Source organism: Mesorhizobium sp. M0909, from assembly GCF_040319515.1.
Classification (GTDB): domain Bacteria; phylum Pseudomonadota; class Alphaproteobacteria; order Rhizobiales; family Rhizobiaceae; genus Mesorhizobium.
Genome location: NZ_JAMYOA010000011.1, coordinates 57,672 through 114,615 on the forward strand (window position 1 = coordinate 57,672; position 56,944 = coordinate 114,615).

Here is a 56,944-nt window from a genome sequence, read left to right on the forward strand (position 1 = left end):
GTCGGGATTTGGAGCCGTCACGCGCACGTTCGCGTGAATTTGGTTACAAATCGGTAAGGTCAGATGCCGGTGGACTCCAACTCCTATCCGCGGCCGTTCTTTGCCACCTGTACCGCCGCCTGCGCGGCGGCCAGCCTGGCAATCGGGACCCGATAGGGCGAGCACGAGACATAGTCGAGGCCGACCGTCTCGCAAAAATGGATTGAGGCCGGGTCGCCGCCATGCTCGCCGCAAATGCCGAGCTTGATCTCCGGCCGCGTTGCCCTGCCTTTTTCGGCCGCCATCCGCACCAGTTCGCCGACGCCCTCGATATCGAGCGACACGAACGGATCCTGCTCGATGATGCCCTTCTGGCGATAGGTCTCCAGAAACGAGGCGGCATCGTCGCGCGAGATGCCGAAGGTGGTCTGGGTCAGATCGTTGGTGCCGAAAGAGAAGAATTCGGCCGCCTCGGCAATGACATGAGCGCGGATCGCGGCGCGCGGCAGTTCGATCATCGTGCCGGTAAGATAGGTGATCTTGACGCCGGTTTCCTCCATCACGCTCTTGGCGACGGCATCGATGCGCGCCTTGACGAATTCGAGCTCCTTCGCCAGCCCGACCAGCGGCACCATGATCTCGGGCACCACCAGCGCGCCCGCCTTCCTGCCGGCCTCGACGGCTGCCTCGAAAATGGCGCGCGCCTGCATCTCGGCGATTTCGGGATAGGAGACCGCAAGCCGGCAGCCGCGATGGCCGAGCATCGGATTGAACTCGTGCAGCGCTTCGGTGCGCCGCCTGAGCTTGTCCGGCGATACGTTCATGGCAGCGGCGACCTCGGCCACCTCCTCCTCGGTCTTCGGCAGGAATTCGTGCAGCGGCGGATCGAGCAGGCGGATCGTCACCGGCAGGCCGGCCATGATCTCGAACAGCTCGAGGAAATCGGAGCGCTGCATCGGCAACAGCTTGGCCAGCGCCGTTCGGCGGTCCTTTTCCGTATCGGCCAGGATCATCTCGCGCATGGCAACGATGCGGTCGCCGTCGAAGAACATGTGCTCGGTGCGGCAAAGCCCGATGCCTTCGGCGCCGAAGGAGCGCGCCATGCGCGCATCGAGCGGCGTCTCGGCATTGGTGCGCACCTTCATGCGGCGCGCGCCGTCGGCCCATTCCATGATGGCGGCGAAATCGCCCGAGAGTTCCGGCTGCAGCATCGGCACGGCGCCCCTCAGCACCTGGCCGTTGCCGCCGTCGATAGTGATGATGTCGCCCTTGCGGAAGGTCGCTCCCATCGCCATCAGCGTGCCGGCTTTGTAGTCGACGCGCAGCGAGCCGGCTCCCGAAACGCAAGGCTTGCCCATGCCGCGCGCCACCACGGCGGCGTGGCTGGTCATGCCGCCGCGCGTCGTCAGGATGCCTTCGGCCGCATGCATGCCGTGGATGTCTTCGGGGCTGGTCTCGATGCGGACCAGGATCGCCTTGCGGCCTTGCGTCTTGGCCTCCTCGGCGTCGTTCGAGGAAAACACGATCTCGCCGGTCGCAGCGCCCGGGGAGGCCGGCAGGCCGACGCCGATGATATCGCGCGCCGCCTTCGGATCGATCGTCGGATGCAGCAACTGGTCGAGCGAGGCCGGATCGATGCGGGCGACGGCCTCCTCCTTCGAAATCAATCCGTCCCTGGCCATGTCGACGGCAATCTTCAGCGCCGCCTTGGCGGTGCGCTTGCCGGACCTGGTCTGCAGCATCCACAATTTGCCGCGCTCGATGGTGAATTCGAGATCCTGCATGTCGCGGTAATGTTTTTCCAGACGGTCGGAGATACTGACGAAAGCCTGGAAGGCGTCCGGCATCAGTTTCTGCAGCGACGGCTTGTCGGAGCCGGCGGCAATGCGCGCCGCCTCGGTGATGTTCTGCGGCGTGCGGATGCCGGCAACGACATCCTCGCCCTGCGCATTGACCAGGAACTCGCCATAGAGCTGCTTTTCGCCGGTCGACGGATTGCGGGTGAAGGCGACGCCGGTGGCCGAAGTGTCGCCCATGTTGCCGAAGACCATGGCCTGGACGTTGACCGCCGTGCCCCAGCTTTCGGGAATGTCGTGCAGGCGCCGGTAGGTGATGGCGCGGTTGTTCATCCAGCTGGAAAACACCGCGCCGATGGCGCCCCAGAGCTGCTCGTGCGGATCCTGTGGAAAGGGCGTGCCGAGCTCCTCCTCGACCTTGGCCTTGTAGAGCGCGATCACGCCTTGCCATTCGATGGCTGTCAGCTCGGTGTCGAGCTCATGGCCGAGGCCGCCTTTCTGGTCCTCGAGGATTTCCTCGAACACCTCATGGTCGAGACCCATGACGACATCGGAATACATCTGGATGAAACGGCGGTAGCTGTCATAGGCGAACCGCGCATCGCCTGAATCGGCTGCCAAGGCTTCGACCGTTTCGTCATTCAGCCCGAGATTGAGCACGGTGTCCATCATGCCTGGCATCGAGGCGCGCGCACCTGAGCGAACCGATACTAAAAGCAGTTTCGAGGGATCGCCGAAACGGCGCCCGGTCAGCCGGCCTATGTGGTCAAGCGCCACCGCAACGTCCGCTTCCAGCGAAGCCGGGTAGGTGTGGCCGTTGGCATAATAGGCGTTACAGACTTCGGTTGTGATGGTGAAGCCCGGCGGCACCGGCAGGCCCAGACTGCACATTTCGGCAAGGTTGGCGCCCTTGCCACCGAGCAGATTGCGGTCGCCGGCACGGCCTTCCGCGGCGCCGTCGCCAAAGGTGTATACCCATTTGGTCATGCTTGCTCCCCGGTTGCAGGAGATTGGAAAATTAATTGGTAAATCGAGCGATATGATGCTGCAGTGCGAAAGGCAAGGCATCGACCAAGCCCGCCGGCCTCTACAATCGATTAAGGAAAGCCTATGCCGGAAAGACCTTTTTTTGAAAGCTTTGCTTTAGAACATACCGACAACAAAAAAGGACAGAGCGACGAGAATGGCCGGAAAGCTCGATTATCTGGAAATGCGGCCACTGGCGGAAGGCTGTACAGCGTGAAGGCTTTCTACAGCGCGCCTTCTCGTGATCGTTCACCGATTGCGGGCCCTTTTCGGCCTTTGCGAAAGGGCTGGAAGGCGGTTTCAGGCGGATCCGAAGATGCGCCGGCCAAGCCGCTGCCCGTGCTCTATTCCGAAAGGCTGGAGGAAGATTGAGCGCCGTCGAGAATGCCGGCGGCACCATCGCCAAGCCGATCTTTTCATTCCCCGGCGGCAGGCGGTTCCGTTTCGTCCATCCGGCTGGCAATGAAATGGCGGTGTGGGGTGAATAGATCCGTTCAAAGTAGCGATGGCAAAATTGGTGGATCGGTCGCGCATAGTCGATATGTCGGCATTGAGCTTTCTCCCGGCTCGTCCTATAAGGCCGCGCGCACAGCGGGCACGCTCCGGCTGTTGGGGCGTCGCCAAGTGGTAAGGCATCGGTTTTTGGTACCGACATTCCCAGGTTCGAATCCTGGCGCCCCAGCCAATTCTCAGATTCTGACGATCTCCCGAGTCGTAATCTCAGTTGCAGACACCTTAGTCGCGGACTGGCACCTGCGGCGTCTGTCCACAACAAATTGGTGTCGCCGGCATAGGGCACGATTCGGCTGGTATCTTAACTTAATGTCGACTCAATTGGCTGGAAGGCAAATGCATCTCGTGGAGAAAAGCGGTTTTCTGCCGCAGCTTGGCATTCTATCTTATAGATTGAGACTTTTATAATCCAAACATTTTGATTTTTTGCCGCTCTTCTTAATATAGTTAACACCTCCAACGCCAATCCAATCGCAAATACGAAATCGTCAACTAATTTTTAATAAAAAAAACCCATTTCTTTTTAACGGTAACGATCATTTCGTCTTGTATTTTCGGCAACACCTATAATGTTCATAGATATGGCTGCAATAATACTCGAAACATCGTGATCATCTACCAATTAATTTTGTTTTCTATCCCATTATGTCGACTACCCGTAAGTATATTTTTCGCCACAATGTGACAATCCTGCCGCCGATCAACCATTCTATCAGCGCCTGCAGGTATGTGATTTGGCGCTAATATACACCTTCTAGTAGGCAGACATCCGCGGGGCGCTATCGAATCAAAATGAGGGATTATGGATGGCAACTCTGCACTACGCGTCGGGTGGATCCGCCACCGAAATCGCAACCGCCGGCTTCAATCTGGCTGACGTTCAGTATGTTTCGCTGGTCAACGCATTGCCGGATGGCATGAAGGGTCTGGTGTACCTCAATGAGCACGAGGGCGTAACCTCATCCTTCATCGAGAAAATGACCCCCTTTCTTGGCAATCCGAATGTGTTTGGCTTCTATCTTGTTGACGAGCCCGATCCCACCGGCAGGTGGGGCACCTACGCAACCGCTGAGAACCTGAAGGCGGAATCCGACTGGATCCATGAGCATTTTCCGGGCGCCAAGACCTTCATCACCATGATGAACATGGGATCCCCGACCAATCCGGATTTTACGAATACCTACAATCCGGCCAACACGCATATCGACTATTTTGGAATAGACCCCTACCCGGTGCGCACGGGAACAGACACGGTCGACTACGACATGATCGACCGAGCCGTGGCTGCAGCGGTGAAATCGGGCATCCCGGTTAGCAACATCGTTCCGGTCTATCAGGCCTTTGGCGGCGGTAACTGGGAGACTTCCGATGGCGGAAGACAGGTCATGCCCACCCCCGAACAGATGCAAATCATGATCGATCATTGGGCCGCACTTGTGCCGTCACCTGCCTTCGACTACACCTACAAATGGGGAACGCAGAACGGCGACACCGCACTTGAAAGCTCCCCGGAACTGCAAGCCGTTTTCCGGGAGCACAACCTCGCTACCACCGGGACCGAACCGCCTCCCGTCGACACAAGCGACACCTTGTATGGCACCAGCGGCGACGATGTGTTTCACGGGGCCGGCGGCCACACGATGATCGGCTATGGCGGCAATGACACCTATTATGTCGATGACATCCGCGACAAGGAGATCGAGGCTGCGGGCGGCGGTACCGACAAAGCATTCGCCTCCGTAAGTCATGCGCTTGCGGCCGGATCGGAAATCGAACTTCTCGCCACCAACAGCCCGTCCGGCACCACGGCGATCAACCTGACCGGCAATGCGTTCGCCCAGACTATCCAGGGCAATGCCGGCGCCAATGTCATCAACGGCGGGGGTGGGGCCGATACCATGACCGGCTATGGCGGCAACGACACCTATTATGTCGACAATGCTGGCGATAAAGCGATCGAGGCGGTAGGCGGCGGCACCGACAAGGTGATCACTTCGATGAGCCATGCGCTTACCGCCAGCTCGCAGATCGAGCTACTCGCCACCAGCAACCCGTCCGGCACAGCGCCGATCCACCTCAACGGCAACGAGTTCGCCCAGACCATCCAAGGTAATGCCGGTAGTAATGTCTTCAATGGCCTCGGTGGTGCCGACACGATGGTCGGCTATGGCGGCAACGACGGCTACTATGTCGACAATGTCGGCGACAGGGTGACCGAGGCGGTAGGCGGCGGCCGCGACAACATAGCCACCACAGTGAGCTATGCGCTTGCGGCCGGCTCGGAGGTCGAGCTTCTCGCTACGAGGTACCCCTCCGCCGCCACGACAATCAATCTCACTGGCAACGAGTTTAACCAAGCCATCCAGGGCAATGCCGGCGCCAATGTCATCAACGGCGCACGAGGTGCCGACATCTTGACCGGTAACGGAGGCAATGATGCTTTCGTGTTCAACAGCGTTCTTGGAGCCGGCAATATCGACAAGATCACCGACTTCAATAAGCTCCAGGACAAGATCCAGCTCGACGACGCGGTTTTTGCCGGGCTTAAGCTGGGAGGCCTTTCATCCGATGCTTTCTTTGCGGGTGCGGCCGCACATGATAGCTCCGATCATATCATCTACAACAACTCAACCGGAGCACTCTCTTTCGACAGCGACGGGATCGGTGGCGCAGCTCAAATACAGTTCGCTACGCTCTCTCCAGGTCTGTCGCTTGCAGCAGGTTCGTTTCTTGTGATCTGAACGACCCGGAACGGCGGACCTACTGCTCGAGCCGGTCCGCCGCTTCGTCTTTGTTCAAGCACCGGATTTTTCCAAAGCGGGTGCCCATTTCGGGCTGACGTTTACGCGCGGGAATTGCATCGGAGCACCCGCTCAGCCGCTCAGCCGACCCACTCGCGTCGGCGATGCCGCGAACGATGCTTGACTACAAGCTCTCTCCCCGGCTTAAGCTGGGAGGCCTTTCATCCGACGTTTTCTTTGCTGGTACGGCCGCGCATCTAGCTCCGACAATATCATCTACAACAGCTCAGCCGGAGCGCTCTCTTTCGACAGCAACGAGATCGGCGGCGCAGCTCAAACGCAGTTCGCCACGCTTTCTCCAGGTCTCTCGATTACGGCAGGCTCATCCTGCGTGACCTGAAAGAGCTGGAGCGGCGGACCTTAAGCTCAAGCCGGTCCGCCGCTCTATCTTTGTTCAAGCACCGGATTTCCAAGCGAAGTGACCAGTCCGGGTGGCGCTCTCCTGCTAGGGCGCGACGTACTCTCCATGAGGTTCGCCCGAAAATGGAATGGTCTCGTCCTCGTCCTCGTGATGCTGCTTAAAGGAGGCCCACATGGTTTCACTCCATGTCAATACTGAGATCTGGGGATAGCCCGACGGCGTCAAAAAAGCACTCAAATATCTGCAATTTCTCGCTTCATTGACGTTGAGCAGAGATGCGGAGCTCCATTCAACTCGCGACATTTAATTATGCCCTTGTGGTCGCCGAGGAGGGCAGCTTTCTGCGCGCGGCGCGCCGCGCCGACATCGACCACTCCGCGCTCAGCCGGCGCATACGCGATCTCGAATACGCGATGGGAACGAGGATATTTCATCGCCATCCCCGCGGCGTTGGCCCAACCCCGGCCGGCGAGCGTTTCCTCGATCGTCTGCGCTCCGTGCTGCTCGACCTGGACAATACTCTCACGCTGGCGGGAACCGGCGTTAAAGATGAACAACAAAGGCTTTCCATCGGCTCCAACGGACTCACCCTCTCCGCGCGAGCGCTGGATGCGGTCATCGAGTTCGGGCAATGTCATCCAAATGTGACCGTCAGCTTGATAGAGGGATCTCACCCTGAGCCCAGGGCTGCACTGGTCGGCACCGAGGTCGACGTCACCGTGACCTCCTCCGCGCGCTCCAATGGCGGCCCATTCGAACTAAGGTTGTGGAAGGATACTCTGGCCGTCGTTCTCGGTTCCCGTCATCCTCTCGCAAGCCGCCCCGTGATCGAGTGGTCGGAGCTAGACCAGGAGACGCTGCTCGTGCGCAGGGGCGAAGCATTTCTACTCGCCGACGCTGTTGGAAGCAGTGTGCAGCCTCCCGCGATCGTCGAACATTACGTCAGTGCGGGCACCCTGCTGCGCCTTGTCGGAAACGGTCTAGGAGTCGCTTTGATCCACCACGGAGATGCCAACAGCGTTCCTGACGGCGCCGTCTGCTGCAAGCTGCGGATCAGGAGCAAGCAAATCCAGATCTGCAATTTTGCCCGTTGGCGCCCTGACAACGCCAATCCTGCCCTGCCGATCTTCATCGCGTTCCTGCGTGATCGGTATTCCTCCTGACGGCCGTCCGACAGGCATAACCCGGATCACTCATCCCGGCTTCCGGGTTCGTCGGGTTCTGGCAAATGCTCTGTCTTGTCATGAACCGGGTCAGCATCGCGCTATCAGCTTGCCGGATCGGCAACTACCTGTCCGGTCTCGCGGCCGAGCAATTCAGCATAGGCGACCAGATCGCGATGAACGGCGCCGGTCCTCGGGAATGGCGCAGAGTTTCAGCTTGGTCGTGAACGGATCCTTCGGCGCCGCCCCCGATCAGCACCAAAGCCTTCGGCAATGCGCACCAGGTCGCTGAGCGCTGAACGGATTTGTGGCCAAGGAAACTCGGAGCATTCTTCCCATGCCTCGCCCTCGCGCAATACGGCATCAAGCTTGCCTGCCACGCCAGCGAGAGTCGTGGCAGGCGTAGTTGAGAACGCTTGCAGTAGATCTTGTATTTTGTCACCAGCCTCGCGCTCGGCCCTGAAGGCGGCGGTGTAGCCAGTTTCCTCCGCAACCGCATCCCAGCGTGCCTGATGCGCCGCGAAATCAGTTTCGGCCTTATCGCGGAGAGCCGCCATATCCGGCGCTTTGCCGAGCACTTCATTGAGCATCTCGATCGAATAGACCGTCACCTGCTCCCCCTCGGTCAGGCTGACGGTCACACAAGGAAAGCCAACGCTCTCGACAAGCCTTGTCTCCAAGCGCTGCTGCCTGCGGCAAAGCCGCTCGGTCTGTTTGTGGACTCTCTCCCATTCCCGCCAAAGGGCCAGTGTAGGATCAGAACGCACATTCGTGCTTCCGGCGCTTGCGGGCGCGTTGCCTTCGAGGATCCACACGATGGTGGCCACGCCTGTTCCCGCAAGCACTCGCCTGCGGGTGACGTAAGGCAGAGTCGTGGTATTGTCGGAATCAGCCATGATCCGAGCTCCAATCAGCTTGGGTTGTGGTCAGGCTGGGCAGGTGCAGCAACACCTGCTCAGCCGTCCTAGTATTCTAATTGCCTAGCACCTCCCATTTAGCCTGATTTCTCAGGCGAAAGTCAACCAAAAAGACTGACTTCGGCCAATGAGCTTAATTTCCGTGGAACAATGCAGGGGAGCCAGGGCAATGCTCGATTGGAGCCAGAGCGAACTTGCAGTGGCGGCAGGCGTCTCCAGAGCGACCGTTGTTGATTTCGAGCGTGGGGCACGCATTCCACATCGGCACAATCTTGGTGCAATACGCTGCGCCCTCGAGGCCGCTGGCGTCGAGTTCATCCCAGAAAATGGTGGCGGGCCTGGCGTGCGGCTCGCCCGCCGATCTGACAGCAAATAATCATTACAAGAATCGGGCACATTCGACTCAAAACGGCGTTCGCATCTCGAAGACGGCGGTCGCGTAGACCCGATCTTCCCGAATATTTTGGCGACAGAAACGCCTCTCTGTCAGCTCGACTGGTGTGCCGGAGCGCCCCTCGCGAACCTGAAGACTGAGTTCGTGAGCAGCCAAGCAATTGCAGAGAGCAGAAATCAGCCTACGGCCCGGCTTGCCAACGGGTGGGTGATTGGCACGCTTCCGGCCACTGCCCGCTCGACCGCCAAGGAGCGGCCAAGCCAAATGCTGGCCGTCATATCGTAGACCGGCAGGCGCACTCTTCTTACAATCTCATTGAAAACAGGATCGACGAGACTCGTTACGGTCGATCTTGCCAATGCGGAACGGCTCGCTGCCAACGGGTTCGGCAGCCCTGGCGACATTGGCAGCACCACTGCGGCGGATTCTCGACCTTTACTCGGCCGCTCCGCGCTCCGCGCGGTTGTTCAAGGCGATGAGGTTGTTTGCCCGGGCCACGCAATCGGGCTGCTCGTTGCGGATAGCGGGGTCCGATTTCCATGATGAGGACGGTCCCGGCAAGAAGGCCAGCTCACTGAAAATGTCATCCCATTCGATATCGCCCCAGCCGAGCGGCATGTGCAGGTCGCCTATCCTAGCGCGGCATCCTCCTGCGCGAGGTAGGTCCCGTGGAAGCCCTGCGGGCGCCCGAAGGAGTCATGGACATGCAGGTGCCCTGCTACCGGCGCCATCGCCCGCAGTTGCTCGCGGAAATTCAGGCCACGATTGGATTCAATCTAAGCATGGCTGAAATCGACGAGCGCCATCAGGTTGGGATGGCCGACCGCCTTCACAGTCTGCGCCGCCTCCGCCGGGCGCTGCCGGCACTGACCCGGTTCCATGGCGAAGAGGTTCTCGAAGGGGATGCGCACACCGGTAGGGTTTGCAGAACTCGGCAAGCTCGAACAACGCTTCGCGTTCGCGTCCCTCTGCAGCGGCACGATCGAGAAGCTGGTCGGCGCGAAAATGCCCGCTATGCTGGACAAGCACGCGCGCATCGATCCGTTTGCAGAGTTAGACCAAGGCCTTGGCTGGATCGATTTGGTCACGGCAGACCGCCGGGTCCATGAGGCTCGATGAGACGACCGCCGTGAACCGTTTAGCGGAAATCGGACTGCCTCGTCAGGGCGACAAGCCTCTCGGCTCTCTCCGGGATGGCGCGGCCACCCGCTATGAGATCGAGGGTCGTCAGGCCCAGTTCGACCGCTTCGACACCCATACCGGCAAAGCTGCGAAAGTCCGCCGCAAGGATCTCCAACCCGCCATTGGCAGAAATTGAGTTTAAAGCCTGGGGCGATAATGTTGCTCATATGTGCATCCCCCGATGCCGGGCGGCCAGGAATCCCGGGCCGTCCGGATCACTGCTAGGTGAGATGGCAATTGCCGAACCGATGCCACTCTCGAAACGAGTTTTCGTTCGCCCCTCAGGTGCGACTGAGCGGTCTACCGCTGTGATCAGTGGGCCTCCACTAACTCGGATCGGACCGCAACGACCTCGCGTCTCACAAAGCAGGCTGCCTGCCCGGAACTGCGCCCTCTGAAGAGTACCTCTAGTTCCGGACCGACTTGATACAGAGAATCCCTTTCTCAGGCTAAGCTATTACGGTTTCAAGCAAACCACCTTGTCATCCTGGCGAAATCATCGGCCGCCTGAGCTGGTGAGCTGGCAAGATGCGCCGCATAAGGCAAATTAATTCGAACGCCGTAGGCCCTGCCCTGCAGAATTTTTCATTGGTGCGACGTGCTCGCAAAGCCCACGAAAAGATCGGTGAAGTTCGCAACACGTTGAATTCTCGGCGACACGTAGACGTTACAGGCCGCCTGTATGCACCCCGCAATGGCTTAGATCTGTCTCGGTTCGGTCCACTCGGCGCCCCGAGAGGCGAAGTTTTCCGGATCGAGGCGCATGGGCCACTGTGCGCCAGACAGAGCGATCCGATCCGTGTCATACCGTCAGAGGCAAGACACTAGCAATTGGGGGAGCAGATGAAGAAAGAGAACGACGTTGAGAAGCTGGTGCGCACGCTGCGTGCTCGAGCACCTGATGACGCGGCGGAATTGCTGGCCCGAGAGTCTCCCGAGTTTATCCGGGACACACTAAAGTTGTTGCCGGACGGGCATGCCCGTAAGGTGGCGGAGCATTTGCCACCGCATATGCGGCCTATCAAGCCTCATGGCGATGGCAAGGGCCTCGCGATCCCCGAGTCGCTCGTCGAGCTGATGGACCCGATTCCCGCCAGCGTTCCTGTCGGGACGACGGTAGCCGCCGCAGTGGAGGCCGTCAGACGCGCTCAGGTGCCGACCGAGCTCACTTATCTCTACGTCACGGACGAGGGCGATAAACTGGTTGGCCTCGTGGTCCTGCGCGATCTGATGCTGAGCGAAGCGGACACCACGGTAGATCAGATCATGCTGCCAAAACCGTTCGCCCTCCCCGTCGATCTGTCCTTGAGCGGCGCCTGCAAGGCTGCGGTTCGCCGCCACTACCCTGTCTATCCGGTGGTGGACGCGGAGGACCGGCTGCTGGGGCAGGTCCGCGGCTGGCGCTTGTTCGAGCAGCAAATCATCGAGATTTCTGCCCAGTCGGGCCAGATGGTGGGTGTCCAGAAGGAGGAGCGTTCTTTCACGCCGCTGTTTTCAGCCTTCCTGAAGCGTCATCCGTGGCTGCAGCTCAACCTGCTGACGGCCTTCATGGCCGCTTTCGTGGTCAGCTCGTTCACAGGCACGATCGAGAAGATTGTCGCCCTGGCGGCATTCCTCCCGGTCTTGGCCGGGCAGAGCGGAAACACCGGCTGCCAGGCATTGGCTATGACGCTGCGCGGCCTTGCCCTGGGCGATGTGGATAAGCGACCGAAACTGCACCTGGTGATGAGGGAGGGCGCGCTCGGGATTGCCAACGGCGTGCTTGTCGGTCTTGTGGCGGCTGCGGCCATGTGGTTCTACGCCTCGCGCCAACCGGAGTCGGCAGCCCAGGCGCCCATGCTGGCACTTGTCATCCTGCTCGCCATGTCCGGATCGTGCCTCATGTCCGGTATCTCCGGCGTACTGATCCCATTGGGCCTGCGGCGGGTCGGCGCCGATCCGGCCGTAGCTTCAGCGATCTTTCTTACCACCGTGACCGATATCGTAGGCATGGGCCTGATGCTGGGGCTGGCCACCATGCTCGTGCTGTAATTAGCGGCGCTCCCGCCGATGCGCGTCCTGTGTAGGACGCGGTCGGCGGGATTATCACCGTGGGATTTTTGAGGCTTTGAACCGCCGTGACTGAGCAGGTTGCGATACAGACGGATTTTGCGCGTAATTTAAGCGCACGGATGGGCTTTCTGGCCCAGGAACTCACCGCGGGTGTGACGACCGCGGGCGTAGCGCTGCCGATGTGCGTCTCCTCCGGCGTCCTTGCGCTATCGCCGCTCGGCGCAGATCGGGTGGCGGAAGGCGCGCTTGCCGGCGTCATCGCTGCCATTGTCGGCGGCGTTGTCGCGTCCGCATTTCAACGGTCGTTCTTCGTGACGACCATGCCCAGTAACTCGCTGATCCAGGCCAGCCTGCTGGGTTCCCTGCTCGTCGCTCTCGACGGCAACACGACCCAAGCGCTGCTTGCCTTCGTCGGTTGCGTGATGCTGACCGGCCTGTGGATGATCCTCATCGGCGCAACCGGTCTCGCCCGGATCGTCAAGCTTGCCCCCCATCCGGTTGTCGCCGGGTTCGTCTCGGGCGTCGGGATCCTGGTCATCAAGAGCCAGACGCCGATGCTTCTCGCGGTCTCCTCCTGGAGCGGCATCGTGGCGGCGGATTTCAGCCTGGCGACGATCACAAGGCTTCCCTTCGGTCTTGCGCTGATCGCGGCCATGGCGATGATCACCCGGCATGCGCCCAAAGTTCCGGCGCTGCTTGCCGGCCTGATCATCGGCTATGTGATCTACCATGCTGCCCGTCTGTGGGCGCCCGACATTGAGCTCGGCCCCGTTATCGGCTCGATCGATATCGAGGGCTGGGCACCGGTAAGCCTGATCGAGGCTGCCTCAACGCTCCGGCTGGGGCTGAAACATATCTGGTGGACCCTGATTGCCGGCTCGTTGACCCTTGCGATCGTGGGAACGCTCGACACCGTCTTTACCCTGCGCACTGCCCGCGATCTGGCCGACGTTCAGGTCGGCCAGGACCGCGCCCTCGTCGGGCTGGGAATCGCCAATCTTGCCTCTCCCCTTATGGGCGGGCTGTTCGTATCCACGTCGGCCGCGCTGACCGTTGCCAACTACCGTGCCGGCGGGCGCATGCGCACGTCGACGTTTGCGAGCCGGGCGGTGCTGCTGGCTGCCATCCTTGCGTTCCCGAATCTGATCTTCTCAATGCCGCTGGTTGTGCTGTCCGCCATTCTGGTCTTCGTCGGCATCAATACCATCGACCGTTGGGCGCTGCGGACCGCGCGGCAAGCACTTGTCGGCAACAGCGCGGCGGGCCGAACCCAGGCACGGCGTAATATGGCCGTGGTCGCCGCTGTGGCGCTCGCCACGGTCCTTGGCCAACCCGTTGTCGGCGCCGTGGTCGGCGTGGCGCTGGCCTGCATCGTCTTCATGATCGAAATGAACCGGCCTGTGGTGCGGCGCAAGGAGATCGTCGGCAAGACGCGCTCCAGGCGCATCCGCTCCACTGCTCAGACCGAATTGCTGGCGATTCACGAGCGGGAGCTGGCAGTCCTCGAGCTGCAGGGCGTGCTGTTTTTTGGCAATGCCGATGAGCTCGCGGAGGAAATTGACCGGCTGCCCAGCGTGGTGCGGGTGATCATTCTCGATTTCCGCGCCGTCAGCGACGTCGACGCCTCCGGCGCGTTGACCTTGCAGCAGATCTCCGCTCGCTGTGCCCGGCGCGGTCAGCGATTGTTCTTCAGTGATCTCAGGGACGCCGAGGCCCTGGAGGAGTTTACGTCACAAAGCGATAAGCCCAACATCTACCCCGATCTCGAGGCGGCGCTGGAGCGCTTCGAAGAGGAAATCGTCGAGCGCACGGACAGTGCTGCCCGCTCGGTGATAGAGGTGCCGCTTGGGTGCACCGATTTCGGCATGACCATGGCGCCGGAAGATCTGAAAGTGCTGATGAGTTATCTCGACCATGTCGAGTTCCCCCGAGGCGCCGTGCTGTGCCGCGCTGGCGATCAGGCCGACCGACTGTGGATGCTGACGCGCGGCTGTATCAGCGTCTGGGTGGATGCGCCTGGCGGACGGCGCCGGCTGGCGAGCATCGGGGCTGGATGCACAGTAGGGGAAATGGGGTTCCTGACCGAGCGACCGCGCTCGACCGACGTGATGGCGGACGAGGACGTTGTTGCCTATGAGCTGACCTCGTCGGCCGCCAACAAGATATCAAAGGCCAAGCCGCATATCGCGCAAGCCGTGTTGAGAAGCATTGCCCGCCAGCTCTCCGATCGCCTCCGCAATGCGACGGAAGACCTTCGGATGAACCATATGTGACATCGATGGGTCAGGCAGCGACCAGACACGTGCAGAATCACGCGAACTATATTGATCTTGGAGCAAGCTATATTCGCTATCGTGCGATGAGTTTTGTTAGTTTCTATCGCGACCGAATATTTCGACCAATACAGCAACGCCGAGAAGATGTTTTTGCAACCAGCGCAGCCGAAATACGAATAACTCCGACGGTTTGTTGCGCGGCTGCAACAGCTGTTGAAAACTCGGACGATTTCGCCAAAGTTCAGTCGCCTTTTTTCTTGTGGTCGTGCTAAGTCCTTCGCACTGGTCGGGTTTGGGGTGGTTCTCGGCATGCAATCTTCGTTTCGAACAATCGTCGGCTGCGCCGCGGCGCTGCTTTGTAGCGGCGCATTGCCGGCCGGCGCGCAGGGTCTTTTTTCGGCCTATGACGATGCTTTTTCAGCCCGCATCGCCAGTCCGGCCGACAACGGAACGCTCGCCCAGTTCGTCACAGTTGCCGTCAACGCGGGACAATACGATCAGGCGATCTCCTCGATCGAGCAGTATCTGATCAAATATCCCCGCGATGCGCGCGCCCGGCTTGCGGCCAGCCGGTTGTACTATCATGTCGGCTCCTACGAATTGGCCCGGCGGCAGGTGCAGTACGGCATCGAGGTCGGGGGCCTGTCCGCGGCTGAGCAGCAGGAAGCTGTTCGCCTGCTTGCCCGCATCGAGCGCGCGTTGCGTGGCGTCACCTGGGAACTCGCCCTGACCGGCGGCGTGTTCAGCGCATTCACCGATTTTGAGCCCGGTGGGGCGCAGGACGACGACAGCTTCGTCTCGCCCTATGGGCGGGCGGAAGGTTTTGTGCGATGGGACCTCGGCACGCCAAGTGCCGACGCTCTCGTTCTTTCAGGGTCGTTGACTGCGACACAGCGCTTTTTCACGGAAGAGTTGTCGGTTCCGGGTAGCAAGGAGACTTTCGTCCACGGCAACGCCGCTATCAGCTGGGACAAGGGGCTGCCCAATAGTGGGATCGATTCGCTGCGCCTGTTACTTTCGGCGTTTACCGTTACAGATCGTTTCGACAGCGACATCCAAGAAACCGGCATCGGCCTCAGTGGTCGCTTTCTTGTGCGCCCGACCGTCGAGACGACGCTTTTTGCAGGCGGCGGCTACATCGATCTAAGCGCCTCGCAAGGCATTTTCGCCGATAGCAGGGTTTTCTATGAGGCAGGCGGCAGCTACCGCTTCCGCAATGGCCAGGCGCTCGGACTGCGCTTTGTCGGCTCGAATGACTTCGCCTCCGGATCTGGCGAAATCGGCCACAGCTACACGGGCGAGATCCGCTATGGCGGCCTATTGATGACCGTACCGGATCTTTTCGCATGGTCGCACCAGGTCGCGTTCTCGGCCGGCCACAGCAACACTCCCGATCTGTCTGTTGGCATCGGCACAAATATCAAGAGCGACTTCTGGCGCATTGCCTCGGAAAGCGATTTTCAGCTGACGGAGTCGCAGAAGATCAGCGTCGATCTCGCCTATCGCGAAACCAACTTCGACATCGCCAACCGCGACCGGAAATCGTTCGAAATGCTCATGAGCTACACGTTGACGCTCAAGTGAAAGAGGCCGCGATGAGGACCCCGTACCGTCAGATCGCCATTTTTGTCGCCTGCCTTGCCTTCGCGGCACCATCCGCCGCTGAAACGATCGGGTCGATGACGGCCTACCAGACCAACATCGTCCGCAACAACGGCGGGACAATGAACGTCGGTGCCGGCGTGGAACTCGGCGATCAGTTGCGCAGCGATCCCACCGGTCTTGGAATGCTGGTGTTCCGGGACGAATCGAGCGCCAAGATTGGTCCGAACACCAGCCTGACGATCGATGAATTCGTCTACAATCCGGGCTCCGGATCTGGAAAAATCGACATCGGGATGAACAGCGGCCTGGCCCGTTTTTATGGCGGCCAGGTTTCGAAAGGCGGCGTCATGCAGGTTGCGACGCCGCATATGGTGCTCGGGGCCAGAGGCGGCATCATCGAAGTGCTGGTGGCAGCCGGCCAGACCGTCGGCATACTGCGCGCCGGCCGCATGACCTGCACGATCAATGGCAAACGGCTGGTCATCACAAACCCGGGCTACGCCTGCACATCGGACGATGGCAAGCTGCTGACCGGCTACGGCGGCATCGACACATTCCCGATATTGGACAGCATCGACCGGATAGCCGGCACCGGCCTGCCAGGCGCACCGGGTCCTGGACTGGATGTAAGCGCGATTTGTGCGTCGGCACTCGGCGGCTCGCTCAAAGTCTGCGACTCCACCGACGGCGCATTGCCAGGAGTGGTCATGGAGTTCCCCGACACCCCAACGCCACCCGTGGGCGGCGGCGTGAATAAGGGCGAGTGTGAGGGTGAGGGTTGCTGCTACTACTGCGAATAGGCCTGGCCGCACGACATGAGCCCCTTGGTCGGTTGGCGCTGGGCTGATTGGCGGCAAGCTGCCAGGCGCAAAATATCCGGCCTTGTGGTCGTGCTCTTGCTGCTCGCTTGCCATTTGGCTTTCGACGGGCCGCTGTCGCGCCTCCGCGAACGCACGTACGACTTCTACCAGTTTCTCGCTCCGCGCCAGGCGACGAGCAATCCTGTCGTGATCGTCTCGATAGACGACGCCAGCCTCAAGGCACATGGGCGATGGCCCTGGAACCGTGGCCTCTTGGCCGATCTGGTCGATGGCATCACCAAGTCCGGCCCCGCGGTCATCGGGCTTGCGCTGGTACTGCCCGAGGCCGACACCTCGCCTGAGGGCATCGCCGGAGACAAGCGCCTGGCAGCGGCGCTGGCGAAAAATCGAACGGCGCTTGCCGTCAGCCTGGGCAATGAGGCGACGGTTTCAGAAGCAGAGCCCAAGGCCGGCTGGTCGATCGTCGGGCAAGTACCCGACACACTTCCCGGCTTCACCGGCCTGACCGGCTCGCTTGCCGAATTCTCGAACGCCGCCGCGGGCCTCGGCGTCATTCGCACCTTGCCCGATCCCGACGGCGTACTGCGCCATGTGCCGCTGCTGTGGCTTCGCAATACCGCTCAGGGCGTGCAGCTGTGGCCGTCCTTCGCACTCGAGCTCCTGCGCCTTTATGCCGGGCAGGACGGCTACATAGCCCGCCTGAATGCCGCCGGGTTCGATGCACTCAGGATGGCCGGCGCCATCGTGCCGCTCGACCCGGAGGGGAGCATCCGCCTCTGGGAAACCAGCACCGATACGCCACGCATATCTGCCAGCACTATCCTTTCTGGCGACAGTGATCAGCGGCTGCGGGATGCCATTGTCATTGTCGATCTGTCGGCCGTGGGACTGACGCAGTACCTGCCCACCCCGACACGTCCAGCGCGACCAGGCGCGGACATCCACGCCGATGCAATCGGCCAGTTGCTTGCCGGGCGCTACCTGGCAGAGCCAACGCACGCGCGCACGGTGGAGCGGCTCTGGTTTGTCCTCACTGCCCTCATGTTCATCGGGCTTTCCGGAGTGCTCGCCGAGCGTGTCGTGCTTGGTGCCCTGGCTCTCGCGCTGCTGGCCGTCACGCCCTTCGTGTTCGGCGCTCTCGAATACAACATGCAGGGTGCACTCTATGACCCCCTGCAGCCGGCGCTTGCGACGATCCTGGTAGCCGGCTTCGAAGGCTATGTCCTCTACAGGCGCAGCGAGCAGCGCCGGTCCACCCTGGCACGGCAGTTCTCCCAGTATCTGTCGCCTTCCGTGGTGCAGCGCCTCGCAAGTTCGGATACCGAAGCGATCCTGTCCGGCGAGAAGCGCGAGATCACAATCCTGCTGAGCGACATACGCGGCTTCACGACGATGAGCGAACAACTCGATACCCAGGAAATCGCAAAGGTGGTCAACCACTTCCTCGGCATTGCGACCGATGAGATCCTTAAGCGCGACGGCACCATCGACAAATTCATGGGCGACGCGGTGCTCGCCTTCTGGAACGCGCCGCTTGATCAGCCGGACCATCGCGAGCGCGCGCTCGCAGCGGGGCTAGCCCTGATAGAACGGGTAAAGCGTGAAGACGCCGCCTTCACCGCGGATGGCCACCCCTCCATCGCAATCGGCGTCGCCATCGAGACCGGCATTTGCTCGGTAGGCAATTTCGGCTCCGAACGGCGCTTCGATTACACCGCGATCGGCTCGCCGGTGAACCGCACGGCACGGCTCGAGTCGACGACCAAGAAGCTGGGCATCCCCCTGGTGCTTGGTCCCGGCTTTGCGAAGGGAGCATCGATGCCAGTCGTTCAGGCGGGCGCCTTTGAGCTCCAGGGTTTCAAGGGCGAGGTGCCGGTTTTCACCGTTCCGGAGATGCAGGCTGCTCACCAAAGTATGAGCCGCGAAGTAGAGAGCCAACGTGGTGAGCAATCTGGCGCCCCTGCCGTGGTGGTTGGTTCGCCGCCATCCGTGCAAATGGCACCGCCTGATCTTGCACCCCGAACCCGAAGCACACGCTGACCGGATCCAGCGGATCGCAGGGGTGCCGACCTGCTTTGTGAACTAATACTGCTGGGGAGGCCTAGGTGTCATCAAACGGCCCTTTAATTGCGGGTGGCTGTCAATTCGGATCAGCGCGACAGCCGATGAGACGCGTATAGACGGCGAAGGGATCCGTCGAGGTAACCCCGGCAATGATTGTCGAGGCCGCCGAATTTTCGAGCGAGAAGATAGGCCGCGTTATCCAGTTCACCACGAATAACAGCACGGCTTCGTTGAGTTCGCCGGCGCCATCATGTGGAGGCAGCGCGTGGTTCAGATTGTTTATCCTCGCCGCCGGATCATGCGCTCGGGATGTTCCCAAGAACATCCAGCCGTAGCACCCCGAGCTGCCCTAACGAGAGAGTTCGCTGGGCCGGGATTATGGCCGTTATGAACCTGACGCAATCGATGCAGCTGGCGCTGGCCTCGTTGGGCGCGTGGGCGGTCTATCGACATCAATCGGTCCGCGGATGTTGGGATGCGCATGCGTCGGCGCACGTAGCGTCGATACGCCTTGGGCATGCGGGCGTTGACAGTGACATGGCCGGAGCGACGTGTTTCAGACGCCGAGCGATTCCAAGGACTGAGCACCAGAACCGAACCTCCCGACGGATTTTCGCGAGCTGCATTCCTCCCTCCCATCCTTATCAAAACCGCCGCTCGCGAATTCGCTGGCGAGTATATCTCCGGTATGATATACATATATCACTCATGAGGATATACAAAATGCCGCTCTTCATTCGCGATCCCGACGTCGACGCCATGGCCGTCGAGCTGCAGCACATTACCAACGCGCGCAGCAAGACCGAGGCCGTCAGAACCGCCTTGCGCCACGAGATCGAGCGCAACCGCGGCAGCGTCCCGCTGCGCGAGAGACTTGCCAAAGTCAAGGAAATGGCGCGGCGGATCGGGCCGGCCAACCCTGATTTCGATATGAAGAAATTCACCGACCAAATGTGGAGCGACGACTGATGTTCGTCGATGCCTCGGTGATCGTTGCCATCCTGAATGAGGAACGTGGCGCGGAAGAACTGGAAAAGCGGCTCGCGGCCGCGACCAAGCCGCTGTATGTCTCCCCGCTCGTCCGGTTCGAGGCAGTCCAGGGTCTCGCGCGAGCGTCGGCCGAAGCCATCAAAAAGAACGCCAAGCCCACGGCCAACATGCTGGCGCAAGCCCGTGATACCGTCGACGCCTTTTTGATCGAGATCGCCGGCAAGGAAATCATGATATCCGGCGACATCGGCGACCGGGCGATCGAAGCCAGCATGAAATACGGCAAAGCAGTCGGGCACAAAGCCGATCTCAATTTCGGCGATTGTTTTGCCTACGCTTGCGCGAAGGCTCACCGGCTTGCCCTGCTTTACAAGGGCAATGACTTTTCACAAACTGATCTGGCGTAAGGGCCTACGCAGCGGACTTGATCAAGGATTTGCCCGAGGGTGACATGCTGCTCGCCGACAACGGCTATGATGCCAAGGCTTTGCGCAATGCCGTCACCGAGCAAAAGGCATGGGCCAACATCCCGCCCAAGGCCAACCGCAAGGACCCGATGTGCTTCAGCCCCCTCCTCTACAGGGCCCGCAACCTCCTCGAACGCTTCTTCAACAAGGCCAAGCAGTTCCGTCGCATCGCAACCCGATACGACAAGCTGTCTGAGAACTATCTTGCCGCCCTGAAACTCGTGTCAACTCGCATCTGGCTACACGGTGATGAGTCTACGTCCTAGCGTCTTGCGTGCCCTGCCCGGTTGTCATTCGCCGCGCATGGTCGCCTGGAACGTCGGCAGGTGCTTCTTCTGCGCCTCGAGCATTCTCTCGCGATAGACGCCATAGATGACGTCGGTGTCGTGCAGTGTGACGCCGGCAATTGTCGGCGAGGCAAAAACCGGCAGTTCGATGCCGCGTTTCGAAAGCGCCTCGGCGGTGCGGGCGATCAGCTCATGCGCCAGGATCATGGCAAGCACGGTCGACGAACCGGAGACCGGCCGGCTCCAGCCCTCGACCGGCACGATGGCATCCTCGATCGGCGAGCAGGTGTCGATGACAAGGTCGGCGGCATCGGCAAGCCGTTTGCCGGAAGAGTGCGTCGCCGGCTTGTCGAGATTGTTCTTGCTAGTTATCGCAACGACGAAGATGCCGCGTTTTTTCGCATAAAGCGCGGTGTCGATGCCGGACGAATTGCGGCCGCTGTGGCCAAAGATGATGATCGAATCGCCTTTGTTCAGCGGCTGGTGGTCGAGGAATTTCTCGGCGTATTTCTCGGTCCGCTCCAGCCACAGAAGTTCGCGCACGCCGCCGGCGCCGAGCACGTTATGCCACATGACACGCGGGTCGGTGAGCGGATTGAAGCCGACATAGCTGCCGTAGCGCGGAAACACTTCCTGGACCGGCAACACCGAGTGGCCCGAGCCGTAAAGATGAACCAACCCGCCGCTCTCGAGCGTGTCGGCAAAGCGGCTGGCCGCCTCGCCAAAGGCTTCGGCATTGGCTTTCGAGGCCTGTTGGATGAGGGCGGCAAGACGAGGTATGTAAAGATCGGACACGTCAGTACTCCTGTTATGGGTCGGCTTGAGTATGGCTCAGCTTCTTGCGGTTGGCGCGGCGCGACCGGCACGCAGCGTCGAGCGGATTTCGTAGCGGTCGCCCCGCATCACGGAGACGGTGAATTCGAATGGGCCACGCTCGTCGGTGGTGATGCGCTCGACCACGAAAGCGGGACTCCCCGCAGCCAGATCGAGCAACTCGGCATCCGCCGCCCCGACAGCGCCAACACGGTAGTTTTCGCGAGCCGCGACCGGCACGATGCCGTAATGGCGCTCCAGCGCTTCGTAGAGCGAGCCCTGCAGCAGGCCGGCATCGAGAAAGCCGGGCACGCGCGCGGCCGAGAGCTGCGCCGTCTGGATGCCGATCGGCTCGTTGTTGCCGAGCCTGAGCCGCCGGATGCGCACCACCGGATCACCCTCCTCGATCTCCAACGCTCCAGCCGCCGCGGCATTGGCGGTGGTCAGGCTGCAGTCGAGCAAGCGGGATCCGGCCACCACGCCCATATTGCCCATTTCCTGGGTGAAGCTGGTGAGTTCGCGGGTGCCAGCGACCAGCGTGGTGGAGCGCACGAAGGTGCCACGGCCATGTTCGCGCCTGAGCAGCCCGTGCTCCTCCAGATTGCGCAGCGCGTGGCGCAGCGTGATGCGGCTCACCCCGAACAGGGCGCACAGTCTGTCTTCGGCCGGAATCTGGTCGCCAGTCGCCCACTCGCCACTCTTGACGATGGCGCGGATGGCCTCTTCCACCTGATACCAGAGCGGCTCGGGCCTTTTGCGGTCCGGTTGCTGAAAGCTCAGCTCGCTCATCTTATCTGCCTCCACTGTGCTCCGGCGAGACCGGCCAGCGAGGCGCCGACGAGACCGGCGCGGGAACCGAATTCGCCGGACCGCAGAACGACGCCGCGCAGATGCGGCGGCAGCTGACGCCGCAATGCCGCAAGCAGCGGCGGCCCTACCACGTCCAGCGCATCGGCAAGGCCGCCGGAAATCAGGACTGCCTGGGGATCGAGCAGCGCGACCGCACCCGCCAAGGCAGTGCCCAGCCGGCGCGCCGGCAGCTCCAAAGCATCAAATGCGGCCGTCTTGCCGGCCCGGGCGGCCTCGACCAGCCTGCCGCCATTGGCCAGCCCGATCTGGCGCGCCGCGGCATCGAATGCCCGACCGGAAGCGAAGCGCTCCAGCCAGCCACTGCGGTCCTCGCCTTCATCCTCGATCTCGGCGCAGGCCCAGCCGAATGAGCAGGCGCCGCCACGTGCGCCGGCGACGATGCGATTATTGGCCAGAACGGCGGAGCCGATGCCGGTGCCGATCGCCAGCAGGATGGCATCGGACAAGCCTTTTGCTGCACCTTCGACCGCCTCGGCAAGCATGGCGATCTGCGCGTCATTGCCAATGGCAACAGGCAGACGAGGAAACAAGGTCGCGACATCAATACCGTCGAGATAGGGCAGGTTCGGAACCCAGTGGCAGACCGAGCCTTCGACAAGCCCCGGCACCGCCAGGCCAAGGGCGTCGACCGGACCGGCCTCGGCGCGCAACGCACCGACGCGGGCGACGAAGGCATCAAGACTTGCTGGTGCGGGCTCGCGGCTGAGCATCTCCAGCCAGCGAACATCCCCGGAATGGATAGCGGCGCGCAAGTTGGTGCCGCCAAGATCGATGGCGAGAACGCGTGTCATCGAGAGCGGCTCCGACTGGCAGCCGGCGCGAACAGCCCGCTGCCGGCATGCCAGGATTGCGACGCTGCCACAAAACCCTGCGCGTAGCGCGTGCCGCGCAGACAGCCGCGCAGCCGATAAAGTGCGCTGTAATAATCGACATACGGGAAACTGCTCAGGCCACGTGCAAGTTCGTATTCCTGCACCGCCTCGCTCCAGGCGTCGAAGCCGTCACTGACATCGACGAGATGCTCGGCACGAAAGCCCTCGTCGTCCTCCCAGTTCTCGCCGAACAGCAGCAGTTGCGGTGTGTGCGCGGCATGGTCGCGTTTCAGGATCGGCAATGCCGCAAAGAAGATGCCGGTCTGCGTCAGCCGGGCCGCGGCGCGATGGTCCTTGTGCCAGCTGCCATGCCAGTGGGTGATAACGATTTCGGGCTTCAACTCGCGCACAACGTCGCACACCTTGAGCGCCGTCTCGTCGTCGCAAGGCAAGAAGGCGTCGTGCAGCCCGAGACTGCGCATGGCAACGCCGAGCCTGGCTGCGGCCTTTGCGGCCTCCTCCTGCTTCTGGACGCAATAGTGCTCGGGGATGAGGCTTGGATGGCCCTGTTCGCCCATGGTGAGATGCAGGAAGGTGACTTCGGCGCCACCTTGCACTGCCGCCGCCGCCAGCGGACCGGCAATCACCTCGGCATCGAACGCGTGCGCTCCGACGACCAGGATCGAGCGTGCGGCATAGACCTTGTCCTCGATCATTTCACGCCTCCCCCGGTGCCGACGCCTTCGCGAATCTGGCGGGCGAGCAGACAGTACATGATCAGGATGGGCGCCATGGAGATCGCAAGCGAGGCGAACACCAGGCCCCAATCCGTGCGGAACTGGCCGACAAAGACGCTGATGGCCAGCGGCACGGTCTTGTAGCGGTCATCGAAGATGAAGATCAGTGGGAAGAAGAAGTCGTTCCAGACGGCGATAGCTGTGAAGATGGCGACGATCGATATTGCGGGCTTCACCATCGGCAGCACGATCTGGAACAGGATGCGCGCCTCGCCGGCCCCGTCCATGCGCGCCGCCTCGTCGAGTTCGGACGGCAGCACTCGCATGAAATTTGCGAAGATGAAGACGGCGAAGGGAATGCGGATAGCGGAATAGACGAGGATCAGGCCGGTCAGCGAATCGAGCAGGCCAAGGTTGCGCATCAGCGTGAACAGCTCCACCGAGGCAAGCCGGATCGGCAGCATGATGCCGGACAGGAACAGGCCGAGCATGATGCCGTTCCAGCCCAGCCGATAGCGGCTCAGCGGAAAGGCGGCCATTGCCGACACGAAGATGGTCAGGATCACCGCACCGCCGGTGACGATCAGGCTGTTGATGAAATTCTGGCCGAGATCGGCGCGCGTCCAGGCCGCAACGAAATTGTCGAAGGCAAAGCTTTGCGGCAGGCCGAGCCTGTTGTCGTAGATCTCCGCCGTGGTCTTGAAACAGGAGACGACGAGAATATAGAGCGGCAACAGCACCGCTGCGGTCCACAGGACCAGCGCCGTCCAGCCCGGCAGCCGTGCGAGCTGTTGAGGGATGACGAGGGCGTTCACAATTGCACCGTGCGACGGTCGAAGAAGGGTAGCATCAGAAGCGTGCCGATGCTGAGGATGAGAAACAGCAGCGTTCCCAGCGCAAGCGCCAGGCCTATATCCGTGATGCCGACCGCGCCTTCGGCGCCGAAGGCGAGCCGGTAGAAATAGGTTACCAGCGTGTCGGTCGAATAGCTTGGATTGCCCTGCACGCCTTGCATGACATAGACGATGTCGAACTGGTTGAAGGTGTTGATGAACGACAGCGTCGTCAGCGTGCCGATGGCCGGCATCAGCAAAGGCACGGCAACCGAGACCAGCATGCGGCCGCTGCCGGCGCCGTCCAGCCTGGCAGCCTCGAATATCTGGCCGGAAATCTGCCTGAGGCCGGCCGTGTAGATCAGCACCGGCAGGCCCATCCAGTTCCAGGCGTCGACGGCGATTAGCATCGCCAATGCGGTGTGGCTGTTGCCGAGCACGGTCAGGCTGCCTTGATGCAGGCCAAGGCCGTTGAGCATCCATTCGATGGCACCGCCGGGCGCCAGCAGCAGGCGCCACAGGGCGCCAACGATAACCGGGCTCAGTACCGCCGGGAAAAAGAAGACCGACTGGAAGAAGGCCGCACCCTTGTCGCGCAGGAACAGCAGCCAGGCGAACAGCAGGCCAAGGCCGTTCTGAAACAGCATGATGCCGAAGAACCAGGCGACGTTGTGCCAGAGCGCTCCGTAGAGCCGTCCGCCGCTCGGGAAAACGAACAGGCGGGTAAAATTCGACATGCCGGCGTACTCCAGCATGCGCAGGCCCCTCCAGACGAAGAAGCTGCCCCACAGTGACATCAGCAGCGGATAAAGGACAAACAGCGAATAGACGGCCAATGCCGGCAGGATGAAAAGCAGGGCCATGCGCTGCTGGGTGCGCTGAAGGCTGCTTTTGCGGCGACGGGCGATCATGTGCTGTTTCGCGCAGGGTGTGACGGCCTACTGCTTCGGCTTGAACCAGCTGCTGACGGCTGCCTGCATGTCGGCCGCCAGCTTCTGCGGCGTGATGTTGCCTTCGACCATGTCGATGATCTCGGACTGCAGGATCGAGGAGGCCGTCGGCGTCTGCCAGCGGAAGCCGACAAGCGTCAGATAGGGTGTAGAATTCTTCGACATTTCCATCATCTTGGCGAGCACCGGGTCTTTGACGGTGACGTCGGTGCGGGCCGGCGGCCAGCCCAACTCGTCGGCGAAGAGCTGCGCGAACTCGGCCGAGGCCATGAAGTTGAGCACCTTGATCGCTGCCTCCTTGTTGGCGCTTTCAGAGACCAGGCCATAGGAGCCGTCTGAAAAGGCCGAGGTGTAGAGCTTGGTTGCCGGGTCATCGGCGGGGAACGGGAAGATCGAGAATTTCAGCTTCGGGTTCTGCGCCTTGAAGCTGCCGTTCTCGAACGAGCCGCCGAAGAACATGGCCGCCTTGCCGCCGATGAATTGCTGTGTCGATGTGGTGTAATCGACGCCGGCAAAGCCGTCGGAGAAATACGGCTTCAACTCGGCATAGCGTTTCAGGGCAGCCACGTAGCGCGGATCCTCGAAGGTCGCCTTGCCGCTCATCATTTCGTCGTAGAAGCCCGGGCCATAGATGGTCGGGCCGACGACACCAACGCCGATCTCCAGCGCCCAGGCGGAGCCGTTGGCGCCGCCGGCGGCTATTGGCGTTATCCCCGCCCCTTTCAGCTTCTCGCAGGCGGCGACGAAATCCTTGTAGGTCTTGGGGATCTCGATGCCCTGGGCGGCGAAGATGTCTTGATTATAGAAGACGCCCATCATCGGCACCGAATAGGGCACGCCGTAGATCTTGCCGTCGGCGCGGCCACGAGCGCCGCCGAGGGCGGCATCAGCGATGTTCTTCAGCTCCGGCACGCTGTCGTCGAGCGCATCGAGATAACCACCCTCGATGAAAGGTTGCAGTTCCCCGTATGCCTTGAGCTGGGCGATATCAGGCCCCCGGCCGCCTCGCAGCGCCGTGCTCAGCCGGTTCTGGTAGTCGGCGTCGGGGGTGAACTGGACGTTGACCTTGATGCCTGGGGTCTTGGCCTCGAAGGCATCGAAGATGCGGCGCATCGCAGCCTGGTCCTCGGTGCGCCAACTCCACAGGGTCATGGTGTCCTCAGCCTTTGCCGGCAGTGCGGTGAGGACCCCGGTGCAGACTGCGGCAAAGCCGCCGATCAGGCCGAGTGCGGCGCGTCGATGAATTGAAAACATACTCAGTCTCCCATTCTTGTCGATTGTCGTTCCCACAGCGGTTCAAAAGCCGAGAGGCGGTCATAAGCTTTTCTCTTCTCATTATAACGACATGACTTGAACCGCAAGTGCCTTACAGTGTGTTCGGGCATGGTCGGCAGCGGAGAATCATCTCGAACCGTGTCACCTAATTCTTTGCTTTCACAATATAATATAGCACGGTTTGTGGACCGCAGTAAGAAAACGCCGTAACACCGGCAGGAGCTCATCACGAAGATAGCGCTTGCATCGTTGCTTCATGTTGTCATAACGTCATGGACATAGCTGTGTGGCTATGCGGAGGGTCGGATGTCTTTGGCTTGGATTTCGAAACTGGCGCTGGCTGCAGGGTTGTTGGCCTCGCCCGCCCTTGGTTGGGCCCAATCGGTCAACATCTCCTATCTGACCCACTGGTCGCCCGAAACGGTCGCTTTGCTGGACACGGCGGCCAAGGACTACGCCAAGAGCAATCCGGATGTGACCGTCACCATCCGCGCCGTCCCCTTCGGCGACCTCCTGACGACACTGCGTTCCCAGGGCGGCAGTTCCGATGGGCCGACGATCGGCGGCATCTACGATTTGTGGCTGCCCGAACTGGCGCGAGACAAGCTGGTCGCGCCGGCCCCCGATACGGTTGCCGGCGAGGTCAAGAGTGCGTGGCCGGCCGGTGTCGTCAGTGCGGCCTCTGTCGGCGGCACGCTCTACGGCATTCCAAACGAGATCGACGTCTATGCGTTGAACTACAACAAGGAGCTGTTTAAGCAGGCCGGCATTACGGCCGCACCGAAGACCTGGTCCGAATTGAAGGATGCCGCCCAGAAGCTGACCCGGAAAGACGCCGGCCAGCAAGGTTTCGGCATGATCAACTCCTGGGCGGCTGGCGTCGTCCACCCGTTCGCCTCGCTGCTGGTCTCCAATGGCGGCGAGCTGGTCAAGGACGGCAAACCGATGCTCGACAGTCCTCAAGCCGGCGAGACTTTCCAGCTCTACGAGGATCTGATCAAGTCGGGCGCCAGCGATCCGGCGATGGCCACCGCCGACGCCAACACCACCGGCCCCTTCCTAGACAATTTCGTCTCCGGCAAGACCGGCATGATCATCATGGCCAACTGGTGGGAAAGCGCATTGAAGAGCGGCATGGGTGACAAGTTCTCCAATATCGCCACCGCACCCATCCCGGTCGGTCCGAGCGGCGACAAGCCGCACTCGATCTCTTATTCGTGGATGACCGTCGTCAACGCCAATGCCGGTCAGGCCGAACAAAAAGCGGCATGGGATTTCCTGGCATGGCTGAACAGTCCGAAGTCCGGCAAGAACGGCGCCTCGGCAATGTCGGATATTCTGATGTCGATGGGCATCCTGCCGACGCGGACCTCCGACATCGAAGCCCATAAGGACAAGCTCGGTTCCGAGTTCCTGTCCGGCTATGTCAGCGTGCTTGCCGACGCCAAGCCCTTCCCTGTCGTCCCGGGAGGGCAGGAGTTCAGCGAATCGCTCCAGCAGACGCTCGAGGCGTTGCAGTATGGGCAGCTCTCGGCCAAGGATGCGCAGGCGAACGCGCAGGCCGATGCCGTCTCGATCCTGGAGCGTGCCGCCAAATAGCGAAGGCGCTGTTTCGTGAGCCCGACGCTTTGGAAGCAGAGCGATGATCAAGACCTATCGTGCCTCGGCGGGCATCATGCTGGCGCCCGCCGTGACATTGATCGGCGTTTTCATCCTGCTGCCGATGCTGCTCACCATCTGGCTGTCATTCCAGGACTGGTCGACGCAAACATCTTTTTCTAGTGCGAGCTTCATCGGCTTCGACAATTTTCGCGAAATATTCGGACCGACCTCGGTCGGACGGGATTTCAAGCGAGCACTGCTCAACACCGCGATCTACACGGCATTATCAGTGTTGCTCATCCTGCCCCTTTCGGTAGCGTTCGGGCTGATGGTCCACCAGCGCGATGTCGCAGGGGGCACGGCGCTGCGGACCGTGTTGTTTTCCACCTACATGGTGCCGATGATCGCCGTGACGCTGGTCTGGTCGAAGCTCTATTCGCCGAGCGAAGGGCCGCTCAACCAGATGCTCGGCCTCGCCGGCATCGGCCCGCAACCCTGGCTGTCCTCGCCAAGATCGGCGTTGATCTCGATCGTCGTGCTCAATGTCTGGCAGCAGATCGGCTATTTTACGGTGCTGGCCGTTGCCGGGCTGACCCAGATCCCGGGCAGTCTTTACGAGGCGGCGACTCTGGACGGCGCCAACCGACGCGAACAGTTCCGCTTCATCACCTTGCCGCTGCTACGCCGCACGCTCCTGTTCAGCGCCGTCATCGCCATCATCAACGCCGTGCAGGTATTCGAGCCGGTCGCGCTGATCACCCAAGGCGGGCCGGTCGGCTCGACCAACGTGCTGACCTATCACATCCGCCGTGTCGGCATCGAGCGCGCGCAAGGCGGATTGGGCTCGGCCATGGCGGTGATGCTGATGTTGGCGCTGATCGTCGTTGTGTGCGCGCTGTTTGCATTTGCCAACCGGAAGGACGTCGAATGAGCCCGCGGGGCCGCTCAGGATCGAGCCGGTTGGCGCGCAAACGCCTAGCCGGCCGCAGAGCGCTGCTCGCTACGCTGATGCTGCTGGTTGCCGTGGCCTCTGCCTTCCCGCTCTTGTGGATGGTACTCTCCAGCCTGAAGACGCCGGCCGAAACCATGCAGGTGCCGCCGGTGTGGATACCGCGCACGCCGAGCCTGGAAGCCTATGAGAAAGTCTCCGGCGTCATCAATGTCGGCCGCTCGATGTGGAATTCGCTGGTGATCGCCTCGATCACCACCGCAGGCATTCTGGTGACCAGCATGATGGCTGGCTACGCCTTCGCCAAGCACCACTTTCCCGGTCGCTCGCTGCTGTTTTCGCTGCTGATCGCCACCATGTTCCTGCCGCCGATCGTTACGTTGATCCCGCTTTATCGTCTCGTCGGATCGATCGGCCTGAATGCCAGCCTTGCCGGCATCATCGTGCCCAACCTCGCCAACGCTTTCGGCATTTTTCTGATGCGCCAGTTCATTGCCGGCGTGCCGGATGATTTGATCGACGCGGCGCGGATGGACGGAGCGTCGGAACTCCTGATCCTGTTCAAGATCGTCGCGCCGAGCGTGGCACCCGCAATCGCGGCACTGGCGCTGTTTGCGTTCGTCTACCACTGGAACAGCTATCTGTGGCCGCTCACCGTGCTGCAGGGCAATGCAGAGGACTATCCGATCGTAATCAGCCTGAGCCGCCTGCTCAGCTACAACCGAGGTGCCCTCAACACCGGACTGGTCATGGCTGGCGCCACACTTGCTGTGCTGCCGCCATTGGTGCTCTTCGTCTTCCTGCAGCGCTTCTTCGTGGATTCGATCGTCGGCTCAGCGGTCAAGGGGTAGCGTCGGCGGCACGGCCGGCATTCGCCTGGCTGGGACGCGCTGGGGCGCAGAACGGAGCTAGGCAGATAGCCGCGTCCTGAAAGCTGTCAGTTCATCAGCGAACCTGGACGCGAATACTCCCACCGCCTCAGCTGCAGCCAGAGCCTCGCGCGTAGGGCGTCCATCCCGCACGCCAACATATTGCGCGGCGAACAATCTTAGACCTGAGCCAAACATCCTTGTTGCGGTGTGGCTTCAAATGCGTGCCGAACGTGTAGCCGCTTGCATGTAACCAAATTGCCGGCTCGGCGTTTCCTTCAACGCCGTGGCAACGGTCCCGCCACCAACGCAAGGTTACAGAACACGAATTAGCGAGGCGATAGCTTCTTCCACGAGTATAGACTGGCAATTTCATGAGTCGCAATTTTCTGGTGATCGAACCTGAGGAAGGCATTGCCGTGCTCAAGGGGCTTGCCTCCTCGGCGCGGATCTCGATGCTGAAACTGCTGCATGAAAAGGGGCCGATGAATGTCAACGAAATCGCCGCCATGCTGTCGCTGCCGCAATCGACGGTCTCGACAAACATCCAGGTGCTGGAGGATGCGGGCCTGATCCGCACCGAGAACCGGAAGGCGAAGAAAGGCAGTCAGAAAATCTGTTTTCCGACCGCCGAAGAAATGCTCGTCGTGTTCAAGGGCGAATATCGTGCGGTCAAGACCGACGCGATCGAAGTGTCGATGCCGATCGGGCTTTACACCGGCTTCGAGGTTACCGCGCCCTGCGGCCTTTGTTCGCCGGACGGCATCATCGGCCTGCTCGATGTGCCGAACACTTTCCTCGATCCGGACCGCATGAAAGCCGGGCTGCTGTGGTTCACGCGCGGTTATGTCGAATACCAGTTCCCCAACAATGCCAAGCTTGCCAATGCCGAGATCACCGGACTCGAAGTGGCGATAGAGCTGTCCTCGGAAGTGCCGGGCACCAGCGCCGATTGGCCCTCGGACATCACGCTGACGATCAATGGCGTCGATGTCGGCACCTGGACGTCGCCGGGCGACTTTGGCGACAAGCGCGGCGTCTTCACGCCCTCCTGGTGGAAGCTCAAGGGCTCGCAATACGGCAAGCTGAAGAACTGGCGAATTGCCAATGACGGCACCTATGTCGACGGGGTCAGGATTTCCGAAACCGGCCTCGCCGCACTCGATCTGAAGAGCCATCATTCAATCCGCATCCGTATCGGCGTCAAGGACGACGCCGAGCGCCCCGGCGGGATCAACATTTTTGGCAAGGGCTTTGGAAACTACGATCAGGACATCCTGCTCAGGATCAAAACCGGCTGATACCATCAACCCCGGTTTGAAAAATATGAACCAATTTCAGCTGCTTCCTTTTATTTAGCCAACTCGGCATCCAATTGTTAGACTTGCGGCTATCTTGTCACTGGCGCTCAGAAACCGATTGGCACGACTGGTCTCACCGAGGAGTTCGAAGAGAGAATTTAAATATTTATCTGACGCGACCAGCTTACCTTGATGCATTTTATACTCTCAACCTGCCTCGTCGCAGGCTTCGGCGACTGGCTATGTCATCAGCCTGGGACATCATAGCCATCAGCTATCACTTGACGGCCATCGATCAGAAACGGCGACTGGCAACACCCGAGCTTAATCTGTGCTTTTCTTGGGTTTTTGTCGGCGTCCGTCGGGCAATGCGACCTGGACGAGGTGGATAGCCCAGCGGCTACGATTGGATCACGTCTCCTAGGCAACTCTGGAAAGTATGTGCCGATCCAAGTCGCACTTGGCCAGACCATATCGCCAGCGGTGGTTCGTCGTCTCGCGTCTGCTCTGGTAGAACAAAGTCAATTGCCGGCCTTCGATCATTACGGTCGAATGGCCATTCTCTCCTGGCTCGCCAGGATCAAGGACGGGGCCGACCGAGACATAAGGACCCTCTACCCTATCGGCGATAGCAAAGAAAACGCGTTGACGGCTTCCACGGGGGCCGTCGGGGAGGAAGCAGGTAGCGTTGAGAAGCACGCGGCCATCCGGCAATTCAACCAGTTGCGCCCCTTCTATCCCCCACTCGTAATCGGGGTGCTCGCGCGCATTGTGATGCGGCACGTCGAGATGATCGAGTATCTTGCCGAGACGTTTCCATGGACCGAACCAAGAATCGGATTGGCTGCGCGCCAGATAGACATCAGGCTGAGGCACTCTGGTGAATTTGGGCATGCCTGAATAGACGATATAGCGCTTGCCTCCGATGATTGCGGGGTGGGGATCGTAGATGCCGTCCTCATCGGTGTCGGGCAGCGACAATATCGCCGCATTGAGCACCACCCAATGAAAGCCGTCATTGGACACCGCGTGCTCGCAACGTCCGCCGGACTTCATGAATTCGGTCTGGATAAACATGTGGAAGACGCCGCACTCATGAATGACGCCGGGCGCCGCAATGCCCGATCCGGTTACCGGCAAAACGATCGCCTCGTGCTCTGTCCAGGGTCCATAAAGATCCGGCGCTGTGGCGTGGAGGATTTTCCAGCTCTCTGTTGTGACGGTGCCGCTGGAGCCGAAGACGTGCCAGAGCGTGCCGTCGAACACCGGACAAGGGTCCTTCAGATCATCCACGGCCTGCGGGTGAAACAACGGGAACACGTTGGTTTCAAAGTCAATCTTCATTTCGCCAACCATCCCTCGATTCCTCGCGGGCCCAACCCAATGAACCACCTGCGCGACTCGAATGAGTCGATTCGCAGGCCTCATTTATAACTCCGCCCATGAACGGTTGTTGAACGATTGAACGATTTCAACCGTTCTGTGGCAATGCGCCACATTTTGGGTGAGGTCACGCACGGCGCGGAGCTTCAGCTTCTGGAGCGGCCATCATGTCAGCCGGATGTAGGTCGTCCGGCTTGACCTTCTCTGTTGAGCCATGGCCGGAATGGAGCGGACCGCTGGCCTCGCCCGAGACAGTTTGGAACTATGGAACAACTTACTGGGATGAAAGTTATATAGATGGCTGCGAATTTCGTTCGAAGCTGCCTCGATTAACGTATGCTAATCGAGGAAATTTCTAACTGCAACGAAGGATTTCTACATGGAAATGGCGGCGGGCACCTCCACAGCACCAAATACCGCCGTACAATCGTCAATTTTACTTTGCTTTTCCCACCTCCGATGGAATTTTGTATTCCAACGACCGCAACAGATTCTGACGCTCGCCTCGAAACAGCAGCAGCTAATTTATTTCGAAGAGCCGATCTTCGAGGAAAGGCGCCACGCTTCGATGCGGGTGAACGACGTTTCACCTACGATCAAAATTGTGACTCCGGTTATTCCAGTCGGCGCGTCCGCCACCAAGGCGGATGCGCTCCAGCGCAGATTCGTCGACCAGATCGTCGCCTCAACGCCGCATGAACGGCTGACCGCGTGGTATTACACGCCCATGGCGCTACGTTTCAGCGACCATCTCGCCTTTGACGTCTGCGTCTACGACTGCATGGATGAACTCTCCGCGTTCAAGAACGCACCGGCAGAGTTGAAACAGCTGGAGAAGGCGCTGTTCCAACGTGCCGATATCGTCTTCACGGGCGGGCAGAGCCTTTACGAGGCCAAGCGAAGCCTGCATCGTTCGATCTTTCCTTTTCCAAGCAGCATCGACGTTGCACATTTCCATCAGGCGAGAGAGCCGGGGGAGGACCCACTCGACCAGGCCAACATACCTCACCCGAGAGTGGGGTATTTCGGGGTCATTGACGAGCGGCTCGACGTCGAATTGGTAGCGCAGACGGCTGCGGCAATGCCGGACGTGCAATTCGTCATGCTCGGCCCTGTGGTCAAGATTGATCCGGCGAGGCTGCCCACGGCAAGCAACCTGCATTGGCTGGGCGGCAAGTCCTATGCCGACCTGCCACGCTACCTCCGGCATTGGAGTGCCGGCTGGATGCCTTTCAAGCTCAATGAGGCGACACGCTACATCAGTCCGACAAAGACTCCTGAATTCCTGGCGGCAGGACTGCCGGTGGTTTCCACAGCGATCGTCGACGTCGTGCGCACCTACGGCGCCGAAGGCCTGGTCGACATTGTCGACGCAGAGGATGTCGAAGCGAAGCTTCGATCCATCCTGGCGCGTCCCCGCAATTTCCTGGTGGAGAAAGCCGACGCTTACCTCGCCGACATGTCCTGGGAGAAGACCTGGAATGCGATGGCGGCCCACATCCAGCGCGCCCACGCGATGAAGAGCGTCGTCCCGTTGCCGAGGGGAGCGTGAGCATGTTCAACTGGCTGATCGTCGGCGCCGGCTTCGCCGGCAGCGTGCTGGCGGAACGCATGGCATCGCAACGACAAGAAAGCGTCCTGATCGTCGACAGACGAAATCACGTCGGCGGCAATGCGTATGACTGTTATGACGAGGCAGGGATCCTGATCCACCGCTATGGGCCGCACATATTCCACACCAACGCCCAATCGATCATCGACTACCTGTCGCAGTTCACCGAATGGCGGTCTTACGAACACCGCGTGCTGTCGCTGGTCGACGGAAAGCTGCTGCCGATACCGATCAATCTAGACACCATAAATCGCCTTTACGGCCTTAAGCTGACATCCGAGCAGTTGCAGGAGTTCTTCGCTTCCCGGCGAGAGACGGTGGAAGAAGTCCGCACAGCCGAAGACGTCGTCGTGAGCACCGTGGGCAGGGAGCTCTACGAGAAATTCTTCCGCGGCTACACCAGGAAGCAGTGGGGTGTTGACCCTTCCCAGTTGAGCAAATCAGTCACAGCGCGGGTGCCAACGCGGACCGATCGGGATGATCGCTACTTTGGCGACACTTTCCAGAAAATGCCGGCAGGCGGGTATACGCGCATGTTCCAGCGCATGCTGGATAATCCCAAGATCAAGATCATGCTGCAGACCGATTATCGCGAGATTCGTGACAAGATTCCGTTTCAGCGGATGATCTACACCGGGCCAATCGACGAATTTTTCGATTGGAAGCTGGGTCGCTTGCCCTACCGCTCGCTGCGCTTTGAGCACGTGACGCTTGATTGCGAGGAGTTTCAGCCGGTCGCTGTCGTCAACTATCCGCAGACGGAAAACTACACCCGCATCACCGAGTACAAGCATCTGACCGGACAGAAGAGTCCGAAGACCAGCCTGACCTACGAATACCCCTCGGACATCGGAGATCCCTATTACCCGGTGCCGCGGCCCGAAAACGAGGCGTTGTACAAAAGCTACGAAGCGTTGGCAGCGGCGTGCCCACAGGTCTGGTTCGTCGGACGTCTGGCGACATATCGCTATTACAATATGGATCAGGTCGTCGGACAGGCGTTGGCGACGTTCGCGCGCATTCAAAAGAGCATGCCGGCAAACGGCATCGGGCAGATGCCGACGCAGCGCGAGGCGGCGGAGTGAACGATGCGCCGGGATTAAGCTGGTCGCGGCGAGCATTAACATTTGAGATGGCGCAAAGATCAAGGGAACCTAATATGCCGTTGGAGGGGTTGTGCGTACGAGGCGTTTCACAACGCCGATAGTCGTTCAACCCGCCGGATCGATCGCGACAAGGGTTGTTGTGTCGGTAACGGACGCGGCCGAGGTTCTCTTGAAGGATAGGCCGGAGCTGGCTTCCAAGTCGAGACTCGCAACCTCGGGGCGTGCCTTGCCGTCATCCGCGGCGGAAAGTCGCCAAGGGTCGCACGCGAGGGGTTCATCGCTGCGGCCAAGGACGCCAGGATCTTTCTCGGCAGACAGATATAGGCTTACCGCGTTGCCGATGCAGTTAAAGCGCGGCGCGCTATCGACAGGGCTATACCGCGCCTGCTGGCTCGTTTTCGAAGGCCTCGAACAATCGGCGCTGGCGCTCCAACTCGTCGGCAAGCGGCTTGTGAAGAGTGCGCGAGCCGTCCGCATGAATGGTGGAGAACAAGCCTACTTCGGCGTGGCGCGAATTGTCCCAACCGGGGTAGGCCGTCACCGGGTACAGGCATATGCCCTGAATAGGTGCGCCGAGGCTCATCGCATCGCGCACTTCGTCGCAAACATAATGGAGCCAAGCCGGCCGTCCCGACCCCTCGGCGCCGGTCTCGGCAATGAACATTGGCTTCTTATAGCGCTCATCGACCTCGACCAACATTTCCGAAAGCGCCCGGTATTCGTGGTGCCCCATCGGTATCGTTGGCCCATTCAAGTACCACTGGTTGTGCGGGTAGAAGTTGAGGCCTATGACGTCGACAAGGTCCTCGCTGCCACCCAACTCCGGCTCAGCGCGCCCAACCAGCATGTCGTAAGCCTCGAACTGGCCCTGACGAGCATTTTCGGCGCGCCGCCGCTCGGCGCGAGTGCGGTCACGAGGAGCAATATGGATGAGCGGCTCAGCCCAGATGAACCTGCAACCGGGTTCGGCCTCCCGCATTGCTCTGATCCCGGCGATCGCTGCCCTGACAAGGTGGCGTTTGAACCATCCGCGCTTGTTCTGCCCGACGCGCGGGAAATAGCCGACCTCCACCGCCCACGCAAAGAACGAAATTTCGTTGATCGGACATACCAGGGGAGCCACTCCGGTGGCTAAGCGATGAACCCGAACAGCTTCCGCGGCGAAACGGACATAGGCCTCGAAAAAGCCGGGGCCACCTTGCTCGACGTGGTCTGGCGAACCATAGTGGAAGATATCCCAGATGACCTGCACCCCGGCCGCTTGGGCTGCTTCGATCACCGACATCCAGCTCGACCAGTCAAACACTCCCGGCGCTGTTTCGATCAAGTGCCAGCGCAAGCCGTCGCGGATCGTGCGAAGCCCAAGCTCGGCACAGCGGCGATAGTCGCCGGATGCATGGGTGTCATGTGAGGTCGCACGGATCAGATCAAGGCGCACCCCGTCGGCACGACGATGCGAGGAACACTCGAAACCAGCCATGAAAAAGCTGTCGATGCCACAGGGATCTGCCGCAGGCCGACGAGCCGGTTCCTCGTTCATACCGGCATCCTGTCGGCCAGGGATGGCGCAAGCACTTGCGTTCGGCGATCGCCCTTTGCCAGGTTCGGTCGCCTCTTCGATTTGGACTCGGCTGCCATCACGTCAACGTGTTGGCGTTGCCTGGCGATCACCGCCATGATCTCCTCGCGCAACACGGAGACGAGATCGGGCTGGTTGCGGCTTCGACGCTCGTAAGCCAACAGCAGTTGCAAGCGCTCGCGCGCCACGGGCGCGCTGCCGCGGCGCTTGAAGATATCGAGCAGGTTCATGCTGCCCTCCTTCCCAACAGCCGGTCGAGGAGGCCCCTCCGTTCGAAAGGCAGAATGACCGGCAGGTCCTCGCCCTCGAGTCTTCTTGCCGCGTCGATAAAGGCGCGTGCGGCGGGGTTGGTGTTTTCGCTGAGTGTAACCGGCGCGCCCACATTGGAGGCGCGCAGTAGTAAATGCGGTTGGTGCCAAAACACGGGTGCTCGACAGGCAAGCGACAGAGGAAATGGCCAAATCCGAATTCGCTCATTGCGCTGCTCAAGAAGATGCAAATTTCGGATTGGCCACCCCAGCAATACGCGACCTTACGCGGCCTGCTGCATTGCCCGTTCATTGACGCCAGTTTCGCCGAGTTGGGTGAGCGCCTCATCGGTCGCTTTTTCTTCTTCGAGAGTCTGTTCCAGAAGTGGGACTGCGTCTCTTAGGCCGAGCAAGCCCGCCCACGTCACAAGTGTGCCGTAGCGCGCGATTTCATAATGCTCGACGGCCTGGGCTGCAGCCACGAGCCCTGCGTCCAATGCTGGAGCGTCCCCGAATTCCTCCAAAATCTCCTGCCCCTCCTCGATCATGCCATCGATTGCTGGGCAGGTCTTGCCCTGCGCCCTCCTGCCGAACGCGTCGAAAACCTGCTGCAGGCGATCGATTTGACCTTCTGTCTCGTCTCGATGCTTTTCGAACGCGGCCTTCAGCTCTTCGGACTCTGCGCCCTTTGCCATTTTCTTTAAGGCGGTCAGAATCTTCCGTTCGGCGTAGTAGATGTCCTTCAGACCATCGTAGAAAAGGTCTTCCAAGCCCTTGGAACTGCCCTGTGATCTTCTCGTCGTCGCCATTCTGATCTCCTGTTGAGCTATCGATGGATGTACGGCTCTAACGAGGCCAGTGCCTTGTTGTTCCTTCACTATGGCTCGCAACTCGCTGTCCCGCGAGCGCCGGAGCAGATGCGCCGGATCGAGCCCTATTTTCCTTTTGTCGCATGGTGTGCCGCGTGTAGATGACCGCCGGGTGCTGAGCGGCATCCTGTTCGTGATCCGCAATGGTCTTCGCTGGCGAGATGTCCCTTCCGACTACGGTCCGCACAAGACTATCTACAACCGCTTCATCCGCTGGAGTCGGCTGGGTGTGTTCAACCGCATCCTGGCGGAACTGGCCGCGCAGGGCGGCGAAACGGACAATCTGATGATCGATGCCACCCATCTCAAAGCGCATCGCACTGCCGCCAGCCTCCTTAAAAAGGGGCTCTATCCCGATGTATCGGACGCAGCCGAGGCGGACTGACCACCAAGCTGCAAGTGGTCTGTGACGGCAAGGGACGTCCGCGGCTGCTGCATCTGAGCGAAGGGCAGGCCAATGATCACAAGACTGCTGCGGCAGTGATCGAGGATTTGCCCGCCGCCAAATCCCTGCTCGCCGATCGGGCCTACAGTTCAGCGGCCTTCCGCCAGGCGCTCGTCGAGCGCGGTATCACGCCATGCATCCCACCCCATGCCAAGCATCGTGTTCAGCACAGCTACGATCCTGTCCTATACCGACAACGCCACAGGATCGAGAACATGTTCGCACGCCTCAAAGACTGGCGACGCATCCACACCAGATACGACCGATGTGCTCACACCTTCTTGTCGGCGATCGCCTTCGCTGCAGCCTTCATCTTCTGGATCAATGAGTCCTGACCCTAACTGTGATTGCTGGATGTGAAGGTCAGATGGGCCTGCCTGGTCCTGTGGGTACATAGGAGAAGATCACTGACGTCCCGGCAGACCATTGACCCTTATTCGGCGGCATCAGGGCAAGGCCTTCGGCCTGAAGCCGAACACCCGGTGAAACAAACCGCTGAGCCGGAGTCCATGTTCCGACCGGGCAGCGACGGCTGTGAAAAGACCCTGGTGCCTCTGCGAAAATTGTCAGCCGACCCTTCTGATAGTGCGGGACCGGAGTTTTTTAAAGATGCGGGAACATCGATGCTGCCTCACGGGTTCGGCGCAAGAAACTCCATAGTCCGAAGGAAAGCGGCCGGGGTTGGCTCCGGAATGAAGGAAGCAGCCGTTCTCAGCACCCGTTTGCGCGACGTCAGTTCGGCCGAGGGCGTTGCCGGCGGCGCTGCAGACGGGCATCCACAGGAGATGAAGCATGCGGGCTCTCGTTTGGCATGGAAAAGAAGATATACGTTGCGACGAGGTTACCGATCCCGAAATCGAGGATCCGCGCGACGCCATTGTCAAGGTGACCAGCTGCGCGATCTGCGGCTCGGATCTGCACCTCTATCACAACTTCATCCCGGCGATGCTGCCTGGCGACATCATGGGCCACGAGATGATGGGAGAGGTGGTGGAAGTTGGATCCGGCGTAAACGGCGCCCTCAAGAACGGAGATCGCATCGTTGTTCCCTTCACAATCATTTGCGGTGAATGCGAGCAGTGCAAGCGCAAGAATTTCTCGGTTTGCGAACGCACCAACCGCAACAAGAATATCGCCGACAAAGCATTCGGGCACACCACGGCCGGGCTGTTTGGCTATACCCATCTCACCGGCGGTTACCCGGGCGGACAAGCCGAATATGTTCGCGTGCCGTTTGCCGACGCCACGCATATCAAGGTTCCGGACGGCCTCTCCGATGAGCAGGTCCTCTTCCTCGGCGACATCTTTCCAACCGGCTGGCAGGCTGCTGTTCAGTGCGACATCGAGCCGTCCGACACGGTCGCGATCTGGGGCTGTGGCCCGGTGGGGCAGATGGCCATACGCAGCGCGGTCCTCATCGGGGCCGCGCAGGTTGTGGCGATCGACTGCCTGCCGGAACGCCTTTCCATGGCCGCGGCAGCCGGCGCCATCACAATCAACTTCAAGGACGCGAGGGTTATCGAGACGCTGAATGAGCTTACAGGTGGCAAAGGGCCCGATAAATGCATCGATGCCATCGGGATGGAAAGCCATGTGTCACTTGGGCAACCAGACACTCTCTACGACCGCGCGAAACAGATGATGCTGATGGAAAACGATCGCCCACACGTGCTGCGGGAGATGATCTATGTCTGCAGGCCAGCCGGCGTCATCTCAATCCCGGGCGTGTATAGCGGGTTCGTCGACAAGCTCCCGATGGGCCAAGCCATGAACAAGGGCCTGACTTTCAGGATGGGCCAGACGCATGTGAATCGCTGGGCCGACGACCTGCTGCGCCGCATCGAAGAAGGTCAGATCGACCCCTCCTTCGTCATCACCCACACGGTCGGGATCGAACGAGGACCCGAGATGTACAGGGTATTCCGCGACAAGCAGGATAGCTGCGTCAAAGTCGTACTGAAGCCCTAGGAGAGCCATCAACATGCTTACCAAATTCGGGAATCTCAGCAGATCGCCAAGCGACCCCAAGGTCGTAAAGTCTGGCCCGACTGCGCTGGCAGCCTCCGATATGCTTACCCGCAGACTGGGCTGGTTCAGCATAGCGCTAGGTGTCGCCGAGCTTGTGGCCTCCGAGCGGATCGCCCGCGCACTCGGCATGCGCGGCAAGGAGAGCATCATCCGTGCCTACGGGGCGCGGGAGGTCAGCAGCGGCATTCTCTCCTTGTCGGTAGACAAACAGGCAGGGCTTTGGAGCCGTTTGGGCGGTGACGCGCTCGACATAGCAACACTCTTGCCGGCGTTCCGGCGCAGCAATCCAAAGCGTGACAATGTCGGCCTTGCTCTGGTCCTCGTCGCCAGTGTGACGCTCGTCGATTGGTTGAGCGCCCAAAAGGTAAGCGCCCGCCACGCTCGCGGCCGCGCGCAACCGCGGGATTTTAGCAACCGCAGCGGCTTCCCACGCGGAGTGGCCGCCGTGCGGGGCCTTGCGCGGACAGAGAGGTCGACATCTGCCGGCCAGAACCGACGTGATGATTGACCGGCACTACCCCTGTCCTCCTTCTCTGCCGTCGCCCCTGTCCGAAATGGCCGTGGGTCAACAGGATGGCAGCCGGTCGGGCGCCACTGCCAAAAGGTCTCTCGGCGACATCGATGATGTTTTCCGGACATTTGGCACCGCGGCATCGATCAGCACCAATTGTGATCGCGGCCACAGGCACACCGAAGTACACGACATTGACGTCGCAAGCCGCAGATTGGCGAGTTCAGGCGTGATGCTGTGTAGCAACGCGGCGATGTCCTTGCGAAACTGCTCCATACGGTTTCCTCGGGCAAACTCTGACAGCTGGATAGGGCGTATATCCTGAAGCTATGGCCCGCTCTTGGAATCATCGACCTCCAGCGCATCCATGACAGGTCCCAGATCGCTCTGTTCGGCGCGGACGGTATGCACACTTGGCACGGAATTCTTCAGCGCTTGCCCGATCGCATCTTCGGTATTTCCGAGCTCGTCCTCACGTACCTCGCGACCATAGCCGGCCGCTTCGGCATCCTGCTCGAACTGCTGCGCGAGCACGGCGACACTCACTTCCTCTTCACCGGGAAGGGTGCTGACATTCTCCTGTAGCCAGGCTTCAAAAAACTCTTTGGTCGCGCTCATGCGATAGCTCCTTCGCCAAACTAAGCGCGGCGGCGAGCCGCAGTTCCGCTATCGCGTCACTTTTCCAATCAGCAGGGGGATTGATCTTTCCGCGACCCGACGCGCTTCTCGCCCCGTCGAGTTCCGGGCGACGGCAGCCACGAACTTTCAGGGGCTGCGTTGGAAATGGGCGGCGTTATTTATTCTTTTGCGACTCCGGTCCAAGCGAAGCTTTCCCTGCCAGATCCGCGTGCAACGTGCGAGCCATGTCGAGATGTTCCAGCACCGTCGGCAGCTTGTCGGAGGCGAACTGCTGAAGCTCTGCATCCTCGCCGGAGCCAATCTCCCAGACCAGAAGCTGCGCCGCCTTCTGGTGGTCGACGATCTGCGCGGCCAGATAATCCAGCTCGAATGCAGCGCCGTCCAGTTTTTCGAGATCGGCGCGGATTTTCTTATGATCGGGGTCGAGCTCTTCGGGAAGCGGAATCTCGCTCTTGTCCGCGATGGATTTCAGCTGTTTATTTGCCTTGTCGTGGTCTTCGACCATTCGATTTGCAAATTCCCTCACCCCATCATGGCTTGTCTTTCCAGCCGCGAGCCGACCCAGCTCCACCTCGGCCCTGCCGCCAGCCGTGACCAGCTGGGCGAAAAGCCGATCCTGATAATTCGTCTGGTTCGGCGCTGGAACTCCAGGCTTCTCCATCCTCGTGTCGGGAGCAAGGCCGGCCGGATTGCCGATCTGCGCCAACGCACAACAAGGCGACAGCGCCAGGGCGAAGGTGATTGCGGCAGCACGCATGATGTCCTCCATTCTGCGCCGAAGGCGGGCCCCCCGGCAGCGGCTTTTTCGCTCGCTCAGAGAGTGAGCAGGTAAGCCACGAGTGAATCCTTTTCCGGCTGGTCAAGCTTCGTTCCGAGCACCAAGTTGAAGAACTCAACCGTATCGCCAAGCGTCATCAGGCGGCCGTCATGCAGATAGGGCGGAGAATCCTTGATCCCGCGCAGTGTGAAGGTCTTGATCGGCCCATCCGGTATGGCGACCTGGTCGTTGAAGGTCTTACCGATCTTGTAGAACCGCTCGAGCTTCAGGTCGTGCATGTTGTTGTCCATGAATGACAACCCTGGAACATGACACTCGGCGCAGCGGCCCTTGCCCATGAACACCTGCTCGCCCTTGAGCTCCTGCGCACTTGCGGTGGCCGGGTCAAGCCGCCCGAACGGGTCGAGCTTCGGCGCCGGCGGAAAATCGATGATGTTCTGCATCTGCGCCATCATCGCCACCTGGTTCGTGCGGTCCGGCAGATTCACCCCTTTGCGGGTGGCGCTCACGTGATCGCCGTTGAAGTAGGCGGTACGCTGCTCGAATTCCGTGAAGTCCTCGACTGAGCGCAGCGAGCGTTTGGAGCCATGAATCTGCTGATTGAACAGGCCGCGCAGGCTGGTTGTGTCGAGCCGAAAGCGCTCGGCTTGCGGCCGGACGTCCGGCGTCAGGTGAAAGGCTGCGTTGGTATGGAAATTCGCGTGGCAGTCGAGGCATGCCACACCCATGCTTTGCATCGCGACCTTTCTATCCTCGGTCTGATTGAATTCCTCCTGTGGGAAGGGCGTCAGCAGCAGACGCAGTCCTTCCATCTGTACGGGTGTGATGATGCCGTTCATATATTCGTAGAAGTTGCGGATCGTCAGCAGATCCCCGCGCGACACATCCCCCAGTTCGGGGTGGGTGCTGAGGAATATCGGAGGTGGGAATTCCGGCGTAAGATAATCGGGCAGGTCGAAATCGACGTCGAAGCGCCGCAGATCGCGCCCTTCATCGGCGCCGATCTCTCTGATCTGGTTTTCCGGAAAGACCTGGCCTCCGGTCGCCTGCTTGACGTGCGGCAGCGGCAGGAAGCCGTTCGGCAACAAACCGCGGTCGCGGATTTCTTGGGGAGTTTTGGCGGCCAGGCTGTCCCAGGTCTCACCTGCCGGGAGTTTGACCCTGCCGCCCTCCTGCACCAGTTTCCGGCCGCCCGACATCATGACGCCCCGCATCGGCCGGTCCGCCAGGTTGTAACGGCTCTCGAGCAACTTGCGCTGCCGCTCGATCACGGCGGGTTTTTGCGCTTGGTCATTCTCCTTCACCGCAGAAAAGGGCAGGCTTGGCAATGGACGATAGGTCAGATCCGGCGGCAGCGGGTCCGAAGCAACGTTAAGCGTGAACGCCGCAGCACCAAGAAAGACCGGTAAACCGAAGTTGAAGACACGTGACATATCCCCTCCCGACAAGAAAGTCTAAGCGCCTGTGGCGTGGACTTGGTCCAACTCCTGGGCCCAATCTTTGTTCCCAGGCTTCGAAAAAGCCGGATCGGGGCCAAGCGTCTGGTGTGTTTGGCTACGTCTCCATACTGGCGCCCGCCCACTTCGATGGTCACGAATACCAATCCTGCCGCGCCGGCCCTCGCTCTTAAGAGGAATAGCAGCCGTGCCGGGGATGGCGAATGGATCGCCGTCCTCTCCACTCGACTGTGCCCGCATGACAGAAGCCGCGAAAGCGAGGCGGGAGCAGAAATAGGAGCGTAGCCGTCCCTGCGCTCAAACGCGAACGCTTCATCCGTGGCGCTTTGCGCGGACCCACCGGTCGAAAAAGAGCGGTTGGTACGCTCTGCGGCTGCTACCCATCGGGCAGTGACGTACTCTCGGGCCGTGTTCCTCGGAACGGAATTACCCAGTGAGCATTGCTCCGGGTAGCAGGAGGTGCCCATGCCCAGATTTCGCTTCGAGAATACTGAATTCGGACAGACGAACGCCTTCGAGATCGAACTCGCCAGCGTCGAAGCAGCCAACCAAAAAGCCATTGAAAGAGTGCGAACTGCGCTGGTCGCGGGCCTTCCGGACGCCGTCGATCAATCCGGGTCCACGACTAAGGTCTACGATGAAGCTGGCTATCTGATCGCGACGGTCAATTTCGCTGACGTAATGAGGGAATATCCGGAACTTCAGCCGAGACGAGATGAACCGCCTGCCGAGGAGCCTGATGTCATGCGGTCCGGTTGATATCGCCCATCAGCGAACTCCATGGATGCCTTAGAAGCAGAGACAAAGAGGTTCGCCACCTTGCGGTGGGAGTGAGCCAGAGGCTTGGAGGGATCATGGGTAGAGCGGCGACTCGTTGGGACGACGATACTCCGGCTCAAGCAAAAGCCGGCCGGCGTGAGCCTGCGGCCGAGTTTGTCCGGGTGGTCAGCAACCAATAAGATGGACGAGGCAAGACCGTCGAACTTCCCGACGTTGGAGCTACCCCATTACCCGGCAGCACGCGGCGCATGCTCGATGACCTTGGTGACAGCGGCTACCGTGTCGCTGCGGTGGAAAGGCGTGCCGCGTGGCTTTTTTGCCATCCTATCGGTCTGCAAGATGTTGCCGGAGAGGTTACACCGCCAAGCTCGAATAGCGCTCCACGGAACAATCGACCCGCAGCCCTGTTGGGCAAGATTGCCTCAGGAGGCTGTTGTGCGGCGGATGATTTTGGGAGCTCTGGCCGGCCTAGCGGCAACGATGGCGATGACCGGCGCCATGCGACAGCTCCAGACGTTGCTGAACGAGACGAGCCGCTACCCGTTGCCGCCCCGCGAAATTGTCGATCACCTGGACATGCACGGCGATGAACGGCAGGCGCGAACGAATACTCTGTTGGCACACTTTGGGTTCGGCGCCATCACAGGTGCTATTTTCGCACTTTTGCCACGGCGTCGCGGCAGCGGGACGCTTTATGGCCTCGGAGTGTGGGCCGCGAGCTATCTGGGCTGGATTCCTGCAGCGCGAATTCTTGCTCCCGCATGGCGTCATCCTGCACAGCGAAATCTGCTTATGATCGCCGTGCATATGGTCTGGGGTACCGCGCTCGCAAAATCTCTCAACGAGTTGGAAGCCGCCGAATCCGAAGCGTTCGGCAGACCTTCGGATGCCAAAGTTTCAGCCTTGGAAAGGCGCGAGAGAGGGCCGGGCCGATGAAGCCAATCCCATTTTGGCTCGATCGAGAGCGTGAGGTTTCATTTGGTGCCTTGCAGAGCAATCATGACTTCGAAGTCGCGATCGTCGGCGCAGGCATTGCGGGACTGCAGGCGGCCTTTCTCTGCTGCGTAGCTTCGGGTCTGAGGGTCGCGGTTCTTGAGGCGCGCCAGATCGGCCTGCAGGCCTGCGGCCGCTCTACCGCCAAGGTCACATCCCAGCATGGCTTCGAATACGCTTCCCTCATTCGCAATTTCTGCCAGGAAGGCGCGAAGCTGTACGCGGCCGCGAATGAAAAGGCGAAAGAGAAAATCGCAGCGCTTTGCTCGGCCATGGCGGATAGGGCGAACCTGGAAGCGAAACCTGCCTTTGTCCACGCTGAAGACAAACAACAGGCGGAGAAGTTCCGCCGTAAGGCCGACGCCGGCGCGTCTCTTGGATCGCGCCGAATTCTTGTCCGATGCGGACCTGCCCGGGGGCCCACCGGAGCACTCCGCTTTTCGGGCCAGTACCAGTTCGACCCGTATCTTGATCTTTGCGGGTTGGCCCGCCTCGTGAGCGACAGCACCAAGCACGCATAGGGTGCCCGGCGATTTGGAGAACATATGCAACGATGGTCATCGCCGGCGATGCCCCGTCTGACGCAACCGGTGAGGCTTGCCGCGCGCTGTCTTGCGGTCCCGGCCTGTCTCGTTGAAAGGCAGTGTGGACGAGCAAAAGCCCGCCAACATAAAGCTGGCGGCTGGCTGTTATGTCTGTTCCGCAGCCAAAACCAACGAGGAACAATATCTTCTTTTGAAAGTTCTGGAAGATCATCAAGGAGATAGTGAAATGTCAGAATCACGTGAATGGCTTGTCCAGTGGCTCAGGGATGCTCACGCCATGGAGGAGCAGGCCGAGACTATGCTGAGTGGGCAGTTGAACCGTATTGAGAACTATCCTGAATTGAGCGACCGAATCCGGCAGCATCTCGATGAGACCAGGCAGCAGGCGGCTCGGCTTAAAACCTGTCTCGACCGCATCGGGCAAGGGTCCTCGACGTTGAAGGATGCCGGCGGCAAGCTGACCGCGATGGCGCAGTCGCTGAGCGGTGTCTTCGCTGGCGACGAGGTGATGAAAGGATCACTTGCGAGCTACACGTTCGAGCACATGGAAATCGCCTCCTACACGATCCTTATCGCCGCTGCTAAATCGGTCGGTGAAACGGAGGTCGCGCAGGTTTGCGAGCAGAACCTGCAAGAGGAAGTCGCGATGGCGGACTGGCTGAAAAGCCATATTCCCTCGACAACCGAGCAGTTCCTGGCGCGGGCCGAGACGGAGAGCGAGAGTGCCAAGCGTTAATCAGTCGCCGAGGTTTGCTTCGTGCAAGTAAACAGCGCGCGAGCGACTGCCGCAGTGTGCCGACGGCGGAAGTCGCCGAGAACTTTCAAGAGCATCGTCAGAGGCTTGGGGTTTTCCACTATTTTGATCGGCTCGTGCCCGAATCTTCTGCCCAACGTCGCCGAGACTCAAGTATCAGATTTTGCTTATGGAGCGTCGGCACGCCATCCGAAGGATCAAGGACGGGCTTTGGGAGGTCTACGACATAGACGATGAAAAGGTCGTCTTCGTGGACGGCGTAGCTCTGACCAATTTGCGGGACGAAGAGGCACTCGAGGCATTGGAGTTGCTAATGGATGGATTTCTTGTTCCGAGCAGGTCTCCAAGGCTCGGTTGATGGTTTCCAGGGACATGTTCGCGCACACTTCAGACGAAGCGCCCCAAGCCTGTCATTGTGGGTTCCATCAGAACCGCCCGGCACGAGGTTCCAGCGCCGGTTGCCCTGCGGCGGGACGTTGGGGTTGGCACCAAGCAGGCGGGAAGGATGACCGCCACTACGCACCGTTTTACGCGGCAAATCTTGGCTCGGGAACTCCCGTCACGCCGAGGCCGGTGATGGCAAAAAGGCTGCCGCGTAAAACTCCGTCGCCCGGAAAGCGCGGCAGCGGCGGTTTGGCCATCGATGTAACGTACAGGATGTCGAGCTTTGGCCCGCCGAACATGACGCTGGTGATCTTCTTGACGGGCATGTCGATAACACGGTCGACGCTGCCGTCAGGCGCGTAGCGGACCAGCCTGCCATCATAGACCAGCGCGTTCCAAAGGAATCCTTCGGCATCGACAGTCGAGCCGTCGGCCGCCCCTCCCCGGCTGGTATCGACACGCGTGAAAGTGCGCCGGTTGGCGGCGGCACCGGTTGCGATGTCGTAGTCGTATGCCCAGATCTCACCGGTCCAGGTGTCGGCGAAATAGAAAGTGCGATCGTCGGGGCTCCAGCAGGGACCGTTGGAGCAGATGATGCCGGAATCTATTCGGGTCACCGAGAAATCCGGATCGAGCCGGTAGAGCCCGCCGGAGGGTCCCTCTTCCATGGTGTCCATTGAGCCGGCGAAGAAGCGGCCTCGCCGATCGACCTTGCCGTCATTGAGCCGGTTCATCGGCCTGTCCGGCTCTGGATCGTGGATCAGCGTCACCTCGCCGGTGGCGAAATCCAGCAGATGGAAGCCGCGCTGCAGCGACACCACCGCGCCACCGCCGTCCTTGCGCAATGCCATCGAACCGATCTTCATCGGCACGTCCCAGCAACGGATCTCGCGGCCGTCGGCGGTCGCCCGAAACACGCGCCCGTCGAAACTGTCGATCCAGTAGAGGCGCTCCTGTTCAACGTCCCACAGCGGTCCCTCGCCCAGCGTGGTCTTCACGTCCACCACGACCTCGATCTTCATTCCGTCCTCCTCTGTTCGAACTTGCAGAAACCGGTCAGAACGCGACCTGGTCGCCGCCCTTCAATGACAGGATTTCGCGGGCCTCGTCGGGCGTCGCCACTTCCATCCCGAGTCCTTCGATGATCTTGCGGGCAAGCACCACCTGCTCGGCGTTCGACTTGGCAAGCTTGCCCTTGCCGGCCCAAAGACTGTCTTCAAGCCCGACGCGGATGTTGCCGCCAAGCGCTGCCGATTGTGCAGCGATGCGCAACTGGCTGGCGCCAGCCCCCAGCACCGACCAGCGGTACTGCTCGCCGAACAGCCGGTCGGCGGTGCGCTTCATATGGGCCACGTCTTCCGGATGCGTGCCGATGCCGCCGAGCAGACCGAACACCGACTGCACGAAGAACGGTGGTTTCACCAGCCCGCGATCGGCGAAATGGGAGAGGTTATAGAGATGGGCAATGTCGTAGCACTCGAACTCGAAGCGCGTGCCGTTGTCGTAACAGGTCTCCAGTATGTACTCGATGTCTTTGAACGAGTTGCGGAAGACCAGGTCACGCGTCGCTTCCAGGTGCGGCCTTTCCCAGTCGAACTTGAACGTTTCGTATTTGTCTACGAGGTGATAGAGCCCGAAATTGATCGATCCCATGTTGAGCGAGGCGACTTCCGGCTTGAACTGCGCGGCGGGGCGCACACGCTCCTCGAGCTTCATGTAGGGACTGCCGCCGGTGGTGATGTTGATGGCGGCATTGGTGCCTTGTTTGACGCGCGGCAGGAAACGCCCGAACGCCTCCGGCGTCTGGTCGGGCTTGCCGGTCTCGGGGTCGCGGGCATGCAGATGCAGGATCGCTGCACCGGCCTCGGCCGCCGCAATCGCCTCCGAGGCGATCTGGTCCGGCGTGATCGGCAGATAGGGCGACATGGTCGGCGTATGGATTGCCCCCGTCACCGCACAGGTGATGATGACCTTCTTGGCTTGCTGGGCGCCGGGCTTGCGGCTTGTTTCCGTCATCGTCCAAACTCCTGATCCGCTTTTTTCTTGTGCGCCGCCAGCGCCATCAGTCGGCGGTCGCGCCAGACCTGCCGCTCGCCAAGTTCTTCCCGCGGCAGCCGGTTGCGGCGCTCGGCCTCGACCGTCTCCATGACTTCGCCGGCCCAGTCGACCCGACGCAGCATCTGCGGGAAGATGTTGGAATAGATCGTCTGGTAGCGCTCTACATAGTCGCGCACGCCACCAGGCGCGTTGAGGTCGATCGTTTCGAACGGACCCATGAACGACCAGCGCAGCGCCAGCCCCTCGCGCAGGCCCATGTCGACGTCCTCGACGCTGGCATAGCCGTCGGCGACGAGCCGGAACGCCTCCTCCAACAGCGCACCCTGCAAGCGGTTCATGATGAAGCCGTCGAGTTCGCGCTTCATCACCAGCGGCGCGTGGCCCGCCTCGACAAGAAATGCACGCGTCCTTTCCAACGTTTCGGCGGAGGTCCACGGCGCCGGCACGACTTCCGCTGCCGGGATGAGATAGGGCGGATTGATCGGGTGCACGACGAGGCAGCGATGGCGCCCCTGAAGATGATCGGTGAATTTCGACGGCAACAGCGCCGAGGTGGAACTAGCGAGCACCGCCTGCGGACCGGCAACGGCGTCGATCCGGGAGAACACTTCCCGCTTCACCTCGAGGTTTTCCGGCGTGTTCTCCTGGACGTGGACGGCATCGGCCAAGGCCTCGCCAAGCTCCGCCACAATAGTGATGCGGCCAAGCACGGCATCGGCCGCCTGTCCCCGCAGCAAATCGTTGGCGGCAAGGTCGCCGAGCACGCTGGCGATATAGTCCTGCGCACCGCTGGCCGCGGCCGGCGCCTGGTCCCACATGCGCACATCATGGCCGGCACGAGCGAAGCTGATCGCCCACGCTCGCCCGATGAAGCCGCTTCCGACAATTGCTACCTTCGCCATGATCTCCCCCTCAGAGTGTCTCGACGTTGCCGTCGACGCCGAGCGACTGGCCGGAAATGTTGATGCCCGCCTCGGAAAGCAGGAAGGCCACCATCGCCGCGACATCGTATGGGCTGGTCATGCGGCGCAGCGAGATGTTCTGCAGATAGCGTTGTGTCATCTCCTCGTTTGAAACGCCGAGCTGCTTTGCCCGGTCGGCAATGACCTTGTCGATGCGCGGCCCTTCGATGATGCCGGGCAAGATGGCATTGACCCTGATCCCATGCGGTCCGAGTTCCTTTGCAAGACTCTGGGTCAGGCCGACAACGCCGAACTTGGCAGCCGAGTACGGCGTTCGGAACGCGTAGCCATGGCGGCCGGCGGCCGAAGACATCGAGACGATCGAGCCGCCGCCCGCCGCCTTGATCAGCGGCACGGCACGACGCGCGCACAGGAACTGGCCGGTCAGGCAGATATCTATGCAACGCCGCCAGTCTGCCGGATCGATCTCATCGACGCCGCCGGTCGGCCCGGCAATGCCGGCATTGTTGATCAGGGCGTCGAGCCCGCCGAGCTTCTCCTTGATAGTCTCGAACAGCCGGTCGACATCGTCGTCGCGCGAAACGTCGGCCTTGACCGCAGCGGCAAGGGCAATCCTTTTCGGAGCGGACGCCAATGCCTCGTCCGAAATATCGCAGATCACGACACGCGCGCCGAGCCGCGACAGTGTCTCTGCAATGGCAAAGCCGATGCCGCCGGCGCCCGCCGTGACCAGCACGCGCTGGCCTTTGAGCCCGGTCAGGAATTCGTCCGCCGATGCCGGTGCGCTTGAGCTCATTGTTCCATCCCTTTCACTGAATCCGCCTTTCACGCAGCGCCATGACGGCACCGAGCACCACCAGCCCGAACAGGATCGCCCGCGTCGCATAAGGCAGCGTCGTGCCGGCGAGCAGCATCTGCAACGCGGTCAGGAGCAGCACCCCGCCCAGCATGCCGAGATAATGGCCGCGCCCGCCGGTGATCAGCGCACCGCCGACCACGACGACGGCGATGGAGGGCAGCAGAAAATCGTCGCCCATGCCCAGGCTGGCCTGGCCGGAAAAGCCGGTCAGCATGATGCCGACCAGTGCCGCGCAGACTGCCGACAGCACATAGACGAGGATGAGCGTGCGACCGACCGCTATGCCGGAGAGCTGGGCTGCGCGCAGGCTGTTGCCGATGCCGTAGACGCGGCGGCCGAAAGCGGTGCGGCCGAGCAGCAGCACGGCAAAAACGACGAAGGCGATCATGAACAGCACCACCGGCGTGATGGCGAATACCTTGCCTGTCATGAACCAGCGCAGCATCGGCGAGGAGAAGCCGGCCGGCGTGCCTTGCGAGTAGAGCAAAGCGAAACCTTGCAGAATGCCGTTGGTGGCCAGCGTCATAACAATTGGCGAGATGCCGAGAAAAACGATACCGATGCCGTTGGCGAGACCGATCAGGCAAGCGACAGCGAGCACCGCCGGCAGCGCATAGGCAAGTGCAGCGTCGGATCCGTTGACCATACCGGCAAGCAGGATGCCCGACAGGCCGATCATCCACGGCACTGACAGGTCAAGTCCGCCCGTAAGAATCACGCTGCCTTGCCCAAGCGCCAGGATGGCAAGGAAGCTCGACAGCACGAACAGCGAATTCCAGTAGCCAAAATTGACGATGGCGCGTCCGAGCCAGATCTGGGTGACGATCACGACAATGGCAAGACAGACATAGGCCGGCAGCGCATAGCGCAGCGTCTCTGCGTTGCGGACATGGAAGGCCGGCTGCGGCGCCTGCTGCCCGCCGGCGCTGCCCCGCGCAATTCGCAGTCGCCGGTCGGTGCGATCGATCTGTGAGGGCAGCATTCCGGCCCGCCACGCGGCGAGCCGCGCCCGCAGCGCACGCAGTTGACGGGCAAGCATGGAGCCATGCGACAGCGAGCCGGCAAGCACGGCAAGGATCAGGATCGTGCCTTCGGCAATCGTCGAATAGTAGGCCGAGACGTTGAGCACGAGCAGGATATTGACGACCATCATCAGGATGTAGGCGCCGAAGACAGTGCCGACGGGCCCACCTTGACCGCCGCCCAGCCTTGTACCGCCGACGACGACCGCCGCGAACATCGACAGCAACAACGGGTTGCCGACCAGCGGATCGCCGCTGCCCGTCTGGGCGCTGATGAAAACGCCGGCAAGCCCATAGCAGCCGCCGGCAATGACATAGACCAGGAAGCGTACGAGAACGACCCGCACGCCGACCGACGCGGCTGCGTCCGGATCGCTGCCGACGGCATAAAGCGCCGTCCCGAAGCGTGTGCCTTCGAGCCAGAACCAGCCGAGCAGGACCACGCCGATGACCACCAGCGGCATCGGTAGCCAGCCGGCGATAGCATCACCGAGATAGAAGGCGCCAAGATCGGGCGAGACGAAGCCGCCGGGCTTGTCCATGACCAGCAGCGTTACCCCCTGCAGGATGAACATGGTCGACAGCGTGACGACGATAGGCTGCATGCGCAGGACGGCAATGAAGAAGCCGTTGAAGGCGCCGACCAGCATGCCGACCCCAATTCCGGCCAAAGTCCACAGCGCGACACTCGTGCCGGTCGCCATCGGATCCATGCCGTTTGCCAGGACGACATTGACCAGCGAGATCACCGCGCCGGCGGACAGGTCGAAACCGCCGGACAGGATGACGAGCGTCTGGCCGATCGCCGCCAATGCGGAAGTGGCGCCGCCGCTCGACAGGAACGAAATGTCGAAATAGGTGAGCCGCCCGGCACTGACCAGATCGACGATCAGCAGGAGCAGGGCAAAGACGATCGCCGCGATGATGGCGCCGTGATGCCGCGCGAGGAGCCGCGCCAATGTCGCGGTCGGTGCCGCGGCGGCCGAGCTCGTCACACTCATTCCGCCGCCTCCCGGACCACGTCCCGGTGGCCAAGCGCCGGCCGCATGATCGCGCCTTCGGTGATCTCGTCGCCGGCAAGCTCAGCCACCAGATGGCCGTCATAGAGGACGAGCACCCGGTCGCATTGATGGACCAGCTCGGGAATTTCGGTTGAATGCAGAAGGATCGAGCCGCCGGCCGCCACATAGTCGCGCATCATCACGTAGAGCTCGTGCTTGGTCCCCACGTCAATGCCCCGGGTCGGATCGAAAAGCAGCAGGATGCGGCTTTCGGCGACGAGCCATTTGGCAATGACTATCTTTTGCTGGTTGCCGCCCGAGAAGGCCCCTGCCCTTGTCCACAAGGCACTGCGGTCGACCTCCACGGTCGAGAAGGCGGACTGTACGGCCTTTGCCTCCTCGTCTGTTCTGATCAGGCCATAACGGGTGAAGCGCGCGACGACCGGCAGCGATGCATTCTGCCGGCCCGAAAGTTTCAGGAACAGGCCTTCGGTTTTGCGGTCCTCCGGCACCAGCCCGATTGCCATATTGGGCTTGAGCGCATCCGCGGGCGAGCCGAGCCACACTGGGCGCCCGTCGACCAGGATGTGGCCGCGCTCGATCTCGGCCATGCCGAAACAGGCGAGGAACAGGTCGAGCTGACCCATGCCCTGCAATCCGGCAACGCCGAGGATCTCGCCCTTGCGCAGGTCGAAATCGATGCCGTCGAGCTTCCTCCCGGCTTTGAGATCGCGCACGCCGAGCACCGGCGGACCAAAGGCGGCCTCGCTTTCTGGTTTCGGCGGGAAGGTCTGGGCGATGCTGCGGCCGATGATTTTTTCAATCACCTCACCATCCGAAACGTCGGCAACCGGCGCGGTGACGATGTGGTGGCCGTTCCTGAGAATGGTCAGCGTGTCGCAGAAAGCCCGCACCTCGCGCATGCGATGGGTGATGAACACGACCGTGGTACCGGCCGCTTTCAACCGCGCGATGATCGCGGCAAGCCACTCGACGTCGCCACCCGACAGCGTCGAGGTCGGCTCGTCGAGCAGTAGGATGCGCGGCTTGCGATAGAGCGCGCGCGCGATTTCGATCTTCTGGCGGATGGCGAGATCGAGAGTCGCTACTTCGGCATCGAGATCGACCGTAAACCCCAGATCGGAGATGTGCTTGCGCACTGCCCTACGCGCGCTCAACCGCCTTATCAGGCCGACTGGGCCGACGGGCGCGTAAGGCAGCAACATGTTGTCGAGAACGCTGAGATCGCGTACCAAGGTCATTTCCTGGAAGGCTGTCTGGACGCCTTTGGCATGCGCGGCCCGCGGCGAACCCAGTGACGCCGGTTCGCCTGACAGGGTGATTTGCCCGTCGTCGGGCCGCACCAGCCCCGACAGCAGCTTGACGAGCGTGGACTTGCCCGCACCGTTCTCGCCAAGCAAGGCATGCACGCTGCCGGAAGCGATCTCGAAGGAAACGCCATCAAGGGCGACTGTTGCGCCAAACGCCTTGCGGACGCCCTCTATGCCGACAGCTGTCGAATGCGCTGACATCATGATCCCAGTCCCGGCCTGCATGAAAGGTGCGTGGAGCGCCTCGAAAGCACCCCACGCCCACTTTCGGAGTGCCTACTCCTCAGGCTGGCCTACAAGGGCTGCTGCGAGACCGATTTCAGGTGTCTGATCGGAGAAGATCGAGGCGAACCAGCCTGGGTTCGAGACCAGCGACGGTTTGAACGCGTTGCAACCCGCCTTCATCTCCGCCCAGGTGCCCTCGTCGCAAAGCTTTATCGTCTCGTTGGTGACGACCGGCAGCGGCAGGATCGTCTTCTTGGCAACGTCCTTGCCTTCAAGTGCTTCGACGGCAAGCTTGAGAGCGAGCGCCCCGGAATAAGGCGGCGAGGCGTAGGAGATGCGCGACGCGCCGAGCGGCGCATAGGGAGAGGTCGCGCCCTCGACCTCCGTGCCCTCCGGCAGCATCTGGATACGCCCGCCATTCGAACCCTCGCCTGCGCAAGGCAGGAGTTCGCTGCTCTTCTTGCCGGCCTCGAGCTGCATGGAATTGGCGGTGAAGCAGCCGACCTGCATCCATAACCCGTTGATGTCGTCCCAGCTGCGCGTCGCCAATATCTTGGAAAGTTCGGTACGCGCCACCGCCTGGCTCCACATGCCGACAGCCTCGCCGACGATCTTGATGTCGGGGTGCTTGGCAAACACCTCCTTCGCGGCCTTGGTGCGCAGATCATCGACCGAGGTGCCAGGAACGCCGGTTACCGCGATGATGTTGCCTTTGCCATTGAGCTTCTTGACCAACCACTCCGCCGTTACGCGGCCAGCCTCCTCCTGGTCGATATGGACATTGTAGGCGCAAGGCTCCGTGATCTCGGCATCATAGGCAAACACCTTCACGCCCTTATCGCAGGCGTTCTTCACCACCTGGTTGAGGGCTGTCGGCGAAATCGGGAAGATCACGATGGCTTCGGCGCCGGCCTGGACCATGGCATTGATCTGCTGGATCTGGCGCTGTGCGTTCGGCCCCGCCACCTGGACCTGAAGGTCTACCTTGTCGACCATGCTCTTGTGCGAGGCCATTGCCTTGACCATGTTGGCGGCCTCGGCCTGCCAATCATTGCCGATGAAGCTCATGCTGAGAAATATCTTGTGCTTTCCGGCCGCTTCTGCGCCGGACATCCCAAAAGCGCAAACAGCCATGCCGGCAAGCAGCGCAAGCCGCCGGGCTTTCCATCCGATACCCATTCGAAACTCCTCCCAGTTCAGACGACCGAATGCCTCCCAAGGGCACGAGACGTACGCCTTGTCATTCGATGCGGCTGACCGTATCATTATTTGATCAAAGATCAATGATGAAATGCCTGAGAGGCAAAGCTGGACACGCGGGCGCTTGACGCGGCAATTCGAACCTTGCATTCCGGGCACAGGCGCCGGGTATGACAAGAGCGTCGCCCGAATGGGGGAAGGTTGGCAGAAATGGCTGGGGCGGCATTCAGGAAGCCGGGCGTCGAAATCACGCCACTTTCCAGGGAAACCCTGCAGGACAGGGTCTACCGGCACGTTACCGAGTTGATCCTCGATGGCAGTATCGTTCCAGGTGAAATGGTGACGGTGCAGAGCCTTGCCGACGCTTTTGGCGTCAGCCCGATGCCGGTTCGGGAGGCACTGCGGCGTCTGAGCGCCGCCAACGCATTGATGGTGGTTTCGGGCCGTTCGATCGGTATCCCGGCATTAAGTCGTGCGCGACTCATCGATCTCAGAAACGTCAGGTTTGA

The 56,944-nt window shown here is 60.9% G+C and carries 48 protein-coding genes, 1 tRNA gene and 5 pseudogenes (1 of these 54 running past the window's edge); 28 read left to right on the plus strand and 26 right to left on the minus strand.

Annotated elements, in window-relative coordinates:
- Nucleotides 1-83: 83 nt before the first annotated feature.
- Nucleotides 84-2,762: a pyruvate, phosphate dikinase gene (gene ppdK, locus NKH83_RS18325; RefSeq protein ID WP_352806342.1), complete on the minus strand. Its 2,679-nt coding sequence runs from the start codon at nucleotides 2,760-2,762 to the stop codon at nucleotides 84-86.
- 196 nt (nucleotides 2,763-2,958) lie between these two features.
- On the opposite strand from ppdK, the pseudogene NKH83_RS18330 reads away from it, so the two are divergent.
- The 4 genes and pseudogenes from NKH83_RS18330 (at nucleotide 2,959) to NKH83_RS18345 (ending at nucleotide 7,639) form a co-directional block, all read left to right on the plus strand.
- Nucleotides 2,959-3,289 (plus strand): annotated as a pseudogene (locus tag NKH83_RS18330) (VOC family protein).
- Nucleotides 3,290-3,411: 122 nt separating this feature from the next.
- A tRNA-Gln gene (locus tag NKH83_RS18335) sits at nucleotides 3,412-3,486 on the plus strand.
- 634 nt (nucleotides 3,487-4,120) lie between these two features.
- Entirely contained in the window at nucleotides 4,121-6,055 is a 1,935-nt protein-coding gene (locus NKH83_RS18340; RefSeq protein ID WP_352806345.1) for a calcium-binding protein, read from the plus strand.
- A gap of 696 nt (nucleotides 6,056-6,751) precedes the next feature.
- Nucleotides 6,752-7,639 (plus strand): LysR family transcriptional regulator, encoded by an 888-nt coding sequence (locus NKH83_RS18345; RefSeq protein ID WP_352806348.1) that lies wholly within the window; start codon nucleotides 6,752-6,754, stop codon nucleotides 7,637-7,639.
- Nucleotides 7,640-7,743: 104 nt separating this feature from the next.
- Here the strand turns inward: NKH83_RS18345 and NKH83_RS31670 are convergent, their stop codons facing one another.
- Entirely contained in the window at nucleotides 7,744-7,809 is a 66-nt protein-coding gene (locus NKH83_RS31670) for a hypothetical protein (protein WP_502895586.1), read from the minus strand.
- A 42-nt stretch (nucleotides 7,810-7,851) separates the two neighbouring features.
- A complete protein-coding gene (locus tag NKH83_RS18350; protein WP_352806351.1) occupies nucleotides 7,852-8,535 on the minus strand; it encodes a hypothetical protein in 684 nt (227 codons plus the stop codon).
- Between the two features lie 190 nt (nucleotides 8,536-8,725).
- Between NKH83_RS18350 and NKH83_RS18355 the strand changes: the two genes are divergently transcribed.
- On the plus strand, nucleotides 8,726-8,932 hold the full coding sequence (locus NKH83_RS18355; protein WP_352806354.1) for a helix-turn-helix transcriptional regulator: 207 nt from the start codon (nucleotides 8,726-8,728) through the stop codon (nucleotides 8,930-8,932).
- A gap of 453 nt (nucleotides 8,933-9,385) precedes the next feature.
- Here the strand turns inward: NKH83_RS18355 and NKH83_RS18360 are convergent.
- Nucleotides 9,386-10,299, minus strand: a pseudogene (locus tag NKH83_RS18360) (sugar phosphate isomerase/epimerase family protein).
- Nucleotides 10,300-10,975: 676 nt separating this feature from the next.
- Here NKH83_RS18360 and NKH83_RS18365 point away from each other — a divergent pair.
- From NKH83_RS18365 to NKH83_RS18400, 8 genes and pseudogenes are all read left to right on the plus strand, one after another.
- Nucleotides 10,976-12,163, plus strand: coding sequence for a magnesium transporter (locus NKH83_RS18365; RefSeq protein WP_352507666.1), 1,188 nt, complete (start codon nucleotides 10,976-10,978; stop codon nucleotides 12,161-12,163).
- A 140-nt stretch (nucleotides 12,164-12,303) separates the two neighbouring features.
- Entirely contained in the window at nucleotides 12,304-14,457 is a 2,154-nt protein-coding gene (locus tag NKH83_RS18370) for a SulP family inorganic anion transporter (protein WP_352806358.1), read from the plus strand.
- A gap of 312 nt (nucleotides 14,458-14,769) precedes the next feature.
- Complete coding sequence (locus NKH83_RS18375) at nucleotides 14,770-16,044, plus strand: tetratricopeptide repeat protein (RefSeq protein ID WP_352806361.1); 1,275 nt, start codon at nucleotides 14,770-14,772, stop codon at nucleotides 16,042-16,044.
- Complete coding sequence (locus NKH83_RS18380; RefSeq protein WP_352806364.1) at nucleotides 16,041-16,865, plus strand: FecR family protein; 825 nt, start codon at nucleotides 16,041-16,043, stop codon at nucleotides 16,863-16,865. Before NKH83_RS18375 ends, NKH83_RS18380 begins: the two co-directional genes overlap by 4 nt.
- Before the next feature lie 15 nt (nucleotides 16,866-16,880).
- The gene (locus NKH83_RS18385; RefSeq protein ID WP_352806367.1) at nucleotides 16,881-18,926 is read left to right on the plus strand and encodes a CHASE2 domain-containing protein; all 2,046 of its coding nucleotides are present in this window, start codon (nucleotides 16,881-16,883) and stop codon (nucleotides 18,924-18,926) included.
- A gap of 747 nt (nucleotides 18,927-19,673) precedes the next feature.
- Nucleotides 19,674-19,919 carry a type II toxin-antitoxin system VapB family antitoxin gene (locus tag NKH83_RS18390; protein WP_023678723.1) on the plus strand — a complete coding sequence of 82 codons (246 nt, stop codon included), beginning with the start codon at nucleotides 19,674-19,676 and terminating at the stop codon, nucleotides 19,917-19,919.
- Entirely contained in the window at nucleotides 19,919-20,347 is a 429-nt protein-coding gene (locus NKH83_RS18395) for a type II toxin-antitoxin system VapC family toxin (protein WP_352689880.1), read from the plus strand. Before NKH83_RS18390 ends, NKH83_RS18395 begins: the two co-directional genes overlap by 1 nt.
- Nucleotides 20,348-20,355: 8 nt before the next feature.
- Nucleotides 20,356-20,673: pseudogene (locus NKH83_RS18400) on the plus strand (transposase); the annotation flags it as partial.
- A 24-nt stretch (nucleotides 20,674-20,697) separates the two neighbouring features.
- On the opposite strand, the gene NKH83_RS18405 reads toward NKH83_RS18400, so the two are convergent.
- The 7 genes from NKH83_RS18405 to NKH83_RS18435 are packed head-to-tail and all read right to left on the minus strand — an operon-like array spanning nucleotide 20,698 to nucleotide 26,963.
- A complete protein-coding gene (locus tag NKH83_RS18405) occupies nucleotides 20,698-21,489 on the minus strand; it encodes a sugar isomerase domain-containing protein (RefSeq protein ID WP_352806372.1) in 792 nt (263 codons plus the stop codon).
- Between the two features lie 36 nt (nucleotides 21,490-21,525).
- On the minus strand, nucleotides 21,526-22,296 hold the full coding sequence (locus tag NKH83_RS18410; RefSeq protein WP_352806375.1) for a GntR family transcriptional regulator: 771 nt from the start codon (nucleotides 22,294-22,296) through the stop codon (nucleotides 21,526-21,528).
- Complete coding sequence (locus NKH83_RS18415) at nucleotides 22,293-23,168, minus strand: ROK family protein (RefSeq protein ID WP_352806378.1); 876 nt, start codon at nucleotides 23,166-23,168, stop codon at nucleotides 22,293-22,295. Before NKH83_RS18415 ends, NKH83_RS18410 begins: the two co-directional genes overlap by 4 nt.
- Nucleotides 23,165-23,905, minus strand: a complete 741-nt coding sequence (locus tag NKH83_RS18420; protein ID WP_352806381.1) for a PIG-L deacetylase family protein — start codon at nucleotides 23,903-23,905, stop codon at nucleotides 23,165-23,167. Before NKH83_RS18420 ends, NKH83_RS18415 begins: the two co-directional genes overlap by 4 nt.
- On the minus strand, nucleotides 23,902-24,741 hold the full coding sequence (locus tag NKH83_RS18425; RefSeq protein ID WP_352480121.1) for a carbohydrate ABC transporter permease: 840 nt from the start codon (nucleotides 24,739-24,741) through the stop codon (nucleotides 23,902-23,904). Before NKH83_RS18425 ends, NKH83_RS18420 begins: the two co-directional genes overlap by 4 nt.
- A complete protein-coding gene (locus NKH83_RS18430) occupies nucleotides 24,738-25,670 on the minus strand; it encodes a carbohydrate ABC transporter permease (protein ID WP_352806385.1) in 933 nt (310 codons plus the stop codon). The genes NKH83_RS18425 and NKH83_RS18430 overlap by 4 nt, the downstream gene beginning before the upstream one ends.
- 27 nt (nucleotides 25,671-25,697) lie before the next feature.
- On the minus strand, nucleotides 25,698-26,963 hold the full coding sequence (locus NKH83_RS18435; RefSeq protein WP_352806388.1) for an extracellular solute-binding protein: 1,266 nt from the start codon (nucleotides 26,961-26,963) through the stop codon (nucleotides 25,698-25,700).
- 327 nt (nucleotides 26,964-27,290) lie between these two features.
- Between NKH83_RS18435 and NKH83_RS18440 the strand changes: the two genes are divergently transcribed.
- From NKH83_RS18440 to NKH83_RS18455, 4 genes are all read left to right on the plus strand, one after another.
- A complete protein-coding gene (locus tag NKH83_RS18440) occupies nucleotides 27,291-28,583 on the plus strand; it encodes an ABC transporter substrate-binding protein (protein WP_352806390.1) in 1,293 nt (430 codons plus the stop codon).
- Nucleotides 28,584-28,626: 43 nt separating this feature from the next.
- Complete coding sequence (locus NKH83_RS18445) at nucleotides 28,627-29,517, plus strand: carbohydrate ABC transporter permease (RefSeq protein ID WP_352806392.1); 891 nt, start codon at nucleotides 28,627-28,629, stop codon at nucleotides 29,515-29,517.
- Entirely contained in the window at nucleotides 29,514-30,386 is an 873-nt protein-coding gene (locus NKH83_RS18450) for a carbohydrate ABC transporter permease (protein ID WP_352806395.1), read from the plus strand. Before NKH83_RS18445 ends, NKH83_RS18450 begins: the two co-directional genes overlap by 4 nt.
- A gap of 392 nt (nucleotides 30,387-30,778) precedes the next feature.
- Nucleotides 30,779-31,705, plus strand: coding sequence for an ArsR/SmtB family transcription factor (locus NKH83_RS18455; protein ID WP_352806398.1), 927 nt, complete (start codon nucleotides 30,779-30,781; stop codon nucleotides 31,703-31,705).
- Nucleotides 31,706-32,125: 420 nt separating this feature from the next.
- Here the strand turns inward: NKH83_RS18455 and NKH83_RS18460 are convergent, their stop codons facing one another.
- On the minus strand, nucleotides 32,126-33,049 hold the full coding sequence (locus NKH83_RS18460; RefSeq protein WP_352806399.1) for a glycoside hydrolase family protein: 924 nt from the start codon (nucleotides 33,047-33,049) through the stop codon (nucleotides 32,126-32,128).
- A gap of 418 nt (nucleotides 33,050-33,467) precedes the next feature.
- Here NKH83_RS18460 and NKH83_RS18465 point away from each other — a divergent pair, with 418 nt between their 5' ends.
- The 3 genes from NKH83_RS18465 to NKH83_RS18475 all read left to right on the plus strand — a co-directional run bounded on the left by NKH83_RS18465 (nucleotide 33,468) and on the right by NKH83_RS18475 (nucleotide 36,130).
- Nucleotides 33,468-34,640, plus strand: coding sequence for a glycosyltransferase family protein (locus NKH83_RS18465; protein WP_352806401.1), 1,173 nt, complete (start codon nucleotides 33,468-33,470; stop codon nucleotides 34,638-34,640).
- A gap of 2 nt (nucleotides 34,641-34,642) precedes the next feature.
- On the plus strand, nucleotides 34,643-35,785 hold the full coding sequence (glf, locus tag NKH83_RS18470; RefSeq protein ID WP_352806403.1) for a UDP-galactopyranose mutase: 1,143 nt from the start codon (nucleotides 34,643-34,645) through the stop codon (nucleotides 35,783-35,785).
- A 255-nt stretch (nucleotides 35,786-36,040) separates the two neighbouring features.
- On the plus strand, nucleotides 36,041-36,130 hold the full coding sequence (locus NKH83_RS18475; RefSeq protein ID WP_352806615.1) for a hypothetical protein: 90 nt from the start codon (nucleotides 36,041-36,043) through the stop codon (nucleotides 36,128-36,130).
- 49 nt (nucleotides 36,131-36,179) lie between these two features.
- On the opposite strand, the gene NKH83_RS18480 is transcribed toward NKH83_RS18475, so the two are convergent.
- The 4 genes and pseudogenes from NKH83_RS18480 to NKH83_RS18495 all read right to left on the minus strand — a co-directional run bounded on the left by NKH83_RS18480 (nucleotide 36,180) and on the right by NKH83_RS18495 (nucleotide 38,442).
- On the minus strand, nucleotides 36,180-37,346 hold the full coding sequence (locus NKH83_RS18480; RefSeq protein WP_352806406.1) for a beta-glucosidase: 1,167 nt from the start codon (nucleotides 37,344-37,346) through the stop codon (nucleotides 36,180-36,182).
- Nucleotides 37,343-37,615 (minus strand): cell division topological specificity factor MinE, encoded by a 273-nt coding sequence (gene minE / locus NKH83_RS18485; RefSeq protein ID WP_352806409.1) that lies wholly within the window; start codon nucleotides 37,613-37,615, stop codon nucleotides 37,343-37,345. Before minE ends, NKH83_RS18480 begins: the two co-directional genes overlap by 4 nt.
- Nucleotides 37,612-37,785: pseudogene (locus NKH83_RS18490) on the minus strand (septum site-determining protein MinD); the annotation flags it as partial. The pseudogene NKH83_RS18490 and the gene minE, both read right to left, overlap by 4 nt.
- Before the next feature lie 132 nt (nucleotides 37,786-37,917).
- Nucleotides 37,918-38,442, minus strand: coding sequence for a YciE/YciF ferroxidase family protein (locus NKH83_RS18495; RefSeq protein ID WP_352806412.1), 525 nt, complete (start codon nucleotides 38,440-38,442; stop codon nucleotides 37,918-37,920).
- 108 nt (nucleotides 38,443-38,550) lie between these two features.
- On the opposite strand from NKH83_RS18495, the pseudogene NKH83_RS18500 reads away from it, so the two are divergent.
- The 3 genes and pseudogenes from NKH83_RS18500 to NKH83_RS18510 all read left to right on the plus strand — a co-directional run bounded on the left by NKH83_RS18500 (nucleotide 38,551) and on the right by NKH83_RS18510 (nucleotide 41,483).
- Nucleotides 38,551-39,282 (plus strand): annotated as a pseudogene (locus tag NKH83_RS18500) (IS5 family transposase).
- 457 nt (nucleotides 39,283-39,739) lie between these two features.
- A complete protein-coding gene (locus NKH83_RS18505; RefSeq protein WP_352806414.1) occupies nucleotides 39,740-40,915 on the plus strand; it encodes a zinc-dependent alcohol dehydrogenase in 1,176 nt (391 codons plus the stop codon).
- Between the two features lie 13 nt (nucleotides 40,916-40,928).
- Complete coding sequence (locus NKH83_RS18510) at nucleotides 40,929-41,483, plus strand: hypothetical protein (RefSeq protein ID WP_352806418.1); 555 nt, start codon at nucleotides 40,929-40,931, stop codon at nucleotides 41,481-41,483.
- A 330-nt stretch (nucleotides 41,484-41,813) separates the two neighbouring features.
- Here NKH83_RS18510 and NKH83_RS18515 read toward each other — a convergent pair whose 3' ends face one another.
- The 3 genes from NKH83_RS18515 to NKH83_RS18525 form a co-directional block, all read right to left on the minus strand.
- Nucleotides 41,814-42,104, minus strand: a complete 291-nt coding sequence (locus NKH83_RS18515; protein WP_352806420.1) for a hypothetical protein — start codon at nucleotides 42,102-42,104, stop codon at nucleotides 41,814-41,816.
- A 175-nt stretch (nucleotides 42,105-42,279) separates the two neighbouring features.
- Nucleotides 42,280-42,894, minus strand: a complete 615-nt coding sequence (locus NKH83_RS18520) for a DUF4142 domain-containing protein (protein WP_352806423.1) — start codon at nucleotides 42,892-42,894, stop codon at nucleotides 42,280-42,282.
- A gap of 44 nt (nucleotides 42,895-42,938) precedes the next feature.
- Entirely contained in the window at nucleotides 42,939-44,336 is a 1,398-nt protein-coding gene (locus NKH83_RS18525) for a cytochrome B6 (RefSeq protein WP_352806425.1), read from the minus strand.
- Between the two features lie 489 nt (nucleotides 44,337-44,825).
- Here NKH83_RS18525 and NKH83_RS18530 point away from each other — a divergent pair, with 489 nt between their 5' ends.
- The 4 genes from NKH83_RS18530 to NKH83_RS18545 all read left to right on the plus strand — a co-directional run bounded on the left by NKH83_RS18530 (nucleotide 44,826) and on the right by NKH83_RS18545 (nucleotide 47,414).
- Nucleotides 44,826-45,119: a DUF6894 family protein gene (locus tag NKH83_RS18530; RefSeq protein ID WP_352806428.1), complete on the plus strand. Its 294-nt coding sequence runs from the start codon at nucleotides 44,826-44,828 to the stop codon at nucleotides 45,117-45,119.
- 276 nt (nucleotides 45,120-45,395) lie between these two features.
- Entirely contained in the window at nucleotides 45,396-46,076 is a 681-nt protein-coding gene (locus NKH83_RS18535; RefSeq protein WP_352806431.1) for a hypothetical protein, read from the plus strand.
- Entirely contained in the window at nucleotides 46,073-46,654 is a 582-nt protein-coding gene (locus NKH83_RS18540) for an FAD-dependent oxidoreductase (RefSeq protein WP_352806434.1), read from the plus strand. The genes NKH83_RS18535 and NKH83_RS18540 overlap by 4 nt, the downstream gene beginning before the upstream one ends.
- A 250-nt stretch (nucleotides 46,655-46,904) precedes the next feature.
- Complete coding sequence (locus NKH83_RS18545) at nucleotides 46,905-47,414, plus strand: ferritin-like domain-containing protein (protein ID WP_352806619.1); 510 nt, start codon at nucleotides 46,905-46,907, stop codon at nucleotides 47,412-47,414.
- A gap of 545 nt (nucleotides 47,415-47,959) precedes the next feature.
- Here the strand turns inward: NKH83_RS18545 and NKH83_RS18550 are convergent.
- From NKH83_RS18550 to NKH83_RS18580, 7 genes are all read right to left on the minus strand, one after another.
- Nucleotides 47,960-48,838 carry an SMP-30/gluconolactonase/LRE family protein gene (locus tag NKH83_RS18550; protein WP_352806437.1) on the minus strand — a complete coding sequence of 293 codons (879 nt, stop codon included), beginning with the start codon at nucleotides 48,836-48,838 and terminating at the stop codon, nucleotides 47,960-47,962.
- Between the two features lie 34 nt (nucleotides 48,839-48,872).
- Nucleotides 48,873-49,832, minus strand: a complete 960-nt coding sequence (gene kce / locus NKH83_RS18555; RefSeq protein ID WP_352806440.1) for a 3,5-dioxohexanoate:acetyl-CoA acetone transferase — start codon at nucleotides 49,830-49,832, stop codon at nucleotides 48,873-48,875.
- Entirely contained in the window at nucleotides 49,829-50,776 is a 948-nt protein-coding gene (locus tag NKH83_RS18560) for a 3-hydroxyacyl-CoA dehydrogenase (RefSeq protein WP_352806442.1), read from the minus strand. The genes kce and NKH83_RS18560 overlap by 4 nt, the downstream gene beginning before the upstream one ends.
- Before the next feature lie 10 nt (nucleotides 50,777-50,786).
- Complete coding sequence (locus NKH83_RS18565; RefSeq protein ID WP_352806444.1) at nucleotides 50,787-51,593, minus strand: SDR family oxidoreductase; 807 nt, start codon at nucleotides 51,591-51,593, stop codon at nucleotides 50,787-50,789.
- Between the two features lie 13 nt (nucleotides 51,594-51,606).
- Nucleotides 51,607-53,679: an ABC transporter permease gene (locus NKH83_RS18570; RefSeq protein WP_352806447.1), complete on the minus strand. Its 2,073-nt coding sequence runs from the start codon at nucleotides 53,677-53,679 to the stop codon at nucleotides 51,607-51,609.
- The gene (locus NKH83_RS18575) at nucleotides 53,676-55,214 is read right to left on the minus strand and encodes a sugar ABC transporter ATP-binding protein (protein WP_502895582.1); all 1,539 of its coding nucleotides are present in this window, start codon (nucleotides 55,212-55,214) and stop codon (nucleotides 53,676-53,678) included. The genes NKH83_RS18570 and NKH83_RS18575 overlap by 4 nt, the downstream gene beginning before the upstream one ends.
- 72 nt (nucleotides 55,215-55,286) lie before the next feature.
- The gene (locus tag NKH83_RS18580) at nucleotides 55,287-56,414 is read right to left on the minus strand and encodes a sugar ABC transporter substrate-binding protein (RefSeq protein WP_352806450.1); all 1,128 of its coding nucleotides are present in this window, start codon (nucleotides 56,412-56,414) and stop codon (nucleotides 55,287-55,289) included.
- Nucleotides 56,415-56,645: 231 nt separating this feature from the next.
- Between NKH83_RS18580 and NKH83_RS18585 the strand changes: the two genes are divergently transcribed.
- Nucleotides 56,646-56,944: the 5' end (the start) of a GntR family transcriptional regulator gene (locus tag NKH83_RS18585; RefSeq protein ID WP_254820088.1), read on the plus strand. It continues 382 nt past the right edge of the window; 299 of the gene's 681 nt are visible here — the first part of the coding sequence; the start codon lies at nucleotides 56,646-56,648; the stop codon falls past the right edge of the window.

Bases quoted from the DNA above. Each gene is read 5' to 3' on its own strand.
- ppdK (WP_352806342.1), bottom strand. From the start codon at position 2,762: ATGACCAAATGGGTATACACCTTTGGCGACGGCGCCGCGGAAGGCCGT.
- NKH83_RS18340 (WP_352806345.1), top strand. From the start codon at position 4,121: ATGGCAACTCTGCACTACGCGTCGGGTGGATCCGCCACCGAAATCGCA.
- NKH83_RS18345 (WP_352806348.1), top strand. From the start codon at position 6,752: ATGCGGAGCTCCATTCAACTCGCGACATTTAATTATGCCCTTGTGGTC.
- NKH83_RS18350 (WP_352806351.1), bottom strand. From the start codon at position 8,535: ATGGCTGATTCCGACAATACCACGACTCTGCCTTACGTCACCCGCAGG.
- NKH83_RS18355 (WP_352806354.1), top strand. From the start codon at position 8,726: ATGCTCGATTGGAGCCAGAGCGAACTTGCAGTGGCGGCAGGCGTCTCC.
- NKH83_RS18365 (WP_352507666.1), top strand. From the start codon at position 10,976: ATGAAGAAAGAGAACGACGTTGAGAAGCTGGTGCGCACGCTGCGTGCT.
- NKH83_RS18370 (WP_352806358.1), top strand. From the start codon at position 12,304: ATGGGCTTTCTGGCCCAGGAACTCACCGCGGGTGTGACGACCGCGGGC.
- NKH83_RS18375 (WP_352806361.1), top strand. From the start codon at position 14,770: ATGCAATCTTCGTTTCGAACAATCGTCGGCTGCGCCGCGGCGCTGCTT.
- NKH83_RS18385 (WP_352806367.1), top strand. From the start codon at position 16,881: ATGAGCCCCTTGGTCGGTTGGCGCTGGGCTGATTGGCGGCAAGCTGCC.
- NKH83_RS18390 (WP_023678723.1), top strand. From the start codon at position 19,674: ATGCCGCTCTTCATTCGCGATCCCGACGTCGACGCCATGGCCGTCGAG.
- NKH83_RS18395 (WP_352689880.1), top strand. From the start codon at position 19,919: ATGTTCGTCGATGCCTCGGTGATCGTTGCCATCCTGAATGAGGAACGT.
- NKH83_RS18410 (WP_352806375.1), bottom strand. From the start codon at position 22,296: ATGAGCGAGCTGAGCTTTCAGCAACCGGACCGCAAAAGGCCCGAGCCG.
- NKH83_RS18415 (WP_352806378.1), bottom strand. From the start codon at position 23,168: ATGACACGCGTTCTCGCCATCGATCTTGGCGGCACCAACTTGCGCGCC.
- NKH83_RS18420 (WP_352806381.1), bottom strand. From the start codon at position 23,905: ATGATCGAGGACAAGGTCTATGCCGCACGCTCGATCCTGGTCGTCGGA.
- NKH83_RS18430 (WP_352806385.1), bottom strand. From the start codon at position 25,670: ATGATCGCCCGTCGCCGCAAAAGCAGCCTTCAGCGCACCCAGCAGCGC.
- NKH83_RS18435 (WP_352806388.1), bottom strand. From the start codon at position 26,963: ATGTTTTCAATTCATCGACGCGCCGCACTCGGCCTGATCGGCGGCTTT.
- NKH83_RS18440 (WP_352806390.1), top strand. From the start codon at position 27,291: ATGTCTTTGGCTTGGATTTCGAAACTGGCGCTGGCTGCAGGGTTGTTG.
- NKH83_RS18445 (WP_352806392.1), top strand. From the start codon at position 28,627: ATGATCAAGACCTATCGTGCCTCGGCGGGCATCATGCTGGCGCCCGCC.
- NKH83_RS18450 (WP_352806395.1), top strand. From the start codon at position 29,514: ATGAGCCCGCGGGGCCGCTCAGGATCGAGCCGGTTGGCGCGCAAACGC.
- NKH83_RS18455 (WP_352806398.1), top strand. From the start codon at position 30,779: ATGAGTCGCAATTTTCTGGTGATCGAACCTGAGGAAGGCATTGCCGTG.
- NKH83_RS18460 (WP_352806399.1), bottom strand. From the start codon at position 33,049: ATGAAGATTGACTTTGAAACCAACGTGTTCCCGTTGTTTCACCCGCAG.
- NKH83_RS18465 (WP_352806401.1), top strand. From the start codon at position 33,468: ATGGAAATGGCGGCGGGCACCTCCACAGCACCAAATACCGCCGTACAA.
- glf (WP_352806403.1), top strand. From the start codon at position 34,643: ATGTTCAACTGGCTGATCGTCGGCGCCGGCTTCGCCGGCAGCGTGCTG.
- NKH83_RS18480 (WP_352806406.1), bottom strand. From the start codon at position 37,346: ATGAACGAGGAACCGGCTCGTCGGCCTGCGGCAGATCCCTGTGGCATC.
- minE (WP_352806409.1), bottom strand. From the start codon at position 37,615: ATGAACCTGCTCGATATCTTCAAGCGCCGCGGCAGCGCGCCCGTGGCG.
- NKH83_RS18495 (WP_352806412.1), bottom strand. From the start codon at position 38,442: ATGGCGACGACGAGAAGATCACAGGGCAGTTCCAAGGGCTTGGAAGAC.
- NKH83_RS18505 (WP_352806414.1), top strand. From the start codon at position 39,740: ATGCGGGCTCTCGTTTGGCATGGAAAAGAAGATATACGTTGCGACGAG.
- NKH83_RS18510 (WP_352806418.1), top strand. From the start codon at position 40,929: ATGCTTACCAAATTCGGGAATCTCAGCAGATCGCCAAGCGACCCCAAG.
- NKH83_RS18515 (WP_352806420.1), bottom strand. From the start codon at position 42,104: ATGAGCGCGACCAAAGAGTTTTTTGAAGCCTGGCTACAGGAGAATGTC.
- NKH83_RS18520 (WP_352806423.1), bottom strand. From the start codon at position 42,894: ATGGAGGACATCATGCGTGCTGCCGCAATCACCTTCGCCCTGGCGCTG.
- NKH83_RS18525 (WP_352806425.1), bottom strand. From the start codon at position 44,336: ATGTCACGTGTCTTCAACTTCGGTTTACCGGTCTTTCTTGGTGCTGCG.
- NKH83_RS18530 (WP_352806428.1), top strand. From the start codon at position 44,826: ATGCCCAGATTTCGCTTCGAGAATACTGAATTCGGACAGACGAACGCC.
- NKH83_RS18535 (WP_352806431.1), top strand. From the start codon at position 45,396: ATGACCTTGGTGACAGCGGCTACCGTGTCGCTGCGGTGGAAAGGCGTG.
- NKH83_RS18540 (WP_352806434.1), top strand. From the start codon at position 46,073: ATGAAGCCAATCCCATTTTGGCTCGATCGAGAGCGTGAGGTTTCATTT.
- NKH83_RS18545 (WP_352806619.1), top strand. From the start codon at position 46,905: ATGTCAGAATCACGTGAATGGCTTGTCCAGTGGCTCAGGGATGCTCAC.
- NKH83_RS18550 (WP_352806437.1), bottom strand. From the start codon at position 48,838: ATGAAGATCGAGGTCGTGGTGGACGTGAAGACCACGCTGGGCGAGGGA.
- kce (WP_352806440.1), bottom strand. From the start codon at position 49,832: ATGACGGAAACAAGCCGCAAGCCCGGCGCCCAGCAAGCCAAGAAGGTC.
- NKH83_RS18560 (WP_352806442.1), bottom strand. From the start codon at position 50,776: ATGGCGAAGGTAGCAATTGTCGGAAGCGGCTTCATCGGGCGAGCGTGG.
- NKH83_RS18565 (WP_352806444.1), bottom strand. From the start codon at position 51,593: ATGAGCTCAAGCGCACCGGCATCGGCGGACGAATTCCTGACCGGGCTC.
- NKH83_RS18570 (WP_352806447.1), bottom strand. From the start codon at position 53,679: ATGAGTGTGACGAGCTCGGCCGCCGCGGCACCGACCGCGACATTGGCG.
- NKH83_RS18575 (WP_502895582.1), bottom strand. From the start codon at position 55,214: ATGATGTCAGCGCATTCGACAGCTGTCGGCATAGAGGGCGTCCGCAAG.
- NKH83_RS18580 (WP_352806450.1), bottom strand. From the start codon at position 56,414: ATGGGTATCGGATGGAAAGCCCGGCGGCTTGCGCTGCTTGCCGGCATG.